Annotated in this window: 50 protein-coding genes (2 of these 50 only partly in view); 36 read left to right on the forward strand and 14 right to left on the reverse strand. The window is 69.4% G+C overall.

All coding sequences use genetic code 11. The features are described from left to right. From ACSJJU_RS13270 to ACSJJU_RS13305, 8 genes are all read left to right on the forward strand, one after another. A protein-coding gene (locus tag ACSJJU_RS13270) for an FAD-dependent oxidoreductase (protein ID WP_435916062.1) crosses the window boundary here: on the forward strand, nt 1-1173 show its 3' portion. 786 nt of this gene lie to the left of the window's left edge; only the last 1173 of its 1959 coding nucleotides appear in the window; its start codon lies off the left edge, out of view; the stop codon is at nt 1171-1173. 358 nt (nt 1174-1531) lie between these two features. After that, the gene (locus ACSJJU_RS13275) at nt 1532-1984 is read left to right on the forward strand and encodes an RrF2 family transcriptional regulator (RefSeq protein ID WP_435916064.1); all 453 of its coding nucleotides are present in this window, start codon (nt 1532-1534) and stop codon (nt 1982-1984) included. Nucleotides 1985-2132: 148 nt separating this feature from the next. Beyond that, nucleotides 2133-3164: a sulfate ABC transporter substrate-binding protein gene (locus ACSJJU_RS13280; RefSeq protein WP_435916065.1), complete on the forward strand. Its 1032-nt coding sequence runs from the start codon at nt 2133-2135 to the stop codon at nt 3162-3164. Nucleotides 3165-3210: 46 nt separating this feature from the next. Then, nucleotides 3211-4653, forward strand: coding sequence for an OprO/OprP family phosphate-selective porin (locus ACSJJU_RS13285; RefSeq protein ID WP_435916066.1), 1443 nt, complete (start codon nt 3211-3213; stop codon nt 4651-4653). 29 nt (nt 4654-4682) lie between these two features. Next, complete coding sequence (gene cysT, locus ACSJJU_RS13290) at nt 4683-5579, forward strand: sulfate ABC transporter permease subunit CysT (RefSeq protein WP_435916067.1); 897 nt, start codon at nt 4683-4685, stop codon at nt 5577-5579. Beyond that, nucleotides 5572-6441: a sulfate ABC transporter permease subunit CysW gene (gene cysW / locus ACSJJU_RS13295; RefSeq protein ID WP_435916069.1), complete on the forward strand. Its 870-nt coding sequence runs from the start codon at nt 5572-5574 to the stop codon at nt 6439-6441. Before cysT ends, cysW begins: the two co-directional genes overlap by 8 nt. Before the next feature lie 10 nt (nt 6442-6451). Beyond that, nucleotides 6452-7573 carry a sulfate/molybdate ABC transporter ATP-binding protein gene (locus ACSJJU_RS13300; RefSeq protein WP_435916071.1) on the forward strand — a complete coding sequence of 374 codons (1122 nt, stop codon included), beginning with the start codon at nt 6452-6454 and terminating at the stop codon, nt 7571-7573. 61 nt (nt 7574-7634) lie between these two features. Continuing rightward, entirely contained in the window at nt 7635-9386 is a 1752-nt protein-coding gene (locus ACSJJU_RS13305) for an SLC13 family permease (protein WP_435916072.1), read from the forward strand. Nucleotides 9387-9421: 35 nt separating this feature from the next. Here the strand turns inward: ACSJJU_RS13305 and ACSJJU_RS13310 are convergent, their stop codons facing one another. Together ACSJJU_RS13310 and ACSJJU_RS13315 are read right to left on the reverse strand one after the other, a co-directional pair. After that, a complete protein-coding gene (locus ACSJJU_RS13310) occupies nt 9422-10189 on the reverse strand; it encodes a DUF892 family protein (protein WP_435916074.1) in 768 nt (255 codons plus the stop codon). Between the two features lie 163 nt (nt 10190-10352). Continuing rightward, entirely contained in the window at nt 10353-11363 is a 1011-nt protein-coding gene (locus tag ACSJJU_RS13315) for an LLM class flavin-dependent oxidoreductase (protein ID WP_435916075.1), read from the reverse strand. A gap of 240 nt (nt 11364-11603) precedes the next feature. On the opposite strand from ACSJJU_RS13315, the gene ACSJJU_RS13320 reads away from it, so the two are divergent. The 7 genes from ACSJJU_RS13320 to ACSJJU_RS13350 all read left to right on the forward strand — a co-directional run bounded on the left by ACSJJU_RS13320 (nt 11604) and on the right by ACSJJU_RS13350 (nt 18568). Then, a complete protein-coding gene (locus tag ACSJJU_RS13320) occupies nt 11604-13109 on the forward strand; it encodes a catalase (RefSeq protein WP_435916076.1) in 1506 nt (501 codons plus the stop codon). A gap of 145 nt (nt 13110-13254) precedes the next feature. Beyond that, a complete protein-coding gene (locus ACSJJU_RS13325; RefSeq protein ID WP_435916078.1) occupies nt 13255-13899 on the forward strand; it encodes a PepSY-associated TM helix domain-containing protein in 645 nt (214 codons plus the stop codon). A gap of 12 nt (nt 13900-13911) precedes the next feature. Continuing rightward, complete coding sequence (locus ACSJJU_RS13330; protein ID WP_435916079.1) at nt 13912-14445, forward strand: DUF2271 domain-containing protein; 534 nt, start codon at nt 13912-13914, stop codon at nt 14443-14445. 17 nt (nt 14446-14462) lie between these two features. Beyond that, nucleotides 14463-15290, forward strand: coding sequence for a DUF4198 domain-containing protein (locus ACSJJU_RS13335; protein ID WP_435916081.1), 828 nt, complete (start codon nt 14463-14465; stop codon nt 15288-15290). Nucleotides 15291-15355: 65 nt separating this feature from the next. Further along, entirely contained in the window at nt 15356-16381 is a 1026-nt protein-coding gene (locus tag ACSJJU_RS13340) for an FAD:protein FMN transferase (RefSeq protein ID WP_435916083.1), read from the forward strand. Nucleotides 16382-16384: 3 nt separating this feature from the next. After that, nucleotides 16385-17755 carry a sulfite reductase subunit alpha gene (locus ACSJJU_RS13345; RefSeq protein ID WP_435916084.1) on the forward strand — a complete coding sequence of 457 codons (1371 nt, stop codon included), beginning with the start codon at nt 16385-16387 and terminating at the stop codon, nt 17753-17755. Between the two features lie 51 nt (nt 17756-17806). Further along, complete coding sequence (locus tag ACSJJU_RS13350) at nt 17807-18568, forward strand: methyltransferase domain-containing protein (protein ID WP_435916086.1); 762 nt, start codon at nt 17807-17809, stop codon at nt 18566-18568. A gap of 205 nt (nt 18569-18773) precedes the next feature. Here ACSJJU_RS13350 and ACSJJU_RS13355 read toward each other — a convergent pair whose 3' ends face one another. From ACSJJU_RS13355 to ACSJJU_RS13370, 4 genes are read right to left on the reverse strand one after another with little or no spacing between them, the layout of a single operon-like run. Further along, nucleotides 18774-19985 carry an NAD(P)/FAD-dependent oxidoreductase gene (locus ACSJJU_RS13355; protein WP_435916088.1) on the reverse strand — a complete coding sequence of 404 codons (1212 nt, stop codon included), beginning with the start codon at nt 19983-19985 and terminating at the stop codon, nt 18774-18776. A gap of 2 nt (nt 19986-19987) precedes the next feature. After that, nucleotides 19988-21292 (reverse strand): dipeptidase, encoded by a 1305-nt coding sequence (locus tag ACSJJU_RS13360; RefSeq protein WP_435916090.1) that lies wholly within the window; start codon nt 21290-21292, stop codon nt 19988-19990. A 34-nt stretch (nt 21293-21326) separates the two neighbouring features. After that, nucleotides 21327-21809, reverse strand: a complete 483-nt coding sequence (locus ACSJJU_RS13365) for a nuclear transport factor 2 family protein (protein WP_435916091.1) — start codon at nt 21807-21809, stop codon at nt 21327-21329. A gap of 23 nt (nt 21810-21832) precedes the next feature. Continuing rightward, on the reverse strand, nt 21833-24313 hold the full coding sequence (locus tag ACSJJU_RS13370) for a TonB-dependent receptor plug domain-containing protein (protein ID WP_435916153.1): 2481 nt from the start codon (nt 24311-24313) through the stop codon (nt 21833-21835). A 518-nt stretch (nt 24314-24831) separates the two neighbouring features. Between ACSJJU_RS13370 and ACSJJU_RS13375 the strand changes: the two genes are divergently transcribed. After that, nucleotides 24832-26034, forward strand: coding sequence for a glycosyltransferase (locus ACSJJU_RS13375; RefSeq protein ID WP_435916093.1), 1203 nt, complete (start codon nt 24832-24834; stop codon nt 26032-26034). Here ACSJJU_RS13375 and ACSJJU_RS13380 read toward each other — a convergent pair. Both ACSJJU_RS13380 and ACSJJU_RS13385 read right to left on the reverse strand, forming a co-directional pair. Then, nucleotides 26031-26801, reverse strand: coding sequence for an energy transducer TonB (locus tag ACSJJU_RS13380; protein ID WP_435916095.1), 771 nt, complete (start codon nt 26799-26801; stop codon nt 26031-26033). The genes ACSJJU_RS13375 and ACSJJU_RS13380 overlap by 4 nt on opposite strands. 99 nt (nt 26802-26900) lie before the next feature. After that, nucleotides 26901-28880 carry a cellulase family glycosylhydrolase gene (locus tag ACSJJU_RS13385; RefSeq protein ID WP_435916097.1) on the reverse strand — a complete coding sequence of 660 codons (1980 nt, stop codon included), beginning with the start codon at nt 28878-28880 and terminating at the stop codon, nt 26901-26903. A gap of 318 nt (nt 28881-29198) precedes the next feature. Here ACSJJU_RS13385 and ACSJJU_RS13390 point away from each other — a divergent pair, with 318 nt between their 5' ends. The 16 genes from ACSJJU_RS13390 (at nt 29199) to ACSJJU_RS13465 (ending at nt 46751) form a co-directional block, all read left to right on the forward strand. Further along, nucleotides 29199-29747 (forward strand): 3'-5' exonuclease, encoded by a 549-nt coding sequence (locus tag ACSJJU_RS13390; protein WP_435916099.1) that lies wholly within the window; start codon nt 29199-29201, stop codon nt 29745-29747. 639 nt (nt 29748-30386) lie between these two features. Then, nucleotides 30387-30569 (forward strand): YezD family protein, encoded by a 183-nt coding sequence (locus ACSJJU_RS13395; protein ID WP_435916100.1) that lies wholly within the window; start codon nt 30387-30389, stop codon nt 30567-30569. Nucleotides 30570-30640: 71 nt separating this feature from the next. Further along, entirely contained in the window at nt 30641-31990 is a 1350-nt protein-coding gene (locus ACSJJU_RS13400; RefSeq protein WP_435916102.1) for an FAD/NAD(P)-binding protein, read from the forward strand. Nucleotides 31991-32528: 538 nt separating this feature from the next. After that, a complete protein-coding gene (locus tag ACSJJU_RS13405) occupies nt 32529-33572 on the forward strand; it encodes an ABC transporter substrate-binding protein (RefSeq protein ID WP_435916103.1) in 1044 nt (347 codons plus the stop codon). An 82-nt stretch (nt 33573-33654) separates the two neighbouring features. Beyond that, the gene (locus tag ACSJJU_RS13410; protein ID WP_435916104.1) at nt 33655-36063 is read left to right on the forward strand and encodes a TonB-dependent receptor; all 2409 of its coding nucleotides are present in this window, start codon (nt 33655-33657) and stop codon (nt 36061-36063) included. An 11-nt stretch (nt 36064-36074) separates the two neighbouring features. Next, on the forward strand, nt 36075-37124 hold the full coding sequence (locus ACSJJU_RS13415; protein WP_435916105.1) for an ABC transporter substrate-binding protein: 1050 nt from the start codon (nt 36075-36077) through the stop codon (nt 37122-37124). 10 nt (nt 37125-37134) lie between these two features. After that, entirely contained in the window at nt 37135-38271 is a 1137-nt protein-coding gene (locus tag ACSJJU_RS13420) for an ABC transporter substrate-binding protein (RefSeq protein WP_435916106.1), read from the forward strand. Continuing rightward, on the forward strand, nt 38268-39446 hold the full coding sequence (locus ACSJJU_RS13425; RefSeq protein ID WP_435916107.1) for an MFS transporter: 1179 nt from the start codon (nt 38268-38270) through the stop codon (nt 39444-39446). The genes ACSJJU_RS13420 and ACSJJU_RS13425 overlap by 4 nt, the downstream gene beginning before the upstream one ends. Further along, nucleotides 39446-40204 carry an ABC transporter permease gene (locus ACSJJU_RS13430; RefSeq protein ID WP_435916108.1) on the forward strand — a complete coding sequence of 253 codons (759 nt, stop codon included), beginning with the start codon at nt 39446-39448 and terminating at the stop codon, nt 40202-40204. The genes ACSJJU_RS13425 and ACSJJU_RS13430 overlap by 1 nt, the downstream gene beginning before the upstream one ends. After that, entirely contained in the window at nt 40201-40980 is a 780-nt protein-coding gene (locus tag ACSJJU_RS13435; RefSeq protein WP_435916109.1) for an ABC transporter permease, read from the forward strand. Before ACSJJU_RS13430 ends, ACSJJU_RS13435 begins: the two co-directional genes overlap by 4 nt. Nucleotides 40981-40993: 13 nt before the next feature. Beyond that, on the forward strand, nt 40994-41842 hold the full coding sequence (locus ACSJJU_RS13440; RefSeq protein WP_435916110.1) for an ABC transporter ATP-binding protein: 849 nt from the start codon (nt 40994-40996) through the stop codon (nt 41840-41842). Further along, complete coding sequence (locus tag ACSJJU_RS13445) at nt 41839-42447, forward strand: nitroreductase family protein (protein WP_435916111.1); 609 nt, start codon at nt 41839-41841, stop codon at nt 42445-42447. The genes ACSJJU_RS13440 and ACSJJU_RS13445 overlap by 4 nt, the downstream gene beginning before the upstream one ends. Then, entirely contained in the window at nt 42444-43412 is a 969-nt protein-coding gene (locus ACSJJU_RS13450; protein WP_435916112.1) for an LLM class flavin-dependent oxidoreductase, read from the forward strand. Before ACSJJU_RS13445 ends, ACSJJU_RS13450 begins: the two co-directional genes overlap by 4 nt. A gap of 14 nt (nt 43413-43426) precedes the next feature. Next, entirely contained in the window at nt 43427-44584 is a 1158-nt protein-coding gene (locus tag ACSJJU_RS13455) for an LLM class flavin-dependent oxidoreductase (RefSeq protein ID WP_435916113.1), read from the forward strand. Between the two features lie 30 nt (nt 44585-44614). Next, nucleotides 44615-45322, forward strand: coding sequence for a class II aldolase/adducin family protein (locus tag ACSJJU_RS13460; protein WP_435916114.1), 708 nt, complete (start codon nt 44615-44617; stop codon nt 45320-45322). A gap of 346 nt (nt 45323-45668) precedes the next feature. Continuing rightward, nucleotides 45669-46751, forward strand: a complete 1083-nt coding sequence (locus tag ACSJJU_RS13465; RefSeq protein ID WP_435916115.1) for a hypothetical protein — start codon at nt 45669-45671, stop codon at nt 46749-46751. 248 nt (nt 46752-46999) lie between these two features. Here the strand turns inward: ACSJJU_RS13465 and ACSJJU_RS13470 are convergent, their stop codons facing one another. Together ACSJJU_RS13470 and ACSJJU_RS13475 are read right to left on the reverse strand one after the other, a co-directional pair. Beyond that, nucleotides 47000-48004 (reverse strand): ParB/RepB/Spo0J family partition protein, encoded by a 1005-nt coding sequence (locus ACSJJU_RS13470; protein WP_435916116.1) that lies wholly within the window; start codon nt 48002-48004, stop codon nt 47000-47002. A gap of 50 nt (nt 48005-48054) precedes the next feature. Beyond that, entirely contained in the window at nt 48055-49233 is a 1179-nt protein-coding gene (locus ACSJJU_RS13475) for an AAA family ATPase (RefSeq protein ID WP_435916117.1), read from the reverse strand. 686 nt (nt 49234-49919) lie between these two features. On the opposite strand from ACSJJU_RS13475, the gene ACSJJU_RS13480 reads away from it, so the two are divergent. The 4 genes from ACSJJU_RS13480 to ACSJJU_RS13495 all read left to right on the forward strand — a co-directional run bounded on the left by ACSJJU_RS13480 (nt 49920) and on the right by ACSJJU_RS13495 (nt 55236). After that, a complete protein-coding gene (locus ACSJJU_RS13480) occupies nt 49920-51125 on the forward strand; it encodes a replication protein RepA (protein WP_435916118.1) in 1206 nt (401 codons plus the stop codon). Between the two features lie 99 nt (nt 51126-51224). Continuing rightward, nucleotides 51225-52013 carry a 3-oxoadipate enol-lactonase gene (pcaD, locus tag ACSJJU_RS13485; RefSeq protein ID WP_435916119.1) on the forward strand — a complete coding sequence of 263 codons (789 nt, stop codon included), beginning with the start codon at nt 51225-51227 and terminating at the stop codon, nt 52011-52013. Nucleotides 52014-52109: 96 nt separating this feature from the next. Then, entirely contained in the window at nt 52110-53102 is a 993-nt protein-coding gene (gene glk, locus ACSJJU_RS13490) for a glucokinase (RefSeq protein ID WP_435916120.1), read from the forward strand. Between the two features lie 337 nt (nt 53103-53439). Further along, entirely contained in the window at nt 53440-55236 is a 1797-nt protein-coding gene (locus tag ACSJJU_RS13495; protein WP_435916121.1) for a putative bifunctional diguanylate cyclase/phosphodiesterase, read from the forward strand. Between the two features lie 144 nt (nt 55237-55380). On the opposite strand, the gene ACSJJU_RS13500 is transcribed toward ACSJJU_RS13495, so the two are convergent. The 4 genes from ACSJJU_RS13500 to ACSJJU_RS13515 form a co-directional block, all read right to left on the reverse strand. Further along, a complete protein-coding gene (locus ACSJJU_RS13500; RefSeq protein ID WP_435916122.1) occupies nt 55381-55686 on the reverse strand; it encodes a CsbD family protein in 306 nt (101 codons plus the stop codon). 198 nt (nt 55687-55884) lie between these two features. Then, complete coding sequence (locus tag ACSJJU_RS13505) at nt 55885-56175, reverse strand: hypothetical protein (RefSeq protein WP_435916123.1); 291 nt, start codon at nt 56173-56175, stop codon at nt 55885-55887. Between the two features lie 110 nt (nt 56176-56285). Further along, nucleotides 56286-56699 carry a four-helix bundle copper-binding protein gene (locus ACSJJU_RS13510; protein WP_435916124.1) on the reverse strand — a complete coding sequence of 138 codons (414 nt, stop codon included), beginning with the start codon at nt 56697-56699 and terminating at the stop codon, nt 56286-56288. A gap of 160 nt (nt 56700-56859) precedes the next feature. Beyond that, nucleotides 56860-57671, reverse strand: the 3' portion of a protein-coding gene (locus ACSJJU_RS13515; protein WP_435916125.1) for a TetR/AcrR family transcriptional regulator. The gene runs 409 nt beyond the window's last position; the window shows 812 of its 1221 coding nt (coding positions 410-1221); its start codon lies beyond the right edge, outside the window; its stop codon occupies nt 56860-56862.

Here is a 57671-nt window from a genome sequence, read left to right on the forward strand (position 1 = left end):
GTCATCGGGTCCTTCCGCCACCCCTTCGGCAAGACGCTGCCCAACACCAGGGCGCTGCGCGAGCGTATCCAGGCGCGCATTCCGATCATCGGCGTCAACAAGATCCCGACGGTCGATCTGGCCGAGCGCGCCCTGGAGGAGGGCTGCTGCGATCTGGTCGGCATGACCCGCGCCCAGATCGCCGACCCGGATCTGGTCCAGAAGATCGCGGCCGGGCAGCTGGCGCGGATCAGGCCCTGCACCGGCTCCAACCAGGGCTGCATCGACCGGGTCGGCCTCTATCCGATCACCTGCTTCCACAACCCGGAGGTGGGCGAGGAAAACCGCCTGGCCGAACTGGCGAAGCGGCCGGTCGAGCCCAAGCGCGTGCTGGTGATCGGCGGCGGCCCGGCGGGCATGAAGGCGGCGGAAATCGCCGCGCGCCGGGGCCATACCGTCACGCTGGCGGAATCCGGCACGCGCCTTGGCGGCCGGCTCACCCTGGTGGAAAACCTCGGCCCGTCCTCCAACCTGCTGGCGGCCACCTCCTGGCTGGAGCAGGAGCTGGCGTTGCTGTCGGTGGACATCCGGCTCCAGACCACCGTGGACGAGGCCTTCCTCCGCGCCCACGCTCCCGACGCCATCGTGCTGGCGACGGGCGCCACCCCCTCCCCCGACCTCGCCATCCCGAACGACGGCAGCATCCCCGTCCTCGACATCGACGCCGCCGTCGAGGCCCGGTTCGAGGGCCAGACCTTCGACATGACCGGCACCCGCGCGCTGCTGGTGGACCTGCGCGCCACCTACGAGACCGCCCTGTGCGTGGAAGCCCTCGTCAACAGGGGCGCCAAGGTGACGGTGGCGACGCCCTACCTCACCTGGGGCGCCAATCTGGGCTTCACCCACCTGGCCGATTACCTCGGCCTCCTGCCCAAGTGGGGGGTGCGCACCATGCCCCAGACCCGCTGCACCCGCATCGAGAACGGCGAAGCGGTGCTGGAGGACGGCCGCACCGCCGAGACCGTGCGCGCGCCGTTCGACTTCATCGTGGCGGGCGTCGTCGGTGTCCCGCGCGATGAACTGGCCGACCTGTGCCGCTCCTTCGCGCCGACCACCCTCGTCGGCGACGTGGTCGCGCCCCGCTCGGCCCTGGAGGCGTTCCGCGAGGGCGACCGGATCGGCCGGCTGCTCTAGCCGCCCCTCCCATCGGGTTGCCCCTCCCCTCCTTGACCCGCGCCCGGCCAACCGGGCGCGAAGCGTGACACTTTGCCGTCTCCTCCCGAGGGGCACACAAGGCTCGCGGGGCGGTTCAGGAGTGCTTATCCCCACCCCTGGTGACACTCCACGCCGCCCTTCGGCAAAGTGTCATAAATGACATTCAAAGACGGCGGTGTGTCCGCGACGCCTCAGGGTTGCCCCTTGCGCAACTATCGTTCGCAAAATGCCGCGCGAAGGCTTATATGATTGGAGAGAAGGCCTTCTTCCCGAGGGGCCGACCCGTTCGTGCCACTCGTCTGTTTGTCGAGGTAGTGACCCGAGGAGCACCGCGCTGATGATTTCGCAGAAAGCCAAATACGCTCTGCGCGCCTTGCTGGAGTTGGCGCGGGCCGATGCGGGCGAGGCGCTGCTGATCACCGACATTGCGGATCGCCAGCGCATCCCGAAGAAGTTTCTGGAGCAGATCCTGCTCGACCTGAAGAACCGGGGCCTGGTGCACAGCCGGCGCGGCCGGGGCGGCGGCTATGGCCTGCTCAAGAACCCGCGCGAGATCACCCTCGGCCAGATCCTGCGCATCGTGGACGGGCCGCAGGCGCCGCTGCCGTGCCTCAGCCGAATGGCCTACCGCCGCTGCGACGATTGCCACGACGAGACCGCCTGCGGCATCCGCCAGGTCTTCGCCCGCGCCTATGAAGCGTCCGCCCGAATTCTGGACACCACAACGCTTTACGATACGCTGATGGCCGAAAGTGAAGCCGACAATCAGGTGCGGGCCCTGATCGCATAAGAAATACGATTAATCCGGGAGGGAGCCGTTTCTTTTCTCCTGCGTTCTGTTTGTAAAGCTTCCCTTGGTCGAAGCAGGTTTTTTCTTTCTCGACATAGTCTATGAAATCGGTCGAGATATAGCCCACCACCAATGAACGGAGTTGGCAATGGCTATAACTCGCGACACGACCCGCCGATCCGCGCTCCTGTTCGCGGCAGCGGCAGCCATTTCAATCCTGGCCGCGGGGACGGCGAACGCCGCCACCACCCTGCTGAACGTCTCGTACGATCCGACGCGCGAGCTGTATCGCGACTACAACGCCGCCTTCACCAGGTACTGGAAGCAGAAGACCGGCGAGACCATCACCGTTCGCCAGTCCCATGGCGGCTCGGGCAAGCAGGCCCGGGCTGTGATCGACGGCCTCCCCGCCGACGTGGTGACGCTGGCGCTGGAAGCCGACATTGACGTCATCGCCGAGAAAACCGGCAAGATTCCCGCCAACTGGCGCAAGAGCCTGCCCAACAACAGCGCGCCCTACGTGTCGACCATCGTGTTCCTGGTCAAGAAGGGCAACCCGAAGAAGATCAGGGACTGGAGCGACCTTGTCCGCTCCGACGTGAAGGTCATCACCCCCAACCCCAAGACCTCGGGCGGCGCGCGCTGGAACTTCCTGGCGGCCTGGGGCTGGGCGCTGAAGCATTACAAGGGCGATGAGGCCAAGGCCCGCCAGTACATCACCGCCCTGTTCAAGAACGTGCCGGTGCTGGACACGGGCGCGCGCGGCTCCACCACCACCTTCGTGCAGCGCGGCATCGGGGACGTGTTGCTGGCGTGGGAGAACGAGGCCTTCCTCGCGCTCAACGAACTGGGGCCGGACAAATTCGAGATCGTCGCCCCCTCCATTTCCATCAAGGCCGAACCGCCGGTTGCCCTCGTGGTGGGCAACGCCAAACAGAAGGGCACCCTGAAGGTGGCCCAGGCCTACCTCGAATATCTCTATTCCGCCGAGGGGCAGCGCATCGCCGCCCGCAACTTTTACCGCCCGTTCAAGCCCGAGCTGGCCGACCCCAAGGACATGAAGCGGTTCGCCAAAATCGAACTGCTGTCCATCGAGGATTTCGGCGGATGGGCCAAGGTGCAGCCGAAGTTCTTCGCCGATGGCGGCCTGTTCGACCAGATCTACCGCCCGGCCCGGTAACCCGGCACCAGATCCATAAAAATTCACGCAATTGGGGAATGCGCTCATGACACCAACTCGCAGAGGAGGCAGGGGGCGGATTGCGCTCGCGAGCAGCGTGCTTGCCATCGCCGCTGCCCATGCCGCCGCCGCTCAGGAGGCCCGCCCCGACCCGCGCATCGAGGCGCTGGAGCGCCAGATCGAGGCGCTGCGGGCGGAAGTGAACCAGCTCAAGGCCGAGCGCGCCGCCGGGACGGCGGCAGCGCCCGCGCCCGCCCAGACCCCGGCCGTCACGGCTGCGGCGGCTCCGGCCCCGGTGGCGACCGCGCAGGCGGAGGCGCCAAAGCCGAAGGACTCGGTCAAGTTCTCGCCCTCGCCGCAGTGGACGAGCGCGGACGGCGCCTTTTCCTTCAAGGTGCGCGGCCGCATGGAGCTGGACACGGCCTTCTTCGACCTGCGGCGGGGCAACCGCGACTTCAGCAACGGCGTCGAGCTGCGCCGCGCCCGCCTCGGCATCGACGGCAAGCTGTTCACGGACTGGGCCTATCGCCTGGAGGCCGACCTGGCCAACGCCGGCCGCGACGACAGCAGCGGCGCGGAGGTGGACATCAAGGACGCCTTCATCCAGTACAACGGCTTCAAGGATCTCTCGATCACCATCGGCCAGCACAAGACGCCCAACGGCCTCGACCAGCTGACCTCCTCCAGCTTCCTGACGTTCCTGGAGCGCGCCTCCTTCTCCGAGGCGTTCCTCGACCGCAAGAACGGCGGCGGCGACTTCAAGCTGGGCATTTCCGCCAAATACAGCCAGAAGGACTGGAACCTGACGCTCGGCGTGTTCGGCGAGAACACCACCATCACCGGCGCGTCCGGCGCCGATGAGGGCTACGGCTTCCATGGCCGCCTGGTGGTGACGCCAGTCAACACCGACGACAACCTTGTCCACCTCGGCCTCTCCGGCTTCTGGCGGGATACGGGCGGCCGCAAGACCGTGCGCTTCGGCGACCGGCCCGAGGTGCGCGTGGATGGCGCGCGCCTGGTCGACACCTCCGCCTTCTCGGCCGACAGCTATACGTTCGTGGGCGCGGAGTTCATCGGCGCGTCGGGTCCGTTCTTCGTGCAGGCGGAGTATGGCCGCACCGACGTGAACCGCCCGAACGGCTTCTCCGACGTCAACTTCGATGGCGGCTATGTGCAGGCGGGCTGGTTCCTGACCGGCGAGCGCCTGCCCTACAAGGATGGCGTTCTCACCCGCCTGGTGCCGAACCGCAGCCTCTCGCCCAAGGACGGCGGCTGGGGCGCCTTCCAGCTTGCGGCCCGCTACAGCGCGCTCGGCCTCAACGACGGCACCGTGCAGGGCGGCCGGCAGGAGAATTTCACCGTCGGCCTCAACTGGTACGCAAATCCCTACATACGCGTTCTGCTGAATTGGGTACGCTTCGACACGACCCGTCGCGGCGTCGAGACAGACGGTGATGCCTTCGCTACCCGCCTGTCGATCGCGTGGTAAACTGGGGCTGGCAACCTGCGAGGAGATGCATGAGCGCAACCACCGCAACAGCTGGATATGACGGGCCGGACCCCATCCGGTCCGCCGCCCGGGGCCGGGGGTGGAAGGAGCCGAGCATTCTGCCCGGCTTCCGCCTCACCCTTGCCTACACCCTGCTCTGGCTCGGCCTGATCGTCCTCATCCCGCTTGGCGGGCTGTTCGTCAGCAGCGCCGCGCTCGGGTGGGAGGGGTTCTGGCATGTGGTGGCGGAGGAGCGCGCCCTGGGTGCGCTCCGGCTCAGCTTCGTGACGGCGCTGGTGGCAGCCGCCATCAATGCGGTCACCGGGCTGCTGCTCGCCTGGGTGCTGACCCGCTATTCCTTCCCCGGCCGCCGGCTGGTGGACGCCCTGATCGACCTGCCGTTCGCGCTGCCGACGGCGGTGGCGGGCATTGCGCTCGCCACCCTCTACGCTCCCAACGGCTGGGTCGGCAGCCTGCTCGACCCGCTCGGCATCAAGGTGGCCTACACGCCGCTGGGCATCATCGTGGCCCTCACCTTCATCGGCCTGCCGTTCGTGGTCCGCACCGTCCAGCCCGTGCTGGAGGAGCTGGACCGGGAGCTGGAGGAGGCCGCCGCCACACTGGGCGCCACCCGCTGGCAGACCATCACCCGCGTGATCCTGCCGACCGTGCTGCCCGCCTTGCTGACCGGCTTTGCCCTGGCGCTGGCCCGGGCGGTGGGCGAGTACGGCTCGGTCATCTTCATCGCCGGCAACATCCCCTACGTCTCCGAGATCGCGCCGCTGCTCATCGTCATCCGGCTCGAGGAATTCGACTATGAGGGCGCAACGGCCGTCGCCGTTGCCATGCTGCTCATCTCCTTCGTCCTTCTGTTCTTCATCAATGCCGTTCAGGCGTGGAACCGCCGGAGGATCGGCAATGGCTGAGGCGACCACCGTCACGCTGTCCTCGCCCCGCGCCACGCAGGAGCGCCGCGTCACCCGCGTGCTCCTGATAACCGGGGCGCTCACCTTCCTGGCGCTGCTGCTGTTCCTGCCGCTGGCTATGGTGTTCGCCGAGGCCTTCCGCAACGGCTGGGAGGGCTTCACCGCCGCCATCACCGAGCCCGACGCGCTCGCTGCCGTGCGCCTGACCCTCGTGGTTGCCGCCATCGCCGTGCCGCTCAACACCCTGTTCGGGCTGGCGGCCGCCTGGACGGTCGCCAAGTTCGACTTCCGGGGCAAGAGCGTGCTGGTCACGCTCATCGACCTGCCGTTCTCCGTCTCCCCGGTGATCTCGGGCCTCATCTACGTGCTGCTGTTCGGCAGCCACAGCCTGCTCGGCCAGTGGCTGGCCGAAAACAACATCGAGATCATCTTCGCCGTGCCGGGCATCGTGCTGGCCACCGTCTTCGTGACCGTGCCGTTCGTCGCCCGCGAGCTGATCCCGCTGATGCAGGAGCAGGGGGCGGAGGAGGAGGAAGCCGCCCTGTCGCTGGGCGCCAGCGGCTGGCAGACCTTCTGGCGCGTCACCCTCCCCAACATCCGCTGGGGCCTGCTCTATGGCGTGCTGCTGTGCAACGCCCGCGCCATGGGCGAATTCGGCGCGGTCTCGGTGGTTTCGGGCCATATTCGCGGCATGACGAATACCACCCCGCTGCACGTTGAAATCCTCTATAATGAGTACAACTTCGTGGCTGCGTTCGCCGTTGCGTGCCTGCTGGCCCTGCTGGCCTTCCTGACGCTCGGCCTCAAGAGCCTGCTGGAGTGGCGTCACGGCGCCGAACTGGCCGCCAGCCGCCGCCTGTAGGAGGACAGTGATGGACGTATCGATCCGCAACCTCACCAAGGAATTCCGCGGCGTGCAGGTGCTGCGCGGGCTCGACCTGGACATCCGGGAAGGCGAGCTGATCGCCCTGCTCGGCCCGTCCGGCTCGGGCAAGACCACCCTCCTGCGGCTGATCGCCGGGCTCGACACGCCCACCGGCGGCTCCATCTACTTCGGCCAGGAGGACGCCTCCCGCAAGACGGTGCAGGAGCGGCACATCGGCTTCGTGTTCCAGCACTACGCCCTGTTCCGCCACATGACCGTGTTCGACAACATCGCCTTCGGCCTCAAGGTGCGCCCGCGCCGGGAGCGGCCGAACCGCGAGGCCATCGCCGACAAGGTGCGCGAGCTGCTGGCGCTGGTGCAGCTGGAGGGGCTGGAGAAGCGCTATCCGCCCCAGCTTTCGGGCGGTCAGCGGCAGCGCGTGGCGCTGGCGCGGGCCCTGGCCATCGACCCCACCCTCCTGCTGCTGGACGAGCCCTTCGGCGCGCTCGACGCGCAGGTGCGCAAGGATCTGCGCCGCTGGCTGCGCGATCTGCACGACAAGACCCGCCACACCACGGTGTTCGTCACCCACGATCAGGAGGAGGCGCTGGAGCTGGCCGACCGGGTGGTCATCATCCATGACGGCCAGATCGCCCAGGTGGGCACGCCGGACGAGGTCTACAACGAGCCCGCAACGCCGTTCGTCTACGGCTTCCTCGGCGCGGTCAACGTGCTGCCCGCCCAGGTGAAGGGCGGCCTGGTGTTGCTGAACGGCTTCGAGACCGGCCTTGCCCCGGCGCGCCCCCTCACCTTCGAGGGCCCGGCGTTCCTCTATGTGCGCTCGCACGATCTGGAGCTGAGCGACGACCGGGCGCGCGCCATTCCGGGCGTGGTGCGGACCTGCCGCCGGCTGGCGGGCCTTCTCCGGCTGGAGGTGGACATCCCCGGCAGTCCCGACCCGCTGGGCGTGGAGCTGCCCGAGGCGGTGGTGGATGGCCGCGCGCGGCTCGCCCCCGGCGCCCGGGTGCTGCTGCGCCCCCGCCGCTTCGGGGTGTTCCCCCGCGAGGCCGCGCCGGGCGAGGACGGCGGATGGATGCCAAACCAGCCCCGGCTGGTCGCAGTGTCCTGAAAACGCCAGGTTTTGCTGAAAGCGGCTCGCCAATCGGGAAAAGCTGGCGCACCTTGCGGGCATGATTCCAAGCCAAGGTCTCCTGCTGCTGATCCTTGCCGGCACGCTCATCGCGATGAGCCTGGACCGCTGGCGCTATGACCTCATCGCGATCGTCAGCCTGATGCTGTGCGTCCTGACCGGCCTCGTGCCGGCGCAGGACGCCTTCTCCGGCTTCGGCAACCCGGCGGTGATCACCGTGGCGGCCGTGCTGGTCATCAGCGCGGCAATCTCCAGCTCCGGCACGGTGGCGCGGCTGGGGGTGCGCATGACGCGGCTGACCTCCAGCCCGTTCCACCACATGGCGATCCTGTGCACGCTCGGGCTGGCGCTCTCGGCGTTCATGAACAACGTGGCGGCGCTGGCGCTGATCCTGCCGCTGGCGCTGGCGGCGGCACGGCGGTTCCGCTACCCGCCGCGGCTCCTGCTCATGCCGCTCTCCTTCGCCACCCTGCTGGGCGGCATGATCACCCTCATCGGCACGCCGCCCAACCTGCTCATCGCCAACTTCCGCTATCAGGAGATCGGCCTGCGCTATGCGCTGTTCGACTTCGCGCCGGTGGGGCTTGCCGTGGCCGGCGTGGGGCTCGTCTACCTCCTTGTGGTCGGCTGGTTCAGCGCCCGCCGGGCGAGCGAAGCCGAGGAGGAGGCCTCGCCCGACGTGTTTGACGTCATGGACTACATGACCGAGGTGGAGGTGACGCCCGACTCCCCCCTCGCCGGGCAGACGGTGGAGGCCGCCGCGCGCACCTGTGGCATCGAGATCCACGGCGTGGTGCGGGAGGAGAAGCGCCTGTTCGGGCGGCTGGCGCAGCAACAACTCCGAAGCGGGGACATCCTGCTCATCGAGGCCGAGACCCGGCGGCTGGAGGCGATCCTGCAATCGGGCGCGGCGACGCTGGCCGGCACGCCCCCGGTGCAGGGCACGGCGATGATGGAGGCGGTGGTCACCCCCGGCTCGCTGGTCCCCGGCAGCACGCCCGGCTCGCTCGCGCTGCCCGAGCGCTTCGGCATCCGCCTGCTCGCCGCCGCCCGCCAGGGCCGCCGCTTCGAGGGCCGGTTCCACGAGGAAAGCCTGGGCGTTGGCGACGTGCTGCTGTTGCAGGGCGAGCCGCAGGCCATGCACGAGGCGGTCAAGCACCTCGGCTGCCTGCCGCTGGCGCCGCGCCGCCTCCAGCTCTCCGCCACCCGGCGGGCGCTGCCGTTCCTGCTGTTCGCCGGGGCGGTGGTGCTCGCCTCGACCGAGATCGTGCCCGCCGCCGTCGCCTTCGTGCTGTGCGTCATCGGCCTGGCGCTGACCCGCGTCATCCGCGCGAGCGAGGCGCTGGCGCAGATCGACTGGACGGTGATCGTCCTTCTGGGTTCGATGATCCCCATCGGTACGGCGCTCCAGACCTCGGGCACGGCCGACACCATCGCCCACTGGATGCTGGGGCTGGCGGGCGACGCCGGGCCCTACACGCTGCTGGCGGGCGTGCTCATCACCACCATGGCCATCACGCCGGTGCTCAACAATCCGGCAACCGTCATCCTCATGGCCCCCATCGCGCTCAGCGTGGCGGAGGGCGCGAGCCTGCGGCCCGACGCCTTCCTCATGGCCGTGGCGGTGGGCGCCTCCGCCGACTTCCTCACCCCGTTCGGCCACCAGAACAACACCATCATCATGGGGCCGGGCCGCTACCGCTTCTCCGACTTCGGCAAGCTCGGCCTGCCGCTGGCCGTGCTCACCGCCGTCACCGCGCTCGCCGTCATCCCCGCCGTCTGGCCGATGTAGCGGGCAGGTGGCGGAAAGGGTGCGCCCCCCGGCCCTCAGGGCAGGACCGGCTCGTGCGTCACCATGTTCGGCTCGGCATCCCGCGCCGCCGCCGGGTTGATCAGCTCCTTCGCCAGGGCGCTGAACTGGTCGTCCGCCGCCTTGTCCTCCTCGGCGATGCGGTGGAGGGTTTCGGCCTCGCTCATCCGGTCCATCGTCCGGGCGTAGGTGGCCGCCGTGCCGATGCCCGCGATCTGGTGGTGGATCAGCCGCTGGAGGGAGGAGACCAGCCCGGCGTCCCGCAGTGCCTCCGATCCGCTGACTTTGCGCATCTTCTCGGTTTCCCGGACGAGCGCCTCCATGGCGTCATCCTCGTGCGCCTCCGGGGCGGCGTCGCAGCGCGCGAGAATGTCCGCGATCTCGTCCTGATGCCGCCGCACCTGGCCGCGGTAGCGCCCGAGCAGCTCGCGCACCGCCCCGTGCTCCACCGCGGTCTCCAGCGTTTGCAGCAGGTCCTGCATCTGGCCCTTGGCGTTGTGCAGCTCCTGCAACTCGTTGATGTAGAGGGTGGTGAAGTTGTCGATGCTGGCCGTGCCCGACAGGAAGGGCTTGGCCATAAGGCGGAACATGTTGGCATAGCCGCGATCGAGCGGGACGTTGTCCGTCATGCGCGCCTTCATCGGGCAGTAGCGGGTGGCGCCCCGGGCCAGCAGCGAGGCGCTGGCGAGGCCGAACAGGGCGCGCTTGGCGAGGCTGCCCCGGCGGGCGCCCGCCATCAGGGCGATGCCGCCGAGGAGGGAGAGAACGCGCTCCGTCCCCGTCACATTCCGCCGCGTATGGGAAGACGTATGGGAAGATTTGCCTCCAGCAGACCGGTTGGCCATGTCGAGTGAGCTCCTTCGTTGCAACGAGGGACAGCCCCCGCCCAGGTTTCCTGCCCACTAAACACCTGTCCGCCCCGGCCGTTCCGCGCGGGGCGGCGGCCCGTCAGGCCCCGGGCGCGCTCGCGCCGAGGCGCTGGCCGATCTCCGCCAGAATCTCGAACGAGCGCAGCCGCGCGGCGTGGTCGTAAATCTGCCCGGTCGCCATGATCTCGTCGACCCCGGTCTCGGCGATGAAGGCCCTCAGCGCCGCCTCCACCTGCTCCGGCGTGCCAACGGCGGAGCAGGACAGGGCGTGCTCGACACCGAACTTCTCCGCCGGCGTCCAGAAGCCCTCCAGGGTCTCCAGCGGCGGCGGCAGCGGCCCGGGCCGCCCGCGCCGCAGCCTGACGAACTGCTGCTGCACCGAGGTGAACAGGCGGCGGGCCTCCGCCTCGCTGTCGGCGGCGAACACGTTGAAGCCCGCCATGGCGTAGGGCTTCTCCAGCACGCCGGAGGGGCGGAACAGCGACCGGTAGAGCTTCAGCGCCTCCATCAGATGGTCGGGCGCGAAGTGGGAGGCGAAGGCGAACGGCAGGCCGAGGCTCGCCGCAAGCTGCGCGCTGAACAGGCTGGAGCCGAGCAGCCAGATCGGCACCCGCAAGCCCGCCCCCGGCACGGCAATGACACTTTGCCCCGGTTCGGCGGGCTGGAAGTAGCGCTGAAGCTCCACCACGTCCTGCGGAAACCGCTCGGCGCTGTTGAGGAAGTCGCGGCGCAGCGCCCGGGCGGTGAGCTGATCGGTGCCCGGCGCGCGGCCCAGCCCCAGGTCGATGCGGCCCGGATAGAGCGACTCCAGCGTGCCGAACTGCTCCGCCACCACCAGCGGCGCGTGGTTGGGCAGCATGATGCCGCCCGCCCCCACCCGGATCGTGCTGGTGCCGCCCGCGATGTAGCCGATGGCAACGGCGGTGGCCGAGCTGCCGATGCCCGGCATGTTGTGATGCTCCGCCAGCCAGAAGCGGCGATAGCCCCAGCGTTCGGCGTGCTGCGCCAGATCGAGGCTGTTGCGGAAGGCAAGGCGCGCATCCCCGCCTTCGATGATCGGAACCAGATCGAGAATGGAAAGGGCTGTCACGACACCTGCCTTTGTCTGCCAGAGGGGCCGGCCCGCACAGGGGAGGGCTCTCCCAGGCCACGGATCTGCAAGGGGAATCTCCCCGGGACTCCCCGGTGGCGCCAATGTGCGCGCCCGCCGGGCCGCTTTCAAGCGGCCCGGCCGCAACGGACTGTTCGCACGCAACAGCCGGGCCGGTCGGCCGTTCCTGTTCCGGGCACCCCGGCTGCGGGGCGCGCGGCAGCGGCAGGGAGAGAGACCATGGCGGACAAGCCCCCGTCCAGACCCGGCACGGTCGGCCTGACCACCCGGCAGGGCCACCCGGTCTACGACAACCAGAACACCCGCAGCGTCGGCGCGCGCGGGCCGCTGGTGCTGGAGGATTACCCGTTTCTGGAGAAGATCACCCACTTCGACCGCGAGCGCATCCCCGAGCGGGTGGTCCATGCCCGGGGCGCGGGCGCGCACGGCTGGTTCATCCCGACCGGCCGGGCGGGCGACCTCGCCATGGAGGAGTACAGCCGCGCCCGGGTGTTCCGCAAGGGCACCAGGACCCCCGTGTTCGTGCGCTTCTCGACCGTCATCCACGGCGCGCACAGCCCGGAGACGCTGCGCGACCCGCGCGGCTTCGCCATCAAGTTCTACACCGAGGCGGGCAACTGGGATCTGGTCGGCAACAACCTGAAGGTGTTCTTCATCCGCGACCCCATCAAGTTCCCCGACCTTATCCACGCCTTCAAGCCGGACCCGGTCACCAACGTCCAGCACCCGGGCCGCATTTTCGACTTCCTGAGCCTGACGCCGGAGTCGACCCACATGGTGACGTGGCTGTTCAGCCCGTGGGGCATCCCCGCCAGCTACCGGGAGATGCAGGGCTCGGGCGTCAACACCTACAAGCTGGTGAACGGGGCCGGGCAGACGGTGCTGTGCAAGTTCCACTTCCAGCCCAAGCTGGGGGTGCGCAACCTGCGGCAGGAGGAGGCCAGCGCCCTTCAGGCCACCAACTGGAACCACGCGACCCAGGATCTCTACCAGGCCATCGAGCGGGCCGACTATCCCGAGTGGGACATGTTCATCCAGGTGATGAGCGACGACGACCACCCGGAGCTGGACTGGGACCCGCTCGACGCCACCAAGCTGTGGCCGGAGGAGGACTTCCCCCTGCTCCACGTGGGCCATGTGGTGCTGGACCGCAACCCGTCCGACTATTTCAACGAGGTGGAGCAGGCCGCCTTCGGCACCGGCGTGCTGGTGGACGGCATCGACTTCTCCGACGACAAGCTGCTGCTGGGCCGCACCTTCGCCTATTCCGACACCCAGCGGTACCGGGTGGGCCCCAACTATCTGCAACTGCCCATCAACGCGCCGCGATGCCCCTATGCCACCAACCAGCGGGGCGGCCAGATGTCCTACGCCGTGGACGGCGCGGATCAGGGCACGGACCCGCACGTGAACTACGAGCCCTCCAACCGCCACGGCCTGCGCCAGCAGGAGCGGCAGGGGCCGCCGCCGCGCATTTTCGTCGAGGGGCAGGTGGGCCGCATCCCCATCGAGCGGCCCTGCAACTTCCGCCAGCCGGGCGAGCGCTGGCGCCTGTTCTCGGACGCGGAGCGGGACGAGCTGGTGAGCAACCTCGTCAGCGCCCTCGCCCGGTGCGACGCGGTGGTGCAGGAGAAGATGGCGGGCCACTTCGCCCGCGCCGACCCCGACTACGGCCGCCGGGTGGCGCAGGGCCTCGGCATCAGCGTTCCCCCGGCTTCCCCCTGAAGCCACACCCTCCTGAGGCTTCCCCTGAGGCAGGGCCCTGACGGGCCGCGCCCTGCCGGGCTGCGGCAACGCTTCGGCCCCTAACTTTTGCGAATAACTCTCATTTGTACTACCGGTCTCGCCTCGAAGTCTTTATAGAGGCGGTATGTCCGATTCGACTGCCCGAGACGATGCAACATCCCGGAGCCGCAGGGGGTTCTGGCTGCGCCATGTGCAGCGCTGGCACTGGATCAGCTCCGCCGTGTGCCTCATCGGCATGGTTCTGTTCGCCTTGACCGGCATCACCCTCAACCACGCGACGGATATCGAGGGCGCGCCCGAGGTGGTGACGCGGGAGGCCCGCCTGCCCGCGCCGCTGCGGGACGCGCTGCGGGACGCGCCGGAAGACGGCCGCGCGCCGCTGCCCGAGCCCCTGCGCCAGTGGCTGGCGGAGACGCTGGGCGTCCATGCGGAGGCCCGCGCCGCCGAATGGTCCGAGGAGGAAGTCTACCTCTCCCTGCCCCGCCCCGGCGGGGACGCCTGGGTGAGCGTCGACCGGGAGAGCGGCGACGTCACCTACGAGAAGACCGATCGCGGCTGGATCGCCTACCTCAACGACCTGCACAAGGGCCGCAACACCGGCGGGGCGTGGTCCTGGTTCCTCGATGTGTTCGCCGCCGCCTGCCTGATCTTTTCGCTGACCGGGCTGCTGCTGCTCCAGTTCTACGCAGGCAACCGCCCCTCCACCTGGCCGCTGGTCGGGCTCGGTCTGGTTGTCCCGCTCATTCTCGCCCTCCTGATGATTCACTGACATGAGGCTGCCATGACATCCCTCAAACCCCTCTGGCTCACAGGTCCGGTTGCGCTGGCCGGTCTCGCGGTGACGCCCGGTGCCCAGGCGGCCGGGATGACGGTCTCCGTCGAGATCCCCCGGCTCACGGTCAGCGAATATCACCGCCCTTACGTCGCCATGTGGATCGAGGGCGCGGCGCTGGAAAAGCCGGTCAGCCTCGCCGTCTGGTATGACGTCAAGATGAAGGACAACGGCGGCACCAAGTGGCTGTCGGACATGCGGCTGTGGTGGCGCAAGAGCGGCCGCGCCCTGCAGATGCCGGTGGACGGCGTCAGCGGCGCGACCCGGGCCCCCGGCACGCACGAGGTCAGCTTCAGCGAAGGCAAGACGCCGCTGCCGAAGCTGCCGGCGGGCGACTACGAGTTCGTCATCGAGGCCGCCCGCGAGCTGGGCGGGCGCGAAGTCGTGCGCATCCCCTTCCAGTGGCCGCCTGCTTCCCCGAAAACGGACACCGCCAGGGGCGCGACCGAACTGGGCGCGGTCTCCCTCACCCTGAAGCAATGAGCAAAGGACAGGAAAGCATGACCATGCCGATCCGTATCAAGACCCTGGCGATGAGCCTTGCCGCCGTCGCCGCCCTGTCCATGGCGTCGGTCTCCGCCCATGCCCACCGGGCCTGGCTGCTGCCGTCGGCCACCAACGTCTCGGGCCAGGACATGTGGGTGAGCGTGGACGCCGCCGTGTCCAACAACCTGTTCGACCCGGACCACATGCCGATGCAGCTGAACAGCATCACGGTCACGGCGCCGGACGGCACGGAGGTTCCGCTCCGGAACGCCGTCACCGGGCGCTACCGCTCGGTGTTTGACGTCAAGCTGGACCAGACCGGCACCTACCGCATCGGCACCAGCGGCCATTCGGTGATGGCGTCCTACGAGCAGAACGGCCAGCGCAAGCGTCTGCGCGGCCCGGTCGAAAAGCTGAAGGAACTGCCCGCCGACGCCGCCAATCTCCAGGTGTCCGAGACGTTCAGTCGCAACGAGACCTTCGTCACCAACGGCAACCTGTCGAAGGAAGTGTTCAGGATCACCGGCAAGGGCCTGGAGCTTGAGCCGGTGACCCACCCGAACGATCTGGTGGAGGGCGAGCCCGCCACCTTCCGCTTCCTGCTGGATGGCCAGCCGGCCGCGGGCCTCAAGGTGCTGGCGGTGCCGGGCGGCACCCGCTACCGCAACCAGCCGGTTGAACTCACCGCCGAGACCAACGCCAGGGGCGAGGTGTCCCTCACCTTCCCGCAGCCGGGCATGTACTGGGTGCAGGTGCAGGCCGAGGACAACAAGACCTCCGTGCCGCAGGCGAGCGTCCGCCGCGCCAGCTACATCATGACCGTCGAGGTCATGCAGCAGTAACCCGCAACGGCTCCGGCGGGTGCGGGACCATCCGGCCCCCGCGCCCGCCCGCCCGGTTCCGCCCCATGCGCGTTCTCATCCCCGCCGCCCTGTCCGCGCTGGCCATCGCCAGCCGGGCTCCCGCCGCCCCGGTGGAGAGCCTCGGCGGCCAGACCATGGGGACCACCTGGTCGGTGCGCTACGTGCCAATGCCGGGGGCGGGGGCGGCCCATTCCGCCGCGACCCTCCGCGCGGCGGTCGAGCAGCGGCTGGCCGAGGTCATCGACCAGATGAGCCACTGGGAGCCCGGCTCCGTCCTCAGCCGCTACAACGACGCCGCGCCCGGCACCTGGCACCCGCTGCCGCCCGCCTTTCGCACCGTGCTTGCCTGCGCCCTGCGCGTCGCGGCGGAGAGCGGGGGCGCGTTCGACCCCGCCCTCGGCGCACTGGTGGACCTGTGGGGCTTCGGCCCCGCCCCCGCGCGCACCGAACCGCCCGCGCCCCGCGAGATCGAGGCGGCCCGCGCCCGCTGCGGCTGGCAGCGCCTCACCCTCGACACGGCCCGCCAGTCCCTCCTCCAGCCCGGCGGGGTGCGGCTGGACTTCTCCGGCATCGCCAAGGGCTTTGCGGTCGACCACGTGGCGGACGGCCTGCGCCAGGCGGGCCTCGTCCATTTTCTGTTGGAAATCGGCGGCGAGCTGCGCGGCGAGGGCGTCAAGCCGGACGGCTCCCCCTGGTGGGTCGCCATCGAGCGCCCGCCCCACCTGCCGCAGGCCGCGCCGGGCTGGCAGGAGACGCGCGTCGCCCTCCACGGCCTCGCCATCGCCACCTCGGGCGACTACCGGCGCGGCTTTGCCTGGCAGGGGCGCCACTACGCCCACACCCTCGACCCGCGCACCGGCTGGCCCCTCGACAACGGCATCATCTCGGCCACCGTGCTGCATCCCTCGTGCATGGAGGCGGACGCCTACGCCACCGCCTTCGGCGTGCTGGGGGCGGAGGCCGCGCTCGACCTCGCCACCCGCCGCGACATCGCCGCCTGTCTGCTCCGCCGCACCGGCGCGGGGGTGGAGGAAATCCTCTCCCCCGCCCTCATCGCCATGCTGGATTGAACCATGTCTCCCGAGTTGCGCCTAGCGTCCGCCCTCCTTGTCGCCTGCCTCTACGGGCTGTTCTGCCTGTGGACCGCGTGGCGCTACCGCCGCCGGCAGCGGGCGGCCCTTTCGGGCAACGGCAGCGGCAACGGCAGCGGCGCGGGCCTTCTGGTGGCCTGGGCCAGCCAGAGCGGCTCTGCCGAGGACCTCGCCGCCCGCACCGCCCGGAGCCTGCGGGCGGCGGGCCGCGATGTCCGCCTCCTGCCGCTCGAGGCGGTCGAGGCGGAGACGCTGCGCCAGACCGCCTGCGCCCTGTTCGTCGTCAGCACCACCGGGGAGGGCGACGCCCCCACCCACGCCTTCCGCTTCGTCAGCAAGGTCATGGCGGCGCCCGCTGACTTTCCGCACCTCCGGTATGGCGTTCTGGCGCTGGGCGACCGCAGCTACGCGCAGTTCTGCGCCTTCGGCCGGCGGCTGGACGCCTGGCTGGCGGCGGGCGGGGCCACGCCCCTGTTCGCGCGCATCGACGTGGACAACGGCGCCGAGGACGCCCTCGCCCTGTGGCGGCAGGAGCTGGCCCGGCTGGGCGCGGCCGTCACCCGCGACATCACCGACGGCCCCGCCTTCACCCCCTGGGTGCTGACCGGGCGCCGCCTGCTCAACCCCGGCAGCGTCGGCGGGCCGGTCTATCTGCTGCGCCTCGATGCCACCACCTGGGGGGCGGTCTGGGAGGCGGGGGACATCGCCGAGATCGAGCTGCCCGGGCCGCCGGAGGCGGCGACCGGCCACCGCCCGCACCGCAGCTATTCCATCGCCTCCCTGCCCGAGGACGGGGCGGTCGAGCTGCTGGTCCGCCAGGTGCGCCACCCGGACGGCCGGCTCGGGGCGGGCTCGGGCTGGCTGACCGAAACCGCGCCGGTGGGCAGCGAGATCCGGCTGCGCCTGCGCCGCAACAGCAGCTTCCACCCGCAGGCGGAGCCGCGCCCGCTGATTCTCGTGGGCAACGGCACCGGCCTTGCGGGGCTCAGGGCGCACCTCAAGCGGCAGGCCGCGCGGGGGTGCCACCGCAACTGGCTGATCTTCGGCGAGCGCAACCGCGCGCACGACTTCCACCTGCATGACGAGATCGAGGCCTGGCAGGCGCAAGGGGTGCTGGAGCGGGTGACCCTGACCTTCTCCCGCGATCAGGACACCCGCGTCTACGTGCAGCACCGCCTGCTGGAGCAAGGCGAGGCGGTGCGGCGCTGGGTGGAAGACGGCGCGGCGATCCATGTGTGCGGCAGCGCCGAGGGCATGGCCGGGGCGGTGCGCGAGGCCTTCACCCGCATTCTGGGGGCGGAGCGGGTGAACCGGCTGATCGAGCAGGGTCTCTATCGACAGGATGTTTACTGACCCCCCCCGGGTGCGGCATACCCGCCGCACCAACCGGAGGATCGAACGACAGTGACACGCAAGGGACAGGTGCGCGCCGCCTTCGGTCAGGCCGCCGCCACCTATGACCAGCATGCGGCCGTCCAGCGGCAGGTGGCGGAGCGCCTGGCCGGACGCATCGCCGCGCTGCCGCTGCCCGCCGCTCCCCGGGTGCTGGAGATCGGCTGCGGCACCGGGCTGCTCCACGCCGCGCTCGCGCCCCGCCTGCGCGCGGCCGAATGGGTGTTCACCGACCTCTCCCCCGCCATGGTGGCCGCCGCCCGCGACCGCTTCGGCGCGGACGCCCGCACCGCCTTCGTGGCGATGGACGGGGAGCAGCCGTGCCTCCACCCGGACGCCCGGTTCGACCTCATCTGCTCCAGCCTGTCGTTCCAGTGGTTCGAGCGCCTTGGCGAGAGCGTCGCCGCCCTGCGCCGCCATCTGGCCCCGCACGGCTGGCTCGCCTTCAGCACCATGGCGGCGGAGAGCTTCCACGAATGGCGGCAGGCCCACCGCGACCTCGGCCTCGAGGCGGCGACGCCCCGCTACCCCGCCCCGGCGGCACTGGCTGCGCTCTGGCCCGGCGCGCGGGTGGAGGAGGAGCCGATGGTGCAGACCTACGCCTCCGGCCGGGACTTCCTGCGCCAGCTCAAGGGCATCGGCGCGCAGGTGCCCGCCCCCGGCCGCCCGCCGCTCACCGCAGGCCAGCTCGCCCGGGTGATGCGCCGGTTCGAGGCCCAGGGCGCGCGCAGCACCTACCACATCGCCTACGGCTTCCTGCCCGCCGAAGGGTGAAGCGGGGCGAGACCCCGCCGCGACAAGGCCCGTAATCGCCCGTAAAGGCCCCTTGCAGCGCCGAAACGGACCGGCCCGCTGCCTCCCTGGCGGTGATAGGCAAAAACCTCTCAGAAAGCGTTTAAACCCCCGTAGCGTCGATTTCTACGCAGGGTAGAAATCGACGCCCGAGGGTACACGCAGTTTTCAGGGAGATTATGCCCGCTCAGGCGAAGCGGTCCGGCCGGAAGCCTTCGTCCAGCAGATCGACGCGGGCGCCGTCGAGGATCTCGGTGGCGGCCCAGCGGCCGATCACCGGCGCCAGCGTCACGCCGCTGTGGGAGACGGCCACATATAGCTGCGACACCTTCGGCGCGAAGCCGACGATGGGGAAGCTGTCGCCCGGCAGGACGCGCTGGCCGAACGACACGCGCTCGATCTCCGCGTCGCGCAGCTGCGGCAGGTATTGCGCCGCGCTGGCGAGGATGCCGCGCCCGATCTCCTCCGGGCTGCTGCCGGGGCCGCCGCCGCCCTCGTGGCCGCTGCCGCTGATGACGACGCGGCCATCCACCTTCTGGCGGAAGGTGTTGTGGGAGGCGAACACCACCTTGTCGAGGAAGTGCGGCTGGGGTGCCGTGTGCACGAGGATGCCGGTCGAGGCCGTGAGCGGCAGGGCGACGCCCAGCGATTCCGCCAGCGCCTGGCTGCCGTGACCGGCGGCGATGACCACCGTGTCCGCGCGCAGCTCGCCGTCCTTCGTGCGCACGCCGCGCACCTGGCTGTCCTCGACGATGAGGCTGGTGACTTCCACCGGATAGCGCACGGTCGCGCCGTGCTGCTGCGCCCGCTCCAGCAGGGCGCGGACGGCCTCGGCCGGATCGACGCTGCCCTCCTCCGGGTAGAAGGTGCCCGTCGGCGCGCCGGGGACGGTGACGCCCGGCAGGAGACGGCGGATCTGCGCCGCGTCCACCGGCTGGCCCGCGTAGCCCCAGCCGCGGACGGTGGCGAGGGTTTCGGCCACCTGGCGCGCCTTGGCCGCGTCATCCCGCCAGTAGACCGAGCCCGCCCACTTGAGCGGCAGCGGCGCGCCCGGCTCGTTCTGCCAGGCGTGCCAGCCCGCCATGCCGAGCCAGTTCAGCGTGTAATAGGGCCGCGAGGACGCCTTGGTGGAGGCATTGAGGTAGGCGAAGGAATCGCCGGTGGTGGCGGCGGCCGGGCCGGCGCGGTCGAGGATCGTCACCTCCGCCCCGCGCTTGGACAGCTCGTAGCCGATGGCCGCGCCGAGAATGCCTGCGCCGATGACCACCACCTTGCGCGGCTGCCCGCCCGCGGCGGCGGTGGCAGCGGTGGCGGCGGCGGCCGATGCCGGCCGCGCCGGGGCGAAGGCCAGCGCCGAGGCCGACGCCGCCAGCAGCTGAAGAACCTGTCGCCTCTCCATGCTCACTTCTCCGCCGGGGTCTTGGCCGGGGTCTTGGCGAGCGCCTGCACCTGCTTCCACACGCGCTGGAAGTTGCCGCCCCACAGCTTGGCGATGTCCGCCTCGCTGTAGCCGCGGCGCAGCAGCTCCGCCGTCACGTTGGCCGTCTCGCCCACGTCGCCCCAGCCGATGACGCCGCCGCCGTGGTTGAAGTCCGACGAGATGGCGACGTGATCGACGCCGATCTTCTTCACCACGTAATCGATCTGGTCGACGTATTCCTCCAGCGTCGCGCGGTACTGCGGATCACCGGTGATGGCGTGGAACTCGTCGCTGTACTTCTTGAATTCGTCCTCGGGCAGAACCTTCACGCCGTCTTCGGTCAGCGGCTGGATGCCGGCGACGGTCGGCTCCTCGGGTACGCCGTAGCGGCGGCGCACGGCGTTGCCCTTGTCCACCGCTTCCTGCGGCAGCGGGCGGACCCACGAGCTGTAGGCGTTGATCGCCACCACACCGCCGTTGCGGCGGATCGCGTCAAGCTGCTCGTCGCTCAGGTTGCGCGGGTGGTTGATGATCGCCCGGGCGTTGGAGTGGGAGGCCACCACCGGCGCGCGGGTCAGCTCCAGCACCTGCGCCAGCGCCTCGCCCGTGATCTGCGACACGTCGATGATGATGCCGAGGTCGTTGAGGCGGCCCACCGCCTCGCGGCCGAGCGGCGACAGGCCGCCGTGCTCGCCCAGCTTGTTGCCGCGCAGCAGGTTGGGGCGGGAGGAGTCGGCCAGGTCGTTGTTGCCCGCGTGGGTGAAGCCGAACATGCGCACGCCGCGCTTGTACCAGACATCCAGCAGCGACAGATCCTTGCCGATCAGGTTGCCGTTGAGGATGCTGAGCACGATGGCGAAGCGGCCCGACTTCTCGATCGCCTCCAGCTCCTCGGGCGAGTGGGCGATGGCGACCCGCTCGGGATATTTCGCGACCACCGACTGGACAGCGGCCAGCTTCTTCTCGCCGAGCGCGGCGGCGGCGGCGTAGCCTTCCGGCGTGCGCTCGTTCTGCGGCACGAAAATGGCGACCACCGCGCCCTTCAGGTGACCGCGCGCGGCCTTCACCAGATCGAACTGCGACGGGCCGTCCTTGCCGGCGTCCAGCTCGCCGCTGCCGAAGTCGAACGGAATGTCCAGATGGTGGTCGAGGGTGACGATCCGGTCCTGGAGATCGGCGGCAGCCTTGAGCTGCGCCTCGCTGAAGGAAGCCGCCTGCACGGTGAGCGGCAGCAGCGCGCCGGTGAGCAGGGCGGCCAGGGTCGAACGGATGGAACGCGAGGTCATGGAGACTCCTCCGGGGAAAATGCGGGAGCGGAAATTATTTCGGGAAGCGGGTCAGCTGACGGGCAATCAGCTGCCAGCGGCCGTCCTGCCTGGTCCACACGTCGAGGCCGGGCAGGGTGGCGACGGTTTGCGCGCCGTCGGCCTCGTTGAGAATGTGGAAGGCGTAGGTGGCGGTGACGTAGGCCACGTCGCCATAGACCCGCACCGCCAGGTTGCTCACGTCAACCGCCGTGAAGCGGCGGCCCGGCACGATGGTGCGGTTGATCTGGCCTTCCTTGTTTTCCACGCCGCCGTCGGTGTGGCCGTAGGTCAGATCCTCATGGTAGGCGCGCTCGAGGCCCGCGCGGTCGCCGTTGACCACAGCGGCGCGCCAGGCGTCGATCGCCGCGACGATTTCCTGCCGCACCTCCGGCGTGACGCGCTCGCGCACCGGCGCGCTCCCGGCGGCCAGCGCCGCAGGCGTCGCGAGAAGCGGGCCGGCAAGGGTGAGAGCGAGACCTAGAACAACTGCTTTCATGGACTGTCTCCGCGTGAAGGGGGTCAGAAGGTGTAGCCGATGCGGGCAAAGTAGACGCGGCCCGCGCCGCCCTCCGGCGACAGGCCCGAGTAGACGGACACGACCGGGTTGCGGATTTCAGGCAGCACCTTGTCCGGGTGGCTGTTGAACAGGTTGTTGATGCTGGCCGAGAGCTTGAGGTTCTCGAGCAGCTTGTAGCCTGCGCTCAGGTTGACCACCACCTGCGGGCTGAAGCGCTGGTCCCAGTCGGGGTTGGTGGTGTGGCGGGTGCGGTAGACGCCGTAGCGCACGCCGGAGACATGGGCATCGAAGTTGCCCTGGCTGTAGTCCGCCGCCAGCCGGATGAAGGTATCCGGGTTCGCCTCCTCGATGAGGCCCCGGGCCTCCCGGCCGATGAGCGCGATGCCCGAGCCCGCCAGCTCCTGCGGCAGGTCCGCGATGTGGGTGATCTTGGTCTCGTTCCAGTTGAAGCCCGCGCTCAGATCGAGGACGCCGCCGTTGGCGAAGTCGATCTGGTAGCGCGCGGTGATGTCAACGCCGCGCGTGCGGGTGTCCACCGCGTTGGTGAAGTATTGCAGGCCCGAGTAGGTGGGGAAGCCCGCGTTCGTCAGCACCTGGCGGACCAGCGCGCCGGTCATGGTCTCGGACAGCACGATGCGGTCGTCGATCTTGATCTGGTAGATATCGACCGTCGCCGAGAAGGCCGGGGTCGGCGTCCAGACGAAACCGGTCGAGAGGTTGACCGACTTCTCCGGCGACAGATCCTTCGCGCCCAGCGCCCGCGCTTCCGTGCTGCCCACGCGGGCCAGACGGTTGGTGGAGAGCACGCCGTTGGTGATGTTGGGAATGGTGCGCGAATAGGCCGACTGGCCGAGCGAGGGCGCGCGGTAGCCGGTGCCCGCGCTGAAGCGCCAGGCGAATTCGGGCGTGAACTCGTAGCGGGTCGCGGCGCGGATGTTGGTGGTGGAGCCGAAGTCCGAATAGTGCTCGAAGCGGCCCGACAGGGTGAGGCGCAGGCGGTCGGTCAGCTCGTTTTCCAGCTCCAGGTAGCCGCCGTAGACGTTGCGGCTCAGGCGGCCGGCGTCATCCGGCGAGAAGCCGCCGAAGCCCTGCGAGGCGGGCGTTGCCACCTTGCCCGCGTTGGGGCCGTCGAGAATGGGCACGCCGCCGTTGGCCCAGGAGCCGTAGTCGCCCTCGAACACCTCGTAGGCCTCATGCCGGTAGGTGACGCCCGCCGCCACGTTGAGCGGCGCGGACAGGAACGACACCTCGAAGGGGCGCTGCCAGTCGAGGTTGACGTTGACCTGCTCGTTGAGAAGGTCGCCGGTCTCGAACTCGGTCGGGCTGTCGGCGCCAAGGCTGGCGTTGTTGGTGTTCCACACCACGCTGCTCACCCGGTTGCGGCCGTAGTTGGCGCTGAGGTCGAAGTCGCCCGCCCGGGCCGATTCCCAGCGCGCGCCGCCGGTGAGGGAGGCATCGCGCGACTTCACGTCGAGGAACGGCTGGAAGCCGTCCGGGAACAGGGCGCGCACGGTCTGGTCGGAGCTGGGCTGGCGCAGGTTGCCGAAGCCCTCGTCCTTGCGCCAGCCGTAGCTGCCCTGCGCGTAGAGGGTAACAGCGCCGACCGTCGTCTCGGCGTTGAGCATGATGTTCTGCCGCTCGGACGCGCCGGAGCCGTAGAACCAGTTGCGGTTGGGATAGCTGCTCTCGCGCGGGTCGCCGGGGAAATACATGCGGCGGGTGTCCGGCACCGACAGGCGGGTGCGGTTGATGTCCCACACGTCGAACGCGAAGGTGAGGAAGCCGTCGCCCGGCAGCGCCAGGCCGAACGAGCCCTCCACGCTCTTGGTCTCGCCGTCGCCGTTGTCGTTGATGCCGTAGCGGGCCGAGATGTCGCCGCCGCGCTCCTGCTTCTTCAGCACGATGTTGACCACGCCCGCGACCGCGTCCGAGCCGTACTGCGCCGAGGCGCCGTCCAGCAGCACCTCGACCCGCTCCACCGCGCTCATCGGAATGCTGTTGAGGTCAACCGTCTGCGCGCCGCGGGTGGTGCCGCCGCTGGCGTTGAGCTGGGCCGTGGCATGACGGCGCTTGCCGTCGATGAGCACCAGCGTCTGGTCCGCCGCCAGACCGCGCAGCGCCACGCCCTTCACGAACGACGCCGCGTTGGACGACGGCGCGGAGGTCGGGAAGTTGAACGAGGGCACCGTCTTCAGGAGCGCCTCGGACAGGGTGTTGGAAGCCGTCGCGCGCAGGTTCTCGCCGCCCACCACCTGAATGGGCGCGGCGCTTTCCAGAACATTGGCCGTACCGGTGCGCGAGCCGAGAACAACGATCGCCTCGTGCGCCTCCTGCGGCGCCTCCGCTTCGGCGAGCGCCGGAGCCTGCCAGCCCATGAGGGCGACCGAGGCGATACCAAGGGACAGACGGGCCCGAATCAGCGACCGGCGCGCCGCGGACGCGGGGAGGGTGTTCGGAACGGAAACGGACGAGGTCACTTGCATGGTCACAGTCAGGGACTTTCTTGAAGGCTCGGTTTGGTGCGGCCGGAAGCGGCAGAGGCCGGACAGCGCCCGGAACAAGGCCGGGCCGGAAGGAGGCAAAGAGTCGGAAACGGCAGAAACCGAACGCAGCGGCCGAGGCCACCGGCGACTCTTTCTTGCTGCCTGTGCTAGTCCATTGCTCTTAACATTTCAGACACGCCCCGCTACAGTTGATGAATATTTCTCTACAGGTCCGATAGACTTTGTCGAAGCAGATTAGTTTGACGAGCTGAAAGTTTCTCTTTCGCAATGGCACCGGGGCGGTATCCGGCCGGGTGGTATCAGGCCGGGCGGGCGGGTAAGCCCTCTGGTTGCGGGGCGAGGCGCAAGTCTCTATCGGCAGGACGGAACTTTTTGACGCACCCAGGTCTTTCCAAAGGAGGGCCAATCATATTACCGGAGGCATCCCGATCAGCGGCGCGCCCGCGCAGACGTCCGGCCCCCTACCCTTGGTTCGAGTTCATTTCTGGTTTCCCTTTATGCACATCGCCCTGCTCATCCATGCTCTCACCGTCGGAGGTGCCCAGAGCCGGACCCTGGCGCTCGCCAACGGGCTGGCCGCGCGGGGCCACCGCATCGACCTGGTGGTGGCGGCCCAGGACGCGGCCTGCGAGGACCGGCTCGACCCGCGGGTGAACTTCGTGCCGCTGGGGGCGCGGACATCGGAGACCGTGGGCAGCGGGCTGCGCCGCATCGCCGATCTCGCGGGCGTCATCCCGGCGCTTGCCCGCTATCTGGACCGCGCGGGCCCTGACGTGCTGGTGGGCATGGCCAACCATGTGGCGCCCGTCGCCGCGCTCGGCCACGCGCTGATGCGCCGCCCCCGCGCCACGGCGCTGGTGCTGCGGGCGAGCAACCACATCACCCGCACCGCCTCCGCCCGGGGCAACCTGCTGCGGCGGCTGCATCTGCGCCCGTTCTGGAGCCGGGCGGACCAGATCATCGCGGTCTCCCGCTCGGTGGCCGACAGCCTCTCGACCGGGCTTGGCATCCCGCCGGCGCGGATCTCGGTGCTGCCGAGCCCGATCCTGCCGGACGACCCGGCGGCGTGCGCCGCCGCGCCGCCGGAGCACGACTGGCTGCGCGCCCCCGAGCCCGGCATGCCGACGATTGTCGCCATTGGCCGGTTCGTGCCGCAGAAGGGCTTCGACCTGCTGCTCGACGCCTTCGACCGGCTGCGCCGCCAGCGGCCCTGCCGGCTGCTGCTGCTGGGCGACGGCCCCTTGCGGCCCCAGCTCGAAGCGCGGGTCGAGCGGCTGGGGCTGGCGGATATCGTGCGCCTGCCGGGGGTGGTGGCCAATCCTTACGCGGCGCTCGGCCGCGCCGCCCTGTTCGTGCTGCCCTCCCGCTGGGAAGGCCTGCCTGCCACGCTGGTGGAGGCGCTGGCCTGCGGCTGCCCGGTGGTGGCGGCGGACTGCCCGGGCGGCGTGCGGGAAGCGCTGCAGGACGGGCGGCTGGGGCGGCTCGTGCCGCCGGAGGACGCCGGGGCCCTCGCCGGGGCCATGCTGCACGCGCTGGAGGACCGGCCCGACCCCCGCCTGCTGCAGGAGGCTGTTGCGCCGTTCCGCACCGGGGCCGCCGTCCGGGCCTATGAATCCTGGTTTGAATCCCGGTTCCTGGCGGGCCCGTCGCGCGGCGCGTTGGTGCCCGCCCCCCTCGGCGCCGAGTCGCTCGGCGGCTAACCCCCGATCACGGCGGATTCGTCGATGGTGACATACGCCCCGCCGGCGAAACGGACCGGCACCAGGAGCCAGGCCATCACCGGCCGCCGCCCCCGCTCGGCGGGAACGAACGTCCAGCGCAGGATCGCCTGTACCGCCGCCTCGTCGAGGCGCGGGTGGCCGCTGCTGCGGTAGACCTGCACCGACTGGCTTGCCCCCGAGGGGTTGACCAGCACCCGCAGGATCACCAGCCCCTCCTCGCCCAGGCGGCGGGCCGCCGGCGGATAGGCGGGCAGCCGGTTGCGCAGGTGCGGCGCGGTGTAGCTGGGCGGGGAGATCAGATCAAAGCCCCGCCCCGCCAGCGAATGGGCGGCAACCGAGGGAGTCAGCGACTCCTCGGCGATCACCTCCTCCGGCGTGCGGCGGACGGGCGCGCGCCGCTCCGCCGGGCGCTCGGCCTCGCGTCCGGGCAGATCCGGCGCGGGCAGCTCCGGCAGCGGCACCGGCAGCAGCGCCGCCTCGGGCGAGGGATGCACCCCGGCAGCGGTCAGCCCGCCGCCCCGGCCCGACGCCGCGCCGCGCGCGGGCGTTCGCGCCGGAACCCGCTCCAGCGGCACGAGGTCGAGCCGGATGACCGGCCCGTCCGGCGCTTCCGGCAGGAGAATGCGGTAACTCAGGAGCGCCGCCAGCAGCGCCAGATGCAGGCCCGCCACCGCCGCCAGAATCGCGCCGTGCGCCGCCTGGTCGGGGCGCTTGCGATAGCGGTCCAGAAGGTCGAAGGGGGCCATGGGACATCAGATCACAACGGTCTGCCGGAACCGCAATCTGGTAGCCCGAGCCCCAAGCCTTGCGCAAACGAATTAACCCTGTCCGCAGACCGGTCCGCCTCAGCCGAGCGGGTGGACCACCAGCTGCACCAGCCCGTGCCCCTGGGCGTGCATTTCCAGAATCTGCCGGTCCACATCCATGTGCAGGAGGCTCGGCGCGCCCATGTTCTCGATGACGAAGCCCTCCGGGTACTGGATGCGCGGGATGTAGATCTCCGTCGGGCCGCGAATGTGGGGCTCGGCCACCAGCACGCAGCGGAACACCCGGGTGGTATGGCTGAACCGCATCATCAGCAGCCGCCCCTGGGTCTTGCGGACATAAGGCCGGCAGAAGCCCTCGATCGCGCGGCCGCCCGCGTCGGGGTGGTCCATGCCATCCTTCTGGTCGCGGGACCAGATGGAGAGGTCCTCCTGATTCCAGCCGTCGCCGATGCGCGGGTCGTTCCGGTTGGACACCGTATAGTTCCACTGGGCGCAGCTGAGCAGCAGCTCGTCCATGGCGTCGTACATCAGGTCGAGCGCCTCGATGTGCTTGCGCCACACCTCGGGGCCGCGCTCGCCCTTCACCCACGCACGATAGGCCGCGCCGCCCTCCAGATTGAACGGAATGCCGAACTCGCCCACGAACACCGGCGCGCCCTGCGGCAGGGCGGCCGCCGCCGCCTTCAGCAGCCGCAGCTGGCGCACGTAGATGCGGCCCAGCTGCCAGTGGTTGGTGGCCTGCTCGCCGGTGAGGAGATCGGCGTGATGTTCCGGCTGGAACCTGGCGGTGACCAGCGCGGTGATGTCGTACCAGTGACCGGCCACCACCGTGGCGTCGGGCAGCTCGGCCGGGTAGCTGCGGCCGTCGTGAAACCCGCGCGGGTCGATCTCGGCGAACACGGCCCAGTCCGGGTTCCAGGCGCGGATCGCCCCGGCCACCTGGCGGAAGAACGGCGCGAAACAGTCATCGGCCAGGCTGACCGGCTGGCTGTTCACCGTGCGGAAGGCGTCCTCCTCCAGCGGGCGGGGCTTGTCCCCCTGCATGTCGTAGATGCCCGCCCGCTCGAACGGGCAGCAGGCGCCGGGCTTCCAGATGGAAATGCCCTCGGGATTGATGCACCGCTCGTCCACCGGCACGGCGCGGCCCAGCGCCGCGTGGTGGACCAGATGCGGCACCCGGGTGGGGATGCCCCGCGCGGCGGCGAGGCTGTCGAGGGGCGAAAGCGCCAGCCCCGGCATGGGCGGCGACAGCCGGTCGGGCGAGGGCGCCAGATGCCGGTAGGTGAGCCGCGTGCCGACCCAGCCGATGCCCGGCTCGTTCAGGGTGTTGAAGCCGATGACATTGCGCAGGTGCGCCACCCGCTGCGCCACCTGCGCCATGGCGGCGATGTAATGGCCTTGCAGGAAGCGCTGCACGTTCGCCCCGCCGATCTTCCACTCGGGCGTGGCGAACTGGCCCATCCAGAACAGGGTCCAGACGATGCCGTTGGCGGGCAGCCAGTAGTTGCGCGTCCACGCCATGGCCGGATAGGCCGCCTGATGCGGCTCCGGGTCGTCGTAATCGAAGGCGCGCTGCATCACGAGGGCCGCGCCCGCATCGTGAAACCGGGTGAAGTCGAGGCCAAGCGCATCGAACACCCAGCCGGGCGCACCATCCCCGCCCGACATGCGCGACCACACATCCTGATGCAGGTCGATGACGACATAGAACCCCTTGCCGCAGGCGCGCGCGCACACCTCGGTGAAATAGTCGAGGTAGGCTTCGTCATACTGGCCGGGCCCGGCGTGCTCGATGGCCTCCCAGGTGGTGAGGAGGCGCAGGCAGTTGAAGCCCCAGTGGCGCAGGCGGTCCAGATGCTCGTCCGCCTCCTCCAGCGGGAAGGGCCGGCCGACGAAGGAGACCGTGCGATGATCGGAGAAGTCCGTGGGGATGTGCGTGCCCCCGTCCGGGTAGGGCACCTTGCAGTCCCCGCCCAGGTTGACCCCGCGCAGGATCACCTGCCGGCCGTGCTCGTCCAGAAACATGGACCCCTCCACCCGCAGCTGAGCCAGGGACATCGCGCTTCCCTCCCGACCGGACACCCGGGCCGCTGCACGCCAGCCGCCCGGAGCAGGAACGTGGCAACGGCGCCGTCGATCCGGCCCCGCCGCCCGGAGGCCGCCGGAGATCCGGCTATTTTCTGGGCCGATTCGCGTCTCTTCCCTTGAAATGGGCGGCTTGGGGTGCTTTATCCCTCTGGCGCAGTTGTCTGGGGAAGCTGGCCGGGCGTCCCGTTACACATCCAACCCGTGCGTGTGCGCCCTGGGGCGCGTTTTCTTGACCATGCGGCATTTCGCCCAGATTGCCCGGCGCACTTCAGGCGTAGAAAGCCCCTCATGTCCGTTCGTATCCTCGCTATCGATTTCGAGACGGCCGACAATGGTTCCGACAGCGCATGTGCCGTGGGCCTTGCGCTCATCCACGACGGCCGCATCACCGCGCAGTCCCACTACCTGATCCGCCCGCCCCGGCCGACGATCCTCTACAGCGACATCCACGGCATCTACTGGCAGGACGTGGCCAACGAGCCCGACTTCGGCGCGCTGTGGCCCGAGATCCGGCCCATCTTCGACCAGGCGGACGTGTTCGCCGCCCACAGCGCCCGCTTCGACCGGCGCATCCTCCAGGGCACCTGCGCGGCCTATGGCATCTTCGCGCCCAACAAGCCGTGGCTGTGCACGGTGAAACTGGCCCGGGCGGCGTGGAACATCTTCCCGACCAAGCTGCCCAACGTGTGCGAGCATTTCGACATTCCGCTGCGGCACCACGACGCCCTGTCGGACGCCCGCGCCTGCGCCGAGATCACCCTGCGCGCCTGGCACGAGGGCTGCGACCTCTCGGCGGGCCTCCTGGACTCGGTCCAGCTCGCCCTCAGCCGCCTCTAGGCCGCGTGCTGCCCGGCGACGGGCGATGGGCGAAGGGCGATGGGCGAAGGGCGATGGGCGATGGGCGATGGGCCGGACGTTCCGCGCGCGCCCGCCATCCGCAACCGGCGTTCGCAACCGGCATTCGCGACAGGATGCTTAAAAAAGCATTGACCCGATATATCTCGACTAAGTAGATAGAGATTATCGCGAAGCAAAGGCAACGAGCCGCGCCTCGCGTTTCTCCCAACAACAGGAGAAAAGGCGATGCCAGATGCGTGCGTTCCCTCGGTCGTGAGGGCTGAGGCCACCCCGGGCCCCGGGCTCTCCTGTTGATCCGCCGGACACCGGACGGCGTTCCGGTTGTTCCATGCCTTCAGACCCCGTTTCTTCCTGTCCGCCGGGCAGGCGGAGCCGGGCCCACGCGCCTCGACAGCGTCCGCGCAGGAGAGGCGAGAGCAAGAGAGGCCAGAGCAAGAGAGGAAAGGTCGGCGACACGATGAAACACAGACCTGGCACCCCTCCTCCCGGCATCCCCGGCCTGCGCTGCTGCCGCCCGCAGCGCGCCCGTTCGTTTCAAGCCCGCCCAAACCCACCTGGCCATGCGTCCCCACACGGGTCGCATGGCCTTTTTTTCCCCGACCGTGCGGAGGATCGACCATGACCAATTCCGCTCCCCCTGCCGCCGGGACTCGCGAAGACCCGCCGCATGTGGCGCAGGCCCTCGCCGCCATCCGGGAGGCGCTGGGGAACCTGCGTTACGGCACCATCTCGCTGACCGTCCATGAGGGCCGCGTCGTCCAGATCGAGGTGACCGAGAAAATGCGCCTGCCGCCGTCCTGACCGGGCGGGTCCGGCGGCGCCCCGCCGCGCCGCGCCACATCCCGTTTCCACAAGAAGGGCCAGCAATGAAAATGAGCTTCGACCATGTTGCCGTGATCGGCGGCGGACTGAGCGGCACCCTGCAAGCCATTTCCCTCCTGCGCCAGCCGGGGCCGCGGGTGACGCTGATCGAGCCCTCCGCCCGCCCGGCGCGGGGACTGGCCTATTCCACCACCCATCCCGCCCACCTGCTCAACGTACGCGCGCGCAACATGAGCGCCTATGGGGATGCGCCCGACCATTTCGCCGCCTGGCTGGAGGCGAAGGGGCTGGGCACGGCCGATGATTACGTGCCCCGCCGGATCTATGGCGATTACCTGGCCGAGCAGCTGGAGGCGGTGGCGGCGGCCTCGGACAACCGGCTGCGGATCGTGCGCGGCGCGGCAACCGACCTGGAGCGGGACGGCCACGGCTTCCGCGTGACGCTGGCGAACGGGAAAACCCTGTCCGCCACCATCGCCGTTCTCGCCCTTGGCAACCTTGCGCCCCGGGTGCCCCCGGCGTTCGACCCGGCGGTGCTGGGCGAGGCTTTTGTCAACGACCCGTGGTCCGCCGAGGCCACCCGGGGGCTTGACCCCTCCGGCACGGTGCTGCTCGTCGGCACCGGCATGACCATGGTGGACATCGCCCTCCAGCTGGTGGACGGCGGCTTTGACGGGCGCATCATCGCCGTGTCGCGGCGGGGCCTGCTGCCGCTCACCCACCCGGAGACGCCGCCCGCCCTGCCGCAGCGGGACGCGCCGCCCGAGGCCGGGAAACTCTCCGCCCTGCTCGCGGACCTGCGCCGGCTGGCGGACGCAACCGGATGGCACGCGGCGACCGACCACCTGCGGCCCTGCCTCCAGGCGCTCTGGCAGTCCCTCGACACGGACGCCCGCGCCCGCTTCCTGCGGCACCTGCGCCCGTGGTGGGATATTCACCGCCACCGGCTCGCCCCCGCCGTCAGCGCGCGAATCGCGCACCTGAGAGCGGAGGGGCGGCTGGACGTGCTGGCCGGAAAATTCCTCGCGGCCGATCCCTGCCCGGAGGGCGCGCGTGTGCGCTGGCGCGTGCGCGCGAGCGAGACCACCCGCACCGAGACGGTCGCGCGCATCATCAACTGCACCGGGCCGGGGTGCGATATCCGGGCGAGCCGCCTCCCCCTCCTGCAAAACCTGCTGGCGCGGGGGCTGGTGCGCCCGGGCGCACTCGGCATGGGCGTTGATGTCACGCCGCAGGCGCAGGTGGTGGACCGGGACGGCACGCCGGTGCCGAGCCTTTTTGCGCTGGGGCCAATGACGCGCGGCGCCTTCTGGGAAATCACCGCCGTTCCCGAAATTCGCAAGCAGACGCAGGCGCTTGCCCAGACGCTCTGCGTGCCGCACACGGCCGGCCCCTTCTGAGTTCCGAAAAAAAATTCTACGCCTGCACAACGGAATTCTTGTTTGATGAGCTATCTCTATAGGGATAGTAGAGATATGGAGGCAGGAAGGTGGTCCAGCCGCCTCCGGGGAAAACTCCCCGCACGGACCCGCGGCAATTTGATCGGAAGCAGCTTGCTCCGCGTGACCAACGGCTAAAGCGCGCGATGCTGAGGCAACGACGCCAGGCTTCGTGTTTCCAGAATTGAAGAAGGAAAGACGACATGCCGATGTACTGTAGCACCCTGTCCGCCTGACGGCGGACCCCGGTTTTCCCGATCGATTTCAGGCAGCGCGGCGCGCGTCCCCAATTTGGCGCGCATCCGCGCGCAGTCGAGCCCGGCCTTCGTCCCTGAGTCCGGCAACGGGCAACTGCGCGCCTGATCCTCCGGTCGCAGCGCTGGCGTTTCCTCCTCGGCACGTTTGCCGAAACGCTGGCGCTCGGCCTGGTCTCCCCTGATCTCCTGCGCCCTGGATCAAAAAAATCCCGGCGCGCAGCGGCACACCAGGAATTTTTCCCATGAGCACGGCACCTCTCGACAGCCTCTGGTACACGCGCTGCCCGGTCCCGACGCCGCTTGGCATCGCCGCACAGCTGAACTGGTTCGCGGATGAATTCCGCGCCGACGGCATCACCATCAAATCCATTCAGGAAACCGCCGACCCCAAGGCGCGCGAATCCCACTTCGACCACACCCTGCCCCATTCCTTCCGGCAGGGCGGCAACATTCCCGCCATCTGGGCGCGCGCGCGCGGCGCGGACACCCGCGTGATCGGCCTGTCCTGGACCGATGAATTCCAGGCGCTGCTCGCCCTGCCCGGCCGGGGCATCGAGCGCGCCCGCGACCTCAAGGGCCGCCGCATCGGCCTGCCGGTCAACCCGGTCTCCATCGACTTCAACCGGGCCTCGGCCCTGCGCGGCTTCGCGGTGGCGCTGGAGCTGGACGGCCTCTCCCTTGCGGACGTGGAGCGGGTGGACACGGTCAACGGCGGCGCACCCGGCGCGGCGGGCATCGCCACCGGCGAGGGCCTGCGCCGCCGCAGCCGCCACGGCTATCGCGCCGAGGCGCTGGCCCTCATCCGGGGCGAGGTGGACGCCATTTACGTCAAGGGCGCGCTGGGGCTGGAGACGGCCCGGCTGATCGGCGCGAAAATCATCGCCGACATCGGCTTTCATCCCGACCCCCGGGTGCGCATCAACAACGGCACGCCGCGCACCCTGACGGTGGATGCGGCGCTGATCGAACATCACCCGGATCTGGTGGCGCGCTTTCTCGGGCGCATTCTCGACGCGGGCCAGTGGGCGCGCGAAAACCCGGAGGCGGCGCTCGCCTACATCGCCCGCGAGACCGGCTCCACCACGGACTGGGTGCGCGCCGCCTATGGTGATGCGGCCCCCGACGGGCTCGGCACCTTCCTGAACGAGGAGGCCATCGACGCCCTGTCCGAGTTCAAGGATTTCCTCCTCGAACACGGCTTCATCCCCGCTGATTTCGACGTGCGGGCGTGGATCGACGAGCGCCCGCTCGAGCGGGCAACCCGCCTCGAGCACGCCCTCGCCTGACCGGCCTCCCCCAGCAGTTTCTGTTCCCGTGCGCGCGGCCGGCGCCGCCGACGGACCCAAGGTTTCAGAAAGTCTTTTTCCGATGACTGAGAAGATTACGCGTTCCTCCCTGATCGCCATCGCCGCCGTGCTGGCCGCCCTGCCCGCCGCCCCGTCCCGTGCCGAGGCGTTTGACGATGCGGCGGCGATCGATGCCGCCGAGCCCCTGATCGTGACCGCCGGCAAGCGCGCGGAAAACATTCAGGACGTGCCCACCGCCATCACCGCCCTCACCGGCGAGAGCATCGTGCAGCAGGACATCCGCTCCGCCGCCGAGGTGGTGCGCCTCATCCCCAACGCCTCGGCCGCGCAGACCGAAAGCCGCACGCGCCCGCGCTGGTTCATTCGCGGCGTCGGCTCCAACGACCCGGCCGCCAATGTGGTCAATCCCATCGGCGTCTATTTCGACGAGGTCTACGTCAATTCCCCGTTCTTCCAGGCCTTCCCGCTGTTCGATCTGGAGCGGGTGGAGGTGCTGCGCGGCCCGCAGGGCACGCTGTGGGGCAAGAACACGGTGGGCGGCGCGATCCATTATCTCTCGAAGCGCCCGGAATTCGACTCCTCCGGCTACGTGCGCGCGGGCGTCGGCAATTTCGGCGCGGTGTTCACCCAGGGCGGCTTCGGCGGCCCGGTGATCGACGACAAGCTGGCCGCGCGCGCCGCGTTTTTCTACGAGCGGCGCGGCAACGTCTACAACAACATCGGCACGGTGGAGAGCGGCACCGGCCGGTTCAATGATTTCGCCGGGCGCGTGCAGCTGCTGTTCACGCCGACGGAGAATCTGGAGATCCTGCTCTCCGGCCGCGTGCGCAATTTCGACGGCACGCCCGTTCCCCGCACGCTGGAGCCCGCGTACCCCGACACGCCCGCGCTCAAGGGCGCACCCGCCCCGGCGGACGACTACGGCAACACCCCGCCGGGCGGCCGCCGCGACTATGCCGCCAACGTGCCGGGCACGGCGGACACCAAGCAGCGCGGCGCGACCCTCACCATCAACTGGGAGAAGGACGGCTACGCGCTGACCTCCATCACCGCCTGGGACAAGGGCGACAACCTGAGCATCGCCGATGCCGACTACACCCTGACCGAAGGGTCGCGCAGCCGCACCGACCTGTCGAGCGAGCAGTTCACCCAGGAGCTGCGCCTGACCAGCCCGCGCGAGAACCGCTTCAACTGGATCGTCGGCGCCCATTATTTCTGGGAGGATTTCAGCTCCGACGCGACGACGGCAACGGTCGGCACCACCCGCTATCGCGACCGGGGCACCGGGCCGGAGCGGTGGCGCCACGCCTATTTCCAGAACGTGAAATATGACCAGACCTCGAAAAGCTACGCGCTTTTCGGCAGCGCCACGTTCAATTTCACCGATGCCCTCAGCCTCACCGCGGGCGCGCGCTACACCTCGGAGAAGCGCTCGGCCACCATCGACATCTTCAACCCGAACGGGGATTCCGCGCGCCGCCTGAACACGGTCCACCCCGACACCGAGCCGACGGCGGCGCGGCCGCGCGTCACCTTCCTCGACCCGACCGCCTGGTGGCTGCGCAGCTCGGTGACATCGACCACGCCTTACACGCCGTTCGTCTCCTCGCCGTCAAGAACGTGGAACCGCTTCACGTGGGATATCACCCCGCAGTGGAAAATCACGCCGGACGCCCTGCTCTATGCCCGCTTCTCGCGCGGCTTCCGCTCCGGCACCTTCCAGGCCAGCGCCACCTCGGCGGTGCAGTTCGACCCCGAAGGCATCGCACCCGAAGACCTCTACGCCTATGAGGCCGGGCTCAAGACCTCCTGGCTGGGCGGCAACCTGACGGCGAACCTGGCGGTCTTTTACTACGACTACAAGAAAATCCAGGTGCTGGTGCAGGGCGTGCCGGTATCGGCCGGGGGCACCACCGTGTTCACCGCCCGCCTCATCAACGCCGAGGGCTGGTCGAAGGGCGTCGAGCTGGACGTGACGGCGCGGCCGTTCGACGGCCTGCGCATCGCGGGCACCATCGGCCTGCTCGACACCAAGTACACCGACGATTTCATTCCCAACAATCCGAACACCGGCCTGCTGTTCGGCAAGGGCAACCAGTTCACCCGCGCGCCCCATTTCACCTCCACCATCGACATCGACTACCGCGTGCCGGTGGGGGCGTGGTCGCTGGGCCTCGGCACGGACTGGAGCTACCGCACCGGCCAGTATTTCACGGTCAACGCACAGGAAACCGACCCCGACGCCAACGACTACAACGTCAGCCGGTATCAGCGGCAGAAGGGCTACGCGCTCGGCAATGCCCGGGTTTCGGTGCTGAGCCCCGACGACCGGCTGGAGTTCCAGCTGTTCGTCCGGAACCTGACGAACAAGCACTACAAGATCCTCACCTTCGGCACCCAGCAGGGCGCTCGCCTCGGCACCTATGGCGAGCCGCGCACCTATGGCGCGGCCCTGACCGCAAAATTCTGAAGGAGACCGCAATGACCGCCTATCCCAAGGAAATCTGGCACACCCGCTGCCCGGTCCCGACGCCGCTCGGCATCGCCATCAACCTGGGGCTGATCGACAAGGCGCTCACCCCGCACGGCGTCACCGTGCATTCGCTGCAGGAGACCGCCGACCCCCGGGCGCGGGAGAGCCACATCGACCACCACCTGCCCCACAGCTTCCGGCAGGGCGGCAGCGTGCCCGCCCTCTGGGCGCGGGCGGCGGGCGCGGACACCCGGGTGATCGGCCTGTCGTGGGTGGACGAGAGCCAGGCGATCATCGCCCTGCCCGAGAGCGGCATCCGCACGGTGAAGGACCTGAAGGGCCGCCGCATCGGCCTGCCGCTGCGGCGCGGCCAGCGCATCGACATTTTCCGCGCCACCGCCCTGCGTGCCCTGCTCAACGGACTCTCGCTCGAAGGCATCGGTGAACACGAGGTGGAGTGGGTGGATATCGACGCCACCGACCCGCCGGGCGAGACCTGGATCGGCATCACCCCCGGCCGCCGCTGGAGCGGGCGGCCGCTCTACACCGCCGAATTGCACGCGCTGGTGCGCGGCGAGGTGGACGCCATTCACGTCAAGGGATCGCTCGGGCGCGAGTTCGCCTTTCTCGCGGGCGCCCACATCGTGGTGGACACCGGCTTCCACCCGGACCCGAAAATCCGCGCCAACAACGGCGCGCCCCGGCCGCTGACGGTGGACGCCGCCACGCTGGAGCACTACCCGGCGCTGGCCGAGACGCTGCTCGCCAAGGTGATCGAGGCGGGGGTGTGGGTGGAGCTGCACCCGGCCGAAGCCCTCGCCTACCTCACCCGGGAGACGGGATCGCCCGAGCAGTTCGTGCTGGAGGCCTACGGCGGCGACACGCTGCACCAGCGCCTCCACACCGACCTGTCCGACGACGCCATCGCGGCCTTGGGGGATTTCGCCGCCTTCCTGTTCGAGCGGGGTTTCCTGCCCGAACCGGTGGACGTGACCGCGTGGGTTGATCGCGGCCCGCTCGAGGCGCTGCGCCAGTCGCACGCCCGCACCGTGGCGTGAGGAGGCCGGCGTGAACCTGAAGGGCCGTATCCTCGGGGTGCTGACGCTGCTGGGCGTGGCGAGCCTCGTCCTCTTCCAGTTCACGGGCGCCCGCGCGCCCGAGGCTGGCGGGGCCGACCTGCCGCAGCAGCTCACCATCGCCAGCATCGCCTACTCCTACAAGGGCCAGCAGGTGTTCACCGGGCTGACCGGCACGGTCATCCGCCAGGGCTGGCTGAAGGAGGAGCTGGCGAAACGCGGCGTCGCGCTCTCCTTCTTTCCGGTGCCGACGGCCGTGGGCGGCCCGCTCATCAACGAAGGCTTCGCGGGCAAGCGCATCGATTTTGCGAGCTATGGCGATTTTCCCGCCATCATCGCCGCCTCGGGCGGCGTGCCGCTGAAGCTGGTCGCCCCGCTCGGGCGCGGCAACAATTCCTACCTGGTGGTGCGCAAGGGGCTGGAGGCCCGGAGCATCCGCGATCTCAAGGGCAAGCGCATCGCGCTCCATCGCGGGCGGCCGTGGGAGCTGCCCTTCTCCAAGCTGCTGGATGCGAACGGCCTCAGCCTCTCCGACTTCAAGATCCTCAACATCAATCCGCCCGCCAGCCATGCGGCGCTCGCGGCGGGCGACGTGGACGCGGTGTTCCTGCTCTCCGACGGTATTCTCCTTGAGCAGAAGGGGATCGGGCGGATCATCTGGTCCACCAAGGAAGCGCCGCTCGCCTGGAGAATGCGGGCCGAGCTGTTCGGCCGCGCCGATTTCATCGAAAGCCAGCCCGAGCTGACCCAGCTGGTGGTGGACGCCTACGTGCGCGCCGCCCACTGGGCCGCCCAACCCGAAAACCGGGCAGCGGTAATCGAGGACCTCGCCCGCAGCGACACGCCCGTCAGCGTGATCGAGGCGGATTTCGACGAAGCGAACGTCGCCTGGCGCGACCGCTTCACGCCACTGTTCACCGATGCCGTCATCAACCACTACCGCTCGGTGGCGGAGTACACCCATGCGCAGGGGCTGGTGCGGCAGAAGGTGGATGTGGACGCGCTGATCGAGCCCCGCTTCGTCACCCGCGCGGTCAACAAATTCGGCCTGCGCACCTTCTGGCAGCCTGCCGCCCCGGACGGAGTCTCCGCCGACGCCCACACCGCGAAGGGAGACGCCGCGCCATGAGCGACAACCGCTTCCTCGCCAGCTTCATCGTACTCTCGCTGGTGAGCGGCCTCACCATCGGCCTCGGCAAGATCGTGACCACGCTGTTCGCCCTGTCGCTGGGCGCAACGCCCTTTCAGGTGGGCATCGTCTCGGCCATGGAGTCGGTCGGCATGATGCTGGTCACCGTCCCGGCCGGGTTCATCATCGCCCGCTACGGCAGCCGCAGCGTCTATTTTCTCGCCAGCCTCGGGCCGCTTCTGGTCAACCTCGTCATGCCGTTCAGCGCGAGCTGGGCGGCGCTGGCGGCGGGGCGGGGCCTCATCGGCCTGTGCATTCCCTTCCGCATCGTCTCCATGAACGGCGCGTTCCTCGACCGCCTGCAGGCCATGGGGCAGGCGCGCGCCGGCTGGTATCGCGGCGCGCTCACCGGCGGCATGGCGATTGCGGGCCCCGCCGCCGCCACCGTGCTCACCCAGCGGCTGAGCGTGACCGCCTGCTTCCTGCTGGTCGCTCTCCTGTTCGGCCTGATGGCGCTGTTCAGCCTCTCCTTCCTGCCCGCGCGGCAGCACCGGGAGGAGCAGGCGCCCGGCATGGTCGCCGAGCTGAAAACGCTGCTGCGCAACGCGGACGTGGCGGAGAGCTGCCTCATCGAATTTCTGGGCAGCGCCACCAACGGGCTGTTCGCCACCTTCATCATTCTGCTGGCCGCCGCCCTGCCCGCGCTGACGGAGCAGCACGGCATCCGGGTGATGCTGTTCCAGGGCGTCACCTCCGTCACCATGCTGTTTCTCGGCGGCCGCGTGGTGCAGCGGCTGGCAACGCCCGTGGCCTACGGCATCGGCCTGACGCTCGCCGCTGCGGCGCTGCTGACGTTCGGCTTCGCCCGCAGCCTTGCCGGGCTCGGGGCCGGCGCGGTGCTGCTGAGCGGCGGGCTGGCGCTCATCCACTTCATCAACATGCGGATGCTGGCGGCCTACCCCGGCGCCAAGAGCAAGGTGGCGGGCCTCTACAATCTCGCGTCCATGACCGGCTCCACCTTCGGCGCCATCGCGGGCGGCATGATCGCCGATGTTCTCCCGCTGCCGTCGGTCTTTCTCGCCTGGCTGCCGGTGCTCGCTCTCGGCGCGGGCGCGGTCGGCCTCGTCCGCCACCGCCGCCTGCGAACCGGCGCGCTTTCCCCGGAGGTGCACTGATGACCCGCACGCTGTCCCGTCTCGCAACCGGGCTCACGCCGCTCGTGATTCTTGTCGCCGCCTGGCAGGCCGCATCGAGCGCGGGCCTGTTCCCGCCGCAGGTGCTGGTGCCGCCCGTCGAGGTGGCGAACACGCTGGCGGAGCTTGTCTCCAACGGCGAGCTTGCCCGCCACCTCGGCCAGAGCCTGGTGCGCCTTGCCGCCGGATTTTCCATCGGCGCGGCGGCGGGCCTGCTGTTCGGCGCGGCGATTGCCCTGTCGCGCTGGACCGAGGCCCTGTTCGCGCCGCTGTTCCTCGCGCTGCGGCAGGTGCCGGTGCTCGCCTTCCTGCCGCTGCTCGTGCTGTTCCTCGGCATCGAGGAGACGCTGAAAATCGTGATCGTGGCCGTCGCCGCCTTTCTCCCGGTGGCGCTGGCCACGTTCGACGGCGTGCGCGGCGTGCCGCGGGGCTGGTTCGAGGTGGCGCGGCTCTACCGCACACCCCTTGTCCCCTTCCTCGCCCGCATCCTGCTGCCCGCCACCCTGCCGCCGGTGCTGACCGGGCTGCGCATCGCCCTCACCCGCGCCTGGCTGGTGCTGGTGGCGGCCGAGCTGCTCGCCGCCGACAGCGGCCTTGGCCAGATGATGGAAATGGGGCGTCAGCTTTTCCGCATCGATGTCGTGCTCGCGGGCGTCATCGTCAGCGGCCTGGTCGGCTTCGTGCTTGATCGCGGCGCCAAGCAGATCGAGCGCCGCGCCACCCGCTGGAGGACCGCATGACCCGGCTCCTGAAAAATTCCCTCGTCCGCTTTTCCCTCGGCCTTGCCGCGCCGGTGGCGCTGCTGCTGCTGTGGAGCGCGCAGGCGGAACCGGAGGGCGCGCGGTCGCTCGCCTTCGCCTCGCTCGACGCCATCGCCGCCGCGCTCGTGCAGCTCGCCGCCAGCGGCCAGTTGCTGCGCGACGCGCTGGTCAGCCTCTCCCGCGCCGTGACGGGCCTGGTGTTCGGCGGCGTGCTCGGCATGGCCGTCGGCATCGCCATGGCCTCGTCGCCCCTCGTCGACCGGCTGGCCGGGCCGCTCTATCACAGCATCCGCCAGGTGCCCCTGCTCGGCTGGCTGCCGCTCATCGGCCTGTGGCTCGGCAACGGGGACGACGCACGGCTGCTCATCGTCAGCCTCGCCGCCTTCTATCCCACCGTCCTCAACACCTACGAGGGCTTCGCCCATGTAGAGAAGCGCTATCTGGAGGTGGGCCGGCTTTATGATTTTTCGCCCGCCCAGCGCTTCCGCCACATCCTCTGGCCCGCCGCCCTGCCGCTGGTGCTGACCGGCATCGCGCAGGCGCTGGCCTTCGCCTGGATCGGCACCATCGGCACGGAAATCCTGCTCGGCTCGGGCAGCGGCCTTGGCGTCACCATGGCCACCGCCCAGGCGCAGCAGCGCGTCGACATCATCATCGTCGCCATCTGCGCCAGCGGCCTCCTCGGTTTTTTCGTCAATCACGTCCTTGTCCTGCTGCGCCGCCAGATCCTGCGGTGGCAGGGCGCCCACCAGTGAGATGAGGTGCACCATGACCGTCCAGCCCCATATCGCACCCGCCCGTCCGCCCGCGACCCAGCCCGAGCGCGGTGCCCTGACGATCCGGAACCTCTCCAAGAGTTTCCAGATCGACGGCGCGCCCTTCCAGGTGCTGCGCGACATCAACCTGGAGATCCGCCCCGGCGAGTTCGTCAGCATCGTCGGCGCGTCGGGGTGCGGAAAATCCACCCTGCTGCGGCTGATCGTCGGCCTCGACACCGACTATGACGGCGAGATCCACCTCGACGGCCAGCGCGTCACCACCACCAGCCTTGATCGCGGCCTCGTGTTTCAGGACCACCGCCTGTTCCCGTGGATGACGCTGGAGGAAAATGTCGGCCTCGCCCTCCTCAACACCGACATTCCCAAACACCGCCGCGCCGGGGTGGTGGCCGAGCACATCGCGCTGGTGAACCTGACCGGCTTCGAGAAGGCCTATCCGCACCAGCTCTCCGGCGGCATGGCGCAGCGCGCCGCCATCGCGCGGGCGCTGGCCGCCTCGCCCAAGCTGCTGCTGCTGGACGAGCCGCTGGGTGCGCTCGACGCCCTCACCCGCATCCACGTGCAGACGGAATTGCAGCGCATCTGGATGCAGCAGCGCTCCACCATGCTGATGGTGACGCACGACGTGGAGGAAGCGGTCTACCTCAGCGACCGCATCCTCATCATGGCGCCCAATCCGGGGCGCATCCGCCGCATCGTCGAGGTGGACCTGCCCCATCCGCGCGAGCGCGGCTCCGCCCAGCTTCATCGCCTGCGCGACGAAATCCTGGCCGAGCTGACCGGTGCGCCGGTCACGCGCTCCCTCATTCCCTTTCCCGCCAAGGAGACCCATTCGTGACCCGACAAGCCGATCATCCCGTCCATGACCTGTTCGTCGAACGCTGGTCGCCGCGCAGCTTCACCGGCGAGGCGGTGCCGGACGACGTGCTCCTGACCGTGCTGGAGGCGGCGCGCTGGGCGCCCTCCGCCATGAACGCCCAGCCGTGGCGCTTCCTCGTCGCCCGGCCGGGCGACGCGGCGTGGGACGATTTCGTCGCGCTGCTCGCGCCGCGCAACCGGCTGTGGGCCACGCGCGCCGGGGCGCTGTTCGTCATCGTCTCCGACACGGAAGTCGAATGGCGCGGCGCCAGCACCTTCAACGTCAGCCACAGCTTCGACACCGGCGCCGCCTGGGCGAGCCTTGCCCTGCAGGCCCAGCTGCTCGGCTGGCACGCCCACGGCATCGGCGGCTTCGACCGCGAGCTGGCCCGGACACGGCTGGCAATCCCGAAACGCTTCGCGGTCGAGGCGATGGTGGCGCTGGGCAAGCGCGCCGGTCTCGACCAGCTCCCCGCCGATTTTCACGACCAGGAAACGCCGAACAGCCGCCGACCGCTCGCCGAGACCGTGTTCGAAGGCCGCTTCGGCAGCCCGCTCAATCCTCAGAAAAGGAGCGCCGCATGACCATCCAGATCCATTGGCAACTCGATGTGACCGCCGAGGCCGGGCGGTCGGAGCCCTCCGCCCGGCCGCGCGTGCCGGGGGTGGCGCGGGATGTCCGCACGCCCGCCCTCAACCGCTACGACTACTACGCCCAGGTCGCCCGGGCGGCGGCCCTCACCGGCTTCGACGGCCTGTTCATCCCCTACCGCGAGGACGGGGACGACAGCCAGATCGTCGCCGCCGCCCTCGCCCGCACGACGCCGCGCCTGCGGCTGGTGCCCGAATTTCCCGCCTCCGCCGGGTCGGCGGTCTATGCCGCCAAGCAGGCCGCGACGTTCCAGCGCTTTACCCACCAGCGGCTCGGCTGGGCCATCGCCCCGGACGGGGATGACGCCGCCCGCGCCCGCCGGGGCGACCAGGTGGCGGCAAAAGACCTCGCCGAACGGCTCGACGAATTTCTGACCGTCGCGCGCGCTGTGCACCGGGGCCCGTCCTTCACCTTCAAGGGCCGGTTCTTCGAGGTGCAGAACGGCGGCTTTGCCGAACCGCTGAACCGCGTCGCCTTCCCGACGGTCTACCTGCGCGGCACGGAGGAGGAGCGGCTGAAACTCTCCGCCCGCCATGCGGACGTGCATCTGCTCGACGCCGCACCCGCCGATGAGCTGAAAAACATCATCGAGGTTCTGGGCTGGCTTGCGCTTCAACAGGGCCGCTCCGTCGCCGCCGGGCTCATCCAGCCCGTCCTTGCCCGCGAAACCGCCGAGGAAGCCGAAGCCGCGCGGCGCGACGCCGGCATCGCCGACGACGCCCCGGTCATCACGGGCAGCTACGACGATGTGGCCGCCCGGCTCGCCGACCTCGCCAGCCTCGGCATCCGTCACTTCGTGCTGACCGCAACGCCCGGCTTCGAGGAAGCCTACCGCATCGGCCAGTTTGTCCTCCCCCGCCTGCGCGCGCTGACCGGCTCCGCGCGCGCCGCCGCCTGACAGGAGAGCGCATCATGACCATCGACTTCTACTGGCGTCTGCCGACCCACGGCTGCCACAGCAGCCTGCGCCACCACGCCTACGACCGGGGCGACTGGTCGCCGACCGGCCCGCACCACATCGCGCCCGGCCTCGACGCCAGCGGCGCGGACGACGGCTTCCGCTACATCGACCATCTGGCGGAAATCGCCCGGGCCGCGGAAATTTCCGGCTTCATCGGCGGGCTCATCCCCTCCTTCCCCAACACGGACGACCCGTGGGTGATCGCCCCCCTGCTGGCGCGCGAGACCAAGACCTTCCGCTTCATGATCGCCTTCCAGCCGGGCTTCCTCAATCCGGTGCAGGCGGCGCGGCTTTCGGCCAGCCTCCAGCGCGCGACCGGCGGGCGCACCGTCTACAACATCATCACCGGCGGCGGCGGCCCGGCCCAGCTCTGGTGGGGCGACAGCTTCAGCCACGACGACCGCTACGGCCGCACCACCGAATTTCTCGACATCCTGAAGGGCGTCTGGGGCAGCGACGATTTCTCCTACCAGGGCCGCTTCTACCGGATCGAGAACGGCAGCCTGCCGCCCCTGCTGCGGCAGGAGCCGCTGCCGGAAATCTGGTTCTCCGGCTCGTCCGACGCGGCGCTGCAAACCGCCGCCAAACACGCCGACTATTACCTCTCCTGGCTGGAGCCGTTCGACCAGCTCGCCGACAAGTTCGCCCGCGTCAAGGAGCGCACGGCCGCGCTCGGCGGCCGGAAGAAATGCGCGGTGCGCGTCGACCTCGTCGCGCGGCCGACCGAGGAGGAAGCCTGGCGGGATGTGCGCATCGGCTTCGAGAATGTCTCGGCCGAAACCCGCGACCGGCTGCGCGGCCAGCAGACGGACTCCGTCGGCGCGTCGCGGCAGGCGGCCCTGCGCCCGACCGAGGCCAGGCGCTACGAGGACCTCATCATCGCACCCAACCTCTGGGCCGGGTTCAGCCTGCTGCGCGGCGGCCCCGCGCTCGGCATCGTCGGCAGCTACGAGCAGTGCGCGGCCAGGCTGGACGAGCTGATCCGGCTGGGGGCCGACGCCTTCATCCTCGCCGGCACCCCGCACCTCGAGGAGGCCTACCGGGTGGGCGAGGAAGTGCTCCCCCTGCTGGGTCAGGCCGCCGGCCGGCAGCGCGTGGCCGCCGAATAATCCGCCTCTCAAAAAAAAAGGATATCCGCCATGACCACACTCAACTCCACGATTCTGGATTTTGCGGAGCAGGCCACGCGGGACGCCGCCATCGCCTTTCGCGGGCTGCGGGAGACCGGCACCCTCTCCCCCTCCGGCACCGTGAATTTTGTCGAGCGCGTGCCGGGCGAGGACGCGGTTGTCTCCCTCGGCTATCCCGGCCCGTTCCGGCCGGACGCCCCGCTGAACCCGACCATCCTCGCCTTTGACGGCACCGTGCTCTCGGGCGATGCCAACGGCAATCTGGGCGGCGGCCGCTACCTGCCGATTTTCCGCGCCCATGCGGACATCACCACCGTCAGCCACGTGCACACGGTTTATCTGGGTGCCTGGTCGCAGAGCCACCGCGCGCTGCCGATCCGCTACGTGCCGGTGCAGCGCTGGACGCGGGCGCGGGAGCTGCCGATCTACATCGACCGCCGCCAGGGCGAGGCGAGCTTTATTCTGGACGTGCTGGCGAAAGACCCGGACGTGCCCGCCATTCTGGAGGCCAACGGCGGCTCCACCGCCTGGGGCCGCAAGGGTCTCCTGAACCTCGCCAATTATATCGTGCTGCTGGAGGAAGGCGCCCGCTTCCAGGCCATTGCCGAGACCCTCGGCGGCTCGAAAAACTATGGCCCCGGCGTGCTGGAGCAGCAGTGGAAAATGTCCGGCCTCCTGCGCGAGACCGACCGGTTCGACACCGTCGCCGCCGAATAACAAGCCGCATTTTTTCCCGGGAGCCCGTCCCGGGAGCCGATCCCGAACAGGGAAGCCGGGTTGGCCATCGCCAGCCCGGTTTCTTTTTTTGAGCGTCTTTCTTTTTTCCCGAGAGACCGGCGCGGACAGAGGCACCAGCATCAGGCATGAGGATTACGGACACCCTTGCGCCCTTTCGATTTCGACATAATCGTTATGGGCTAGCCCCTCACCCTTGCCATGGGCGGCGGGCTGGCCCGAGGGATACGGCCGTGCTAGAGTGGCTGCGGCTGCAAGATCACCTCTCCGCCATCAGGGATTGCACTGTCAGCGCGCCTATGGTTAAGTTTGCGCGAAAGGACATCTCGTGCAAACTTTTCTCTCCGCACTGGCCGGATACGAGGTGGAAACCGCCGGGGCGCGCCTCGCCGCGCTGAGGGCCTGCGAGCAGGCGGCCATGGCCGTGGCCCGGCTGGATCAGGCCGTTTTCGGCCATCCTTACGCCCGGCTCTGGCGGGCCTACAACGAAATCCAGGCTTTGGCGGAGCTGGCCCGGCAGGTGAGCGAGCCCGCTGACGCCACACGCATTTTTTCCGCGCTGGCAGGGGCCGAAAATCATGTTCTGGAGCCCGCCATCGGCCGCCAGACCCATGCCGCCCGCAGCCGCTGGCGCGCCATGGAGCGGCGCAAGGACCACGCTGCGCAAAAGGCGGTGGTGGATGAGGTGTGCGCTTTTGGCCCGCATGGGGGCCCCGTGCTCGTGCTGCTGATCGCCCGCCTGCACCGGCTGGAGCGCCTGCGGCTCGACCGCTGCGACCTCGCGCTGGCCATGCCCTATGCCCTCCATCGGCTGAAGCTGACCCAGACCCACCTGCCCGGGCTCATGGGCTCGGTGCGGTCCCTCGCCTCGCAGGAATTTTCGTCCCTCGAGATGATCGAGCGGTTCTGCGAGCGCCTTGCCGCCCAGGCGCAACAGGGGCTGCGGCTGCTGGAGGACATCGACCGGGCGGTGGCGGAAAGTCAGCGGAAAGTGGAGGGCGCGAAAACTCAGCGGAAGGAGGCGCTGCGGCGCCTCGCCTGGGAAGCGCTGTGGCCCCGCCCCCTCTCGCCCGCCGGGCTTGCGCGGCGCTGGGGGCAGCAGGTCTCGACCACCTCGCGCCTGTTGAAAGCGGGCGAGACGATCGGGCTTGTGCAGCCGATCGTTGACCGCTCCGGGATGAAGCGCCCCATCTACCAGCGCTACGCCGGGCCCCTTCTGGTGCAGATGGCGGGGATCGAACCGCCGAGCCGGGGCCGCCCTGCCCTCGCCCCGCATCCGGCGACGCTCGAGGCCGGTTTCGACGAGGCCGCCTTCAACGATGCCCTTGCGGCCGTCGACCGGGCGCTGGAGCGGCTGGGCATCGCCCCGCCCCTCGACGCGCTGGCGGACGACGAATCAGACGAGGACTGAGACCGGCGCCCTGCCCTCATCCCCACCAATAACAGCCCGGAGACGGCAGTTTTCTGCGGGTTTGGGGGAAGATTGCAGATCTGCAAGACGGAGCCGGGCGAACCAACCCGGCCCCCTGCCCGGCCCCGCATCAGAGGCCCCTCCCCGCTGGCCCCCGGCAGGGAAAGCTGCCCCTTTTTCCAGGGGCAATGGCAACAAAAAAGCCGCAGAAAACTGCGGCTTTTGAGCGGAATTGCAGGTCTGCAAGATCAGCGCAGCAGTTGCGCCGCCGTCTGGGTGATGTAGGCGATCACCTGATCCTTGCTGGCGCCATGGCCGGGCAGCACCTGAATCTGGAACGCGCCGCCCCGGCCCGGCCGGGTGAAGCGCAGGATCGGGCGGCCGTTGGGCAGGGTCACGGTCTCCGGCCCCGCCTTGGCGGCCTTCGGCGCGGCCGCGCTTTTCTTGAGCCGGGTCCGCACCGTCGCCACCGGCAGGAACGGCTTGCCCTCCGCCGCCAGCCGCGCCTGCTCCGCCGCCAGCTCGGCGGCAGCGGCCAGCACGGCGGCGCGGCTCTTCTCGGTCTTGAGCAGCGGCGCGATTTCGGCCGCGGCGGTGATGTTGACCAGACGCCGGTCGCCGAACGCCGCCAGCACCTCCTCCGGCAGCCGGGCCATGGTCAGATAGCGGCTCAGCCAGCTTTCAGAGACGTTGAGCCGCTTGGCCATGGCGTGCTGCTGGCCGTCGTAATAGCTCTCCAGCGCCAGAGCATAGGAGCGGGCGCGCTCGTAGTCCGAGATGTCCTGCCGCTCGCGGTTCTCCAGGTCCTGCAGGCGGAAGGCGGTCTCGTCGTCCATGTCCTGCACGGCGACGAGGAACTTCATCTCCGGGTAGTTGTGGGCGCGCAGCCAGCTGATGCTCCAGTGGCGCCGCGCACCGCAGATCACCTCGTAATCGACGTTGGCATCGCCCCGCACCGGCCGCACGATGGCGGGGATCTTCTGGCCGCCCTCGGCGATGAGGTTGTCGATGAGGTCTTGGCACTGCGCCAGCGTGAGCTGGTCGTAGATGCGGGCGTTGCCCTCCCAGATGCGGCAGCGCGCCGGGTCGATCAGCCGCTGGGTCTGCACCTTGGTGTCCGAGCCCAGCGCCGAGCCCAGCGCCGACATGCGGGTGGAAAGGTTGGCGTTGTCGCCGCCGGCGCTCGGCTCCGGCGTGTTGGCCTGCCGCTTCTCCAGCGCCTGCGAGATGATGGATCGTGCCTTGATCGCCATGCTTCCCTCTCCTCTTGCCGGAGGTCCGGTTGTGCTGCGTGCGGATGGGCTCAGAGCAGGCCCGCCTGCTCCAGCGCCTCGTAATGGCTCGGCCAGGTCTTGCGGATCAGCAGCTCCAGCTCCTTGCCGTATGCGTCGAGGTACGACATGCACCGCGTCCAGGTCTGGCGCGAGGCGGTCGGCTGGCCGATTTCGTAGACGCTTTTCAGCAACATGCCCGCGTTGTCGATTTCCGCCGAGTCCTTCAGCTGGGCGCGCATCATGCGGCGGCCCCAGGTCTCCTCCATGAAGTGGCTCATCTCGCCATGGCTGGTCTTGGTGTCCGAGCCGCGGGAGATGACGACGCGGAGGAACTTGTAGGTGCGCTCGCGCGGCAGGCTGGAGAGCTGCTCCAGCACGTCGGTCATCATGGAGATGAACTTGCGGGTGGAGAACAGGTCCACGTTCGAGGGCAGCGTCGGGATCAGCAGCGCATTGGCGGCCCGCAGCACGCTCAGCGAGATGAAGCCGAGCGCCGGGGGCGAGTCGAGGATCACCACGTCATAGTTCTGCGCGGCGCGCTCGATGCCCTCGCGCAGCCAGTCGAAGTGAATGGGGTTGTCCTTGAGCAGGACCGCCATTTCATATTCCGAGCTGAACAGGTCCAGGTTGGCCGGGATAAGGTCCAGCCCCTCCCAGTGCGTCTTGCGGATGGCGTAGTTCAGATCCTCGTAGTCCCGGCGCAGATAGGGATAGAGCGTGTCGTTGCCGGAGAGGTCCACATCCGGGTTGATGCCCATGAGGCTGGTGGACGACCCCTGCGGATCGCAGTCCACCAGCAGCACGCGGTAGCCCTTGAGCGCCAGATAATGGGCCGTGTGCACCGCGATGGTGGACTTGCCGACGCCGCCCTTGAAGTTCTGCACCGAGAGAATGACCGGCTCGTCGGTCTCGGCCCGCCAGGGCAGGGTGCCGAACACCCGGCGCATGTTGTTGATCTCCGGCAGGGTGTAGCCCACGCGCCGGTTGGTGGCGGACAGCTCCGGCGGCGGCAGACGGCCGGACGCTTCGGCCTCCCGGATGGACTCGGAGGAGCGGCCGATCATTTCCGCTGCCTTGCCCATCGGGAAGCGCAACGTCAGCTCACGTCGCTGGTCGCGCTGCGAAACCACATCTTCCAGCGCCTGGAACGACAGCTCGGTGTCGTTGCGAAAGGCGAGAATGGTCTCGAGCGTCTCTACGGGTTCCATGTGCAGCAGGCTCCTTGGACTGGCAACAGATCGCTTATAGACGCGGTGGTTTGCAAATTGAAACCCCTGAGCGGTGTATTTTGCAAACCCTCCCGCTGACTTTGCGCATTCGGCCAAATTCCGAGTCGCAGCCGGAACGCCCTGCCGGGCCCAGTGCGACTCCGACCGGACGCCGTCGCGCGCGCGGGGGGAGCCCCCGTCAGCCTGTGGATAAGCTCCGCTGGCTTTTCGCGCTTCCGCTGAGTTTTCGCACGCGCGCTCCGCCGACTTTCCCACCGATGCTCCGCTGCCTTTCCGCAGCGACTCGAACCGTGTCCGCTCACTTTCCGCACGGCTCAGATTCTGATTCCTATAGACCGAACCTGAATCCCTTCCGATAAGATAACGAAAACTCAGCGGGGCGACCCTCGTCCGGTCGGGGCGCACCCCGATGGCAGGAATCGTTTTTCAATTTTTGGCTTGTCTTTTTTGCAAACCGGACGCCACATGAGGGCCGGTTCGCAAACGATCCCGCTGCCAGGCTCCAACTGGCAAACGCGAAAAGCCAGCGGACGACTTTGCAAATTCCGTGTGTTTTTGCGTGACAAACGCCAACCAGTAACCCTAGGCTTGCGGTCGAGAGTCGCATGGGGCCGCCAGAATGAGTGACGGGATCCGAGATGAATGACGGGATCGACGTACCGGGATTGAGAAAGCAGCTCGAGCTGTTTTCCTACGACGCCGCGCCGGTCATGGCTTCCACCAGGGACCCGCGTGCCCGCAAGATCATCACCTCCATCTGCGAGATGGAGAAGGCCGATCCCAAGCTCAGCTTCCTCGATTCCGCCTTCTGCACCATGAGCCTGCCGGCGCGCCAGCCGGCCAACCCGTACAAGCCGATCCAGCGCACGGACGGGCGTTACCAGCTGCTCATCGCGCCCAAGTCGGTGCCGGGCGAGGATGGCGAGCCGGTGTGCTATGGCGTGCCGTTCGGCCCCAAGGCGCGGCTGATTCTCGTCTACATGATGTCCGAGGCGCGGCGGAACAACAGCCCCGAGATCTACCTCGGCAACAGCCTGTCCCACTTCATGCGCCGCATGGGCTACTCCAGCGACGGCGGCGGCAAGAACGGTGCGCTCACCGGCGTGCGCGAGCAGCTGCGGCGCCTGTTGCGCTGCGAATGGACCATCCGCTTCGTCGGCGATGACAACAGCGAGACGGTGCAGGACGTGGCGCTGGCCAACGCCTACGAGATTTTCCAGGGCGATGCCTTCGTCAAGCGCATCCGCTTCTCGGATGCCTTCTTCAACCATCTGATGCGCCATTCCGTGCCGCTGGACGAGCGCGCGCTCGCCCAGCTGCGCGACAACGCCACCGCCATCGATCTTTACACGTGGCTCGCCTTCCGCCTGCCCAATGTGGATGGCGAGATTGCGTTCGAGTGGGAGAAGGTCCGCAAGGCGCACTTCGGCCTCGAGTCCCCGCGTATGCGTGATTTCCAGCGCGCCATCCGCGACGCCTGGATCCGGGTGCAGGCGGTCTATCCGGCCGCCAAGGCGGATTTCAGCCGCCCGGACGTGGTGGTGCTGCGCGAGTCCGCGCCGCCGGTCGAGAAGGATTTCCTGCCCCGCCGCAGTCACCTGTCGCCCGCGCCGCTGCCCAAGCCCGCGGCCGCGATCGTGGACAACAGCTTCACCTTCCCGTCGGGCAGCCTCAGCTTCGGCGGCCCGGCGGAGCAGAAGCTGCGGGAAATCGCGCTCGATCTCGGCGGCGGCTGGGACGTGGACCGCATCGCGGACGAGTTCCGCAAGATCATCCGCGAACGGCCGGACGAGCTGCGCGGTGCGGAGCTGCTGCGCTGCTGGGCGGGCTTTTGCCGGTCCTATGCGGAGCGGCGGTCGGGCCGCGCCTGATTGATCCCGCTGGCCCGGGCGGCCGGGCCGGGGGCGCGAAAAGTCAGCGGACGTTATTCTCCGGTTGAAACGGCAAGACGGGGGAGGGGAGGCGAGGTCATGAACCGGGCCACTGTGGACGACGGCTGCCGCATCGCCTGGCGGATGGACGGGCCGGAGGGCGCGCCGGTGCTGATGCTGGCGCACGCGCTCGGCGCTTCCTCGGCCATGTGGGGGCCGCAGGTGGAAGCCTTCAGCGGCACGTTCCGGGTGCTGCGCTACGACGCGCGCGGCCACGGCGCGTCGGACGTGCCGGCGGGGCCCTACACCATCGAGCGGCTGGGCCGGGATGCGCTCGGCCTTCTCGACGCGCTCGGGCTGGGCGGGGAAAAGGTGGTGTTCTGCGGCCTCTCCATGGGCGGGTTCGTCGGCCAGTGGCTGGGGGCCAACGCGCCAGAGCGTCTGGAGAAGCTGATCCTGGCCAACACCAGCGCCTACATGGGGCCGCCCGAGGGCTGGCGGGACCGGATCGAGACCGTCACCCGCGAGGGCATGGCGGCGGTGACGGAGGCAACGCTGGCGCGCTGGTTCACCGCCGACTTCCGCGACCGCGCACCGGAGGCGGTGGACGCCATCCGGAAGTTGCTGCTGGCAACATCGCCGCAGGGCTTCGCGGGCTGCGCCGGGGCGATCGCGGGCATGGACCTGCGGGGCAGTCTTGCCGCGATTTCCGTGCCGACGCTGATTATCGGCAACCGTCAGGACCCCTCGACGACGCTCGCCCACGCCGAGGCGCTGCACGCCGCCATTCCGGGCAGCCAGCTGGCGGTGCTGCCCGCTGCCCATCTCGCCAACATCGAGGCCGCCGAACCGTTCAACGCTGCCATTCGCGCGTTTGTCTGCGGCTGAGCCGGTTTTCAGGGGCGCGGGGCTTTGCGTCGCTGCCCCCAGTGCCTATGAAAAGGGCTCGATTCGGCCGGATCAACCAGAGGAGTGTGGGGACTGGTGGCAGAGAACGCGCCCGTACTCGTGGGAGACATTGGCGGCACCAACGCCCGCTTCGCCCTGGCCCGCCCCGGGCCGGACGGCAAGCCCGCCCTTCTGGAGGTGCGCCGGTACAAGTCCGCTGACTTTCCGTCTTTCATCGACGCCGTGCGCCGTTATCTGGAGGAGACGGCGGCGCAAGGAGCGGGCCTGCGCCGCGCCGTCTTTGCGGTGGCAACCGCCGTGCTGGGGGACACCGTCCGCCTCACCAACAGCCCGTGGGTCGTCTCCGCCCCCGAGGCCCGCGCGGCGTTCGGCCTTGAGGAGGTGCGGCTGGTCAATGACTTCCAGTCCATCGGCCGGGCGGTCGCGCTCATGGACATGGCGCATTTCGGCAGCATCGGCCCGCAGCCGCCCGAGGCGTGGCGGCCGGACATGACCCTGGCGGTGCTGGGCCCCGGCACCGGGCTGGGCGTTTGTTTGATGCAACTGCGCGCGGGGCGGCCGGTGGTCTTGCCGTCGGAGGCAGGGCACATGGCCTTCGCCCCGGCGAACGAGCGGGAAGTGGAGGTGCTGCGCCATTTGCAGCGGCGCTTCGGCCGGGTCTCCAACGAGCGGCTCATCTCCGGCCCCGGCCTCGTGGCGCTGCACGAGGCGCTGTGCGCCATCGCCGGGCAGACGCCGCCCGGCCTTCCGCCCGAGGCCATCACCGAGGCCGCCGCCGCCGCGCCCGACGGGCCGGAGGCGCAGGCGGTTCAACTGTTTTGCGAAATCTACGGCAGCGTTGCGGGCGATCTGGTGCTCGCCTTCGGCGCGTGGGACGGCGTGTGCCTTGCCGGCAACCTGACCTCCGTGCTGCTGCCCACCTTGCGCGTCAGCCGGTTCCGCCAGCGTTTCGAGGACAAGGGGCGGTTTGCCCCGGCCATGCGCTCGGTTCCGACGCTTGTGCTGACCCGGCGGCTGGTGGGGCTGCTGGGTACGGCGGCCTTCGCGCTGGACGGTCGGAACGGCTGAGGAACAGCACGGACCGTCGCAGGAGCGGGGGATTTCCCGTCAAGTTGGTTGATCCGGCGGGGCGGATTTGTCACTCGCTTGGGACGATAACCGGTATCAGCAAAGCCGTGACGATAAGGACGCGGCCTGGGAAAAAGGCGGCTGTCGATGACAGGGCGTTGCGTTTAATTGTTTACATTGACGGCAAGACCGGCTGTTAGTCGTCGCGTTCACCGGCACCCCGGCGCGGGTCGGGCCGGAGGGCATCGTTTTTTTGGCAGCATCAAAAGCCAGTATGTCTCTGCGTAAGGGTGCCAGTAGAGGTGCGATGTGGGATAGCCCGGAGGCCGCCGTGGGTTTGAGCGCACGAGCGGTTGCGGCTGCGGTCGCCGAGCCCGCGCTGTTTGCGTCCTACGCGCGCATGGCGGCGGACTGCCTCGATGTGCCGCTGGCGGCCGTGGCGGTGATGGACGGCGCCAGCCTCCGCCCCTTGGGGGATGTGGGCTTTGATCCGGCGGAGATGCCGCTGGCGGCCTCGCTCCTGATGCCGCTGTTGCAGGCCGGGCGGCTGCTGACGGTTCCCGACATGATTGAAGACGCGCGCCTGTGCGCCCATCCGCAGGTGACGGGCGGGCGGCGGCTGCGCTTTGCCTCGGCCGCGCCGCTGTGCCTGGTGGACGGGCGGGTCATCGGGTTCGTCGCCGGTTTCGACACCCGGCCGCGCACCACAGGGCTGACCCCGTCCCAGGAGCGGATGCTGCAGGGGCTGGCGTCCCAGCTTCTGGCCTATATCGAGACCCACAGCCGCCAGCAGCAGGCGCGGGCGGCGCTCGGCTCCAGCGAGGAGCAGATCCGCTGGGCGACCGAGCATGATCCGTTCACGGGTCTTGCCAACCGCCGTCTGTTCGCCAAGCGCCTGGGCGCGGCCGTGCAAGAGGCGGAGGCGGAGCAGACCAGCGTGGGCCTCCTGCTGTTCGATCTGGACCGGCTCAAGCTGACCAACGATACGCTCGGCCATGATGCGGGGGATTTTCTCCTGCGCAGCTTTGTGCAGCGCCTGGAGGAAATGCAGCGGGACGGGGAGACGCTGGCGCGGCTGGGCGGCGACGAATTTGCGCTCATCATGCCCAATCTTGCCGACGGCCAGCAGATGCTCGACCGGGCCCAGGCGGTCCTTGCGCGAATGCGCGAGCGGCTCACCTTCAAGGGCCATATGGTGGAATGCCGGGCCAGCATCGGGGCGAGCCTCTATCCCGATCATGGCCGCGACGCCAACAGCCTCCAGCGCAATGCGGACGTGGCGCTCTATCGGGCCAAGGCGCAGGGGCGGAACTGTCTGGTGGTGTTCGAGCCGGAAATGCGCTCCGAGCTTCAGCTGCGCAGCTCGATGATCAGCATGGCCCGCAAGGCGCTGGAGACGGACGCCATCGTGCCCTACTACCAGCCGAAATTCCGGCTGGAGAGCGGCCAGCTTGTCGGCTTCGAGGCGCTGCTGCGCTGGCAGCATCCGAGCCGGGGCATTCAGGGGCCGGGGCATATTGCGGCGGCTCTGGAGGATGCGGAGCTGGCGGAGTCCATCAGCATCAGGATGTTCGAGCGGGTGATCGCGCAGATGCGCGTCTGGCTGGATGCGGGCTACGAATTCGGCCACGTGGCGGTCAATGCGGCGTCGGCGGAATTCCTGCGCGACGGTTTTGCCGAGCGGGTGCTGGGCCAGCTGGAGGCGGCGGGCGTGCCGCCCTGGCGGCTGGAGCTGGAAGTGACGGAATCGGTGCTGCTGGGCACGCAGGCCGAGCGGGCGGATCACATTCTCAACCTGCTGAACAACGCCGGGGTGCGCATCGCGCTCGATGACTTCGGCACCGGTTTTGCCTCGCTCTCGCACCTGAAGCGCTTTCCGGTGGACACCATCAAGATCGACCGCAGCTTCGTGCGCGATCTGGACGACGATGCCTTCGGCAGCGCCATCATCCGGGCCGTCATCAGTCTCGGCCAGAGCCTTGGCATCAGCGTGGTGGCGGAAGGCATCGAGACCGAGGCGCAGGCGAATTTCCTGCGCGCCCACCGCTGCGACGTGGGGCAGGGCTTTCTGCTCGGCCGCCCGGCCGATGCGGCCGGCCTCGCGGGGCTGCTGGCGCGGAGCCGCGCGGCCTGAGGCGCGCTCCGCCCTCCCTCTTGGAAAAAGGGTTTTCTCCGCGTCCGGTAACAGCGGCGCCGGCGCGCGCCATGAGGGGTGCGTGCGCCGGCGGCCTCCGCCATTTCGGATGGCGTCATTTCAGATGGCTATGGGCGCGTGCGCTCAGTAAAGCTCGCGCTCCGCGCGGTCCCGCCGCCGCCTCCGGCCGGTGAGAAGGGCGGCCGCGCAGCCCACCGCGCCCGCGATCAGCAGCGAGCGCACCGGATGTTCGGAGACGCTCTGGCTCATCTGGTTTGCGGCACTGCGGACCTGGTCGCGGGCGGTGCCGTAGAGGTGCTGGGCGCGGCCCATCATTTCCTGACGGGTGCCTTCCGCCTGCATCTGCGAGTCTCCGGTCAGATTGCCGAGGCCGCGCTGCGCCTGGCCCATACCGGACTTCAAGGTGCCTTCAACCCGATCCTCATTCATGGCCTTACTCCTGAAAGTGCTTGAAAAAAATCCGACCCGCCACGGCCGTCCCCGGCGTCTGCCGACCTGGCACCGCCCGGAAGTCACGGCTCGGCGAATTGCAAGGCAAGCCCCGAACCAGCGCCAGAAGAACGACAGCCTCCGGTGCCTGTTCCGGCCGGCGCGGCGGGATGCCCGGGAATTGCCGTGGTCGGTGCGCTAGAGGGCGCGGCGGCGCGCCGACCAGCGCATGTCGTCGTCCTCCCGGCGGAACGCCACCATGCCGAGCACGAACCCCAGGGCGGCTGCAATCAGCACAGCGGCGACCGGCTGGTCCGAAATCCGGCGGCTGACGGTGTGGGCGGCGTCCTCCGCCACATGGCGCGCCTCGCCATAGAGGTGCCGGGCCCGGCCGCGCAGACGGCGGCGCATACCCCGGGTTTCGCTGCCGTCCTCGTCCTCGGGGACGGTGCCGAAGGCCTCCCGGGCGCCGGTCGACATTGTCCTCATGTAGCGTTCCGTCCTGCGCTCGTTCGCCATTGGCTGCCTCCTGTGAGAAGGGGGGGACGGCCAGACCGCCGCGCCGGTTCAGCCGGCGGGACGGTCCGGCCGGGTCCGGGTCAGTGGGTGCTGGGCCGGATGGTGTCCATCGCCTGCATGCAGGCCTGCTCGCAGCGGCGGCAGCTCTCGGCGCACACCTGGCAGTGCTCATGGCGATCGGCGTGACGCTCGCATTCCTCGGCGCACAGGCGGCAGGCGGTGCCGCAGGCCTGAAGCATCATGCGGATCAGCTCCTCGTTCGAGCCGGTGCGGCGGGTGGCGATGCTGGCCATGGCGGTGCACAGGTCGGCGCAGTCGAGGTCGAGGCGGATGCACTGGCGCAGCTCGTGCACCATGTCCTCGGCAAGGCAGGCGTCCGCGCAGGAAATGCACACCTGGGCGCAGTCGCAGCATTCCTCGATACAGCGGATGAGAATGTCATTGGTGTTGCCGCGCACATCCGGATGCGTGCGGATCATCTCTTGAGCATGCATGGATACACCTCTTGCAATGGCTTGGGGGGCTGGACACCGGGCCGCGCAGGCAGCCCGGCGGATGCTGGAGGAACATCAGCCATGCAGGGAGGTTCCGATCCGCTCACCGCGTCGGGCGCGGGGCTCGGGTGCGGGCTTCGGGCGCAATCAGGGGCGGCGGTCAGTCCAGCCGGGTGAACAGGCCATAGAGGGTGGGTTTGAGATAGAGGTCGGTGGCCTCCTGCGCCGTCACGTCCGGCACCAGGCGCATCATCTCCAGCACGGAGTTGATGCCGGCGAGCAGCATCTGCGCCGCCAGGAACGGATCGACGGCGCGCAGCGAGCCGTCGGCGATGCCGTCCGAAATCATCGCGGCGAAGCGGTGGGAGAGGCGGTTGGCCTCCACCAGCACCGGGCGGCGAATGGAATCGGGCAGCACGCTCAGCGCGGAGGCGCGCATCAGCGGCCCGTGGTCGGAGAGCTGGAACGCCACCAGGCTGGCGGCGGCGGCGGTCAGCCGGGCCCAGCCGTTGCCCTCCAGCGCCGCCGCGGCCAGCTGGGTGCGGCGGATGATCTCGAAGCTGCGCTCGAAGCAGGCGATGACCAGATCGTCCTTGGCGTCATTGTGGTGATAGAAGGCGCCCTTGGTGACGTTGAGGCTCTCGGCGATGCGGGCGACGGAGGCACCCCGGTAGCCGATCTCGTTGATGAGCCGGGTGGCGGCCATCAGGAAGGCGTCCGCGCCGTTGTCCCGCGCGCCGGGCAGGGCAGGGGTCAGCAGGCGGGGCGCCCAGACGGCGCCGGGCCGGGCAACACCGCCCAGCAGCGTCTCCAGCACCCGGCGGGTGAGGCGCGGGGCGTCTCCGGCGTCGTACTGCTCGACCCACACCACCGACCACAGCAGCTGCTCGAGAATGAGGTTGGTCCGGGCATTGAGGCCGCGCCGTCCGGCCCAGGCCAGTTCCGGCCCGTCGAGAAGGCCGCGCAGGCGCC

The sequence above is a fragment of the Pedomonas sp. V897 genome, assembly GCF_051304405.1.
GTDB lineage: Bacteria > Pseudomonadota > Alphaproteobacteria > Sphingomonadales > Sphingomonadaceae > Pedomonas.

Coding starts and splice junctions, on each gene's coding strand:
- ACSJJU_RS13275 (WP_435916064.1), top strand. CDS start 1,532: ATGATTTCGCAGAAAGCCAAATACGCTCTGCGCGCCTTGCTGGAGTTG.
- ACSJJU_RS13280 (WP_435916065.1), top strand. CDS start 2,133: ATGGCTATAACTCGCGACACGACCCGCCGATCCGCGCTCCTGTTCGCG.
- ACSJJU_RS13285 (WP_435916066.1), top strand. CDS start 3,211: ATGACACCAACTCGCAGAGGAGGCAGGGGGCGGATTGCGCTCGCGAGC.
- cysT (WP_435916067.1), top strand. CDS start 4,683: ATGAGCGCAACCACCGCAACAGCTGGATATGACGGGCCGGACCCCATC.
- cysW (WP_435916069.1), top strand. CDS start 5,572: ATGGCTGAGGCGACCACCGTCACGCTGTCCTCGCCCCGCGCCACGCAG.
- ACSJJU_RS13300 (WP_435916071.1), top strand. CDS start 6,452: ATGGACGTATCGATCCGCAACCTCACCAAGGAATTCCGCGGCGTGCAG.
- ACSJJU_RS13305 (WP_435916072.1), top strand. CDS start 7,635: ATGATTCCAAGCCAAGGTCTCCTGCTGCTGATCCTTGCCGGCACGCTC.
- ACSJJU_RS13320 (WP_435916076.1), top strand. CDS start 11,604: ATGGCGGACAAGCCCCCGTCCAGACCCGGCACGGTCGGCCTGACCACC.
- ACSJJU_RS13325 (WP_435916078.1), top strand. CDS start 13,255: ATGTCCGATTCGACTGCCCGAGACGATGCAACATCCCGGAGCCGCAGG.
- ACSJJU_RS13330 (WP_435916079.1), top strand. CDS start 13,912: ATGACATCCCTCAAACCCCTCTGGCTCACAGGTCCGGTTGCGCTGGCC.
- ACSJJU_RS13335 (WP_435916081.1), top strand. CDS start 14,463: ATGACCATGCCGATCCGTATCAAGACCCTGGCGATGAGCCTTGCCGCC.
- ACSJJU_RS13340 (WP_435916083.1), top strand. CDS start 15,356: ATGCGCGTTCTCATCCCCGCCGCCCTGTCCGCGCTGGCCATCGCCAGC.
- ACSJJU_RS13345 (WP_435916084.1), top strand. CDS start 16,385: ATGTCTCCCGAGTTGCGCCTAGCGTCCGCCCTCCTTGTCGCCTGCCTC.
- ACSJJU_RS13355 (WP_435916088.1), bottom strand. CDS start 19,985: ATGGAGAGGCGACAGGTTCTTCAGCTGCTGGCGGCGTCGGCCTCGGCG.
- ACSJJU_RS13360 (WP_435916090.1), bottom strand. CDS start 21,292: ATGACCTCGCGTTCCATCCGTTCGACCCTGGCCGCCCTGCTCACCGGC.
- ACSJJU_RS13365 (WP_435916091.1), bottom strand. CDS start 21,809: ATGAAAGCAGTTGTTCTAGGTCTCGCTCTCACCCTTGCCGGCCCGCTT.
- ACSJJU_RS13370 (WP_435916153.1), bottom strand. CDS start 24,313: ATGCAAGTGACCTCGTCCGTTTCCGTTCCGAACACCCTCCCCGCGTCC.
- ACSJJU_RS13375 (WP_435916093.1), top strand. CDS start 24,832: ATGCACATCGCCCTGCTCATCCATGCTCTCACCGTCGGAGGTGCCCAG.
- ACSJJU_RS13380 (WP_435916095.1), bottom strand. CDS start 26,801: ATGGCCCCCTTCGACCTTCTGGACCGCTATCGCAAGCGCCCCGACCAG.
- ACSJJU_RS13385 (WP_435916097.1), bottom strand. CDS start 28,880: ATGTCCCTGGCTCAGCTGCGGGTGGAGGGGTCCATGTTTCTGGACGAG.
- ACSJJU_RS13390 (WP_435916099.1), top strand. CDS start 29,199: ATGTCCGTTCGTATCCTCGCTATCGATTTCGAGACGGCCGACAATGGT.
- ACSJJU_RS13395 (WP_435916100.1), top strand. CDS start 30,387: ATGACCAATTCCGCTCCCCCTGCCGCCGGGACTCGCGAAGACCCGCCG.
- ACSJJU_RS13400 (WP_435916102.1), top strand. CDS start 30,641: ATGAGCTTCGACCATGTTGCCGTGATCGGCGGCGGACTGAGCGGCACC.
- ACSJJU_RS13405 (WP_435916103.1), top strand. CDS start 32,529: ATGAGCACGGCACCTCTCGACAGCCTCTGGTACACGCGCTGCCCGGTC.
- ACSJJU_RS13410 (WP_435916104.1), top strand. CDS start 33,655: ATGACTGAGAAGATTACGCGTTCCTCCCTGATCGCCATCGCCGCCGTG.
- ACSJJU_RS13415 (WP_435916105.1), top strand. CDS start 36,075: ATGACCGCCTATCCCAAGGAAATCTGGCACACCCGCTGCCCGGTCCCG.
- ACSJJU_RS13425 (WP_435916107.1), top strand. CDS start 38,268: ATGAGCGACAACCGCTTCCTCGCCAGCTTCATCGTACTCTCGCTGGTG.
- ACSJJU_RS13430 (WP_435916108.1), top strand. CDS start 39,446: ATGACCCGCACGCTGTCCCGTCTCGCAACCGGGCTCACGCCGCTCGTG.
- ACSJJU_RS13435 (WP_435916109.1), top strand. CDS start 40,201: ATGACCCGGCTCCTGAAAAATTCCCTCGTCCGCTTTTCCCTCGGCCTT.
- ACSJJU_RS13440 (WP_435916110.1), top strand. CDS start 40,994: ATGACCGTCCAGCCCCATATCGCACCCGCCCGTCCGCCCGCGACCCAG.
- ACSJJU_RS13450 (WP_435916112.1), top strand. CDS start 42,444: ATGACCATCCAGATCCATTGGCAACTCGATGTGACCGCCGAGGCCGGG.
- ACSJJU_RS13455 (WP_435916113.1), top strand. CDS start 43,427: ATGACCATCGACTTCTACTGGCGTCTGCCGACCCACGGCTGCCACAGC.
- ACSJJU_RS13460 (WP_435916114.1), top strand. CDS start 44,615: ATGACCACACTCAACTCCACGATTCTGGATTTTGCGGAGCAGGCCACG.
- ACSJJU_RS13470 (WP_435916116.1), bottom strand. CDS start 48,004: ATGGCGATCAAGGCACGATCCATCATCTCGCAGGCGCTGGAGAAGCGG.
- ACSJJU_RS13475 (WP_435916117.1), bottom strand. CDS start 49,233: ATGGAACCCGTAGAGACGCTCGAGACCATTCTCGCCTTTCGCAACGAC.
- pcaD (WP_435916119.1), top strand. CDS start 51,225: ATGAACCGGGCCACTGTGGACGACGGCTGCCGCATCGCCTGGCGGATG.
- ACSJJU_RS13500 (WP_435916122.1), bottom strand. CDS start 55,686: ATGAATGAGGATCGGGTTGAAGGCACCTTGAAGTCCGGTATGGGCCAG.
- ACSJJU_RS13505 (WP_435916123.1), bottom strand. CDS start 56,175: ATGAGGACAATGTCGACCGGCGCCCGGGAGGCCTTCGGCACCGTCCCC.
- ACSJJU_RS13510 (WP_435916124.1), bottom strand. CDS start 56,699: ATGCATGCTCAAGAGATGATCCGCACGCATCCGGATGTGCGCGGCAAC.